Below are 57,671 nucleotides of genomic sequence, written 5' to 3'. Positions count from 1 at the left end.
TCTTAGTACTTCGTGCTGAAAATATGGGACTTGCCCACGCCCTAATACCTTTGGTCATGGTGGTGATGAATATAGCCTATGCCCTTTCCGCCTATCCCGCCGGCAAACTGTCGGATTTGATGAACCGATGGATCATTCTTGCCACCGGTTTTATCATCCTCATCGCCGCGGATATCGTGCTAGCCCTAGCCACAGACATCTGGGATGTCATGGCGGGGGTGGTGTTATGGGGCCTCCATATGGGTTTAACCCAAGGTCTGCTTTCCGCCCTGGTGGCAGATGTCACCTCTCCCAAACTCCGGGGGACGGCATTTGGGGTTTTTCATCTGATTACAGGCGTGGGGGCACTTTCCGCCAGTTTTATCGCAGGTCTACTTTGGGAGGGATATGGGCCTATGGCCACCTTCCTGGCAGGGGCCGGGTTCGCAACCCTTTCCTTACTACTTGCAGCCATCGCGGCCACAAAAATCCCCTGACCTTAAAGGCAGAGGATTACCCACCCCAGCACTACCGGAGCGGGTAATTTTTGGAAAAACTTCGAGGAGATTTACATCTGAGATTGCAGGTAGTTTTGCAATCCTACCTTCTCAATAAGCTCTAACTGAGTCTCCAACCAATCAATATGTTCTTCTTCACTATCTAAGATCTCTTCAAACAGTTCCCGAGAAACATAGTCGCTCTGCTTCTCGCAATAGGCAATAGCTTCCCTGAGCAACGGCAATATTTCCTTTTCCAGCTTCAAATCGCATTCCAGCACCTCTTTGGGGGCTTCCCCAATCAAGAGCTTACCCAGTTCCTGAAGATTAGGGAGCCCTTCAAGAAATAAGATTCGCTCAATCAGTTGATCAGCATGTTTCATTTCATCGATGGAGGCTTCGTACTCATATTCATTGAGCTTTCCAAGACCCCAATTTTTATACATGCGAGCATGGAGGAAATACTGGTTGATAGCCGTCAACTCATTGGTCAACACTTTGTTGAGATAGCTAATGACCTTTTTATCGCCCTTCATAATGCATACTCCTTGCTGTTGTTGTATGATGACCTGAAAATACCTTAGCGAAACACTAAAGAATTGTCAATTTTTCTTTTTATAACAAATAGTTAGAAAATAAAAGAAAATAGTTCTGATTTCACCTGTTGTTTACAGGAGCTAAAAATCTATGTCTTCATCTACTCCTATGACTAACACCGCCTTTCGGCGTCCTCGGTGGACTTTCCTGGGTACCGGCTTCCGGCCCTTTTTCTGGCTTGGGGCCTTGATGAGCGGTCTCTGGATGCTTTTATGGCTATTGCTATTAAAGGGTCAGTGGTACCTCAATGGATACTTCCCCCTTCCCTACTGGCATGCCCATGAGATGTTGTTTGGCTTTGTGTCCGCCATTATTGCGGGATTTCTTTTGACCGCAGCCCAAAACTGGACCGGGCGCCCTACGGCTACTGGGCCTTCCTTGCTTCTGCTTGTCCTATTATGGCTAGCAGGACGAACCGTCATGCTTTTGGGAAATACGCTGCCTCCCCTCATCGTCATCACAGTCGATATGGCCTTTATTCCCTGCCTAATGTTTTTTATCGCCCGACCTATCATTGCTACAGGGAATACTCGCAGTCTTCCCCTGATTGGAATATTGGGAATTTTGGCGAGCTGCAATTTACTCGTCCACCTGGGTGGAGCAGGTTATTTTCCTACAGTCATTGCACCAGCCCTGCAAGCCACGGTCAATGTCATTACCCTATTGATGGTAATCATTGGCGGCCGGGTGATTCCTTTTTTCACTCGCAATGCCCTCCCTCAAACCCCTATCCGTCAATTTCCCTGGCTCGATCGCCTAGCCATCGGCTCTGTCGCTGCAATTTTAATTATAGAAGCGATCACCGGCGTGAGCCCGTTGATGGGTGTCATCGCACTCACTGCAGGGGGACTCAACCTAGCGCGCCTGCTCGGCTGGGGCGGGTACAAAACCTTATCACGTCCTCTCCTCTGGGTACTGCACCTGGGATATTTATGGATTTGCGCCGGGTTGATGACCAAGGGATTAGATGCCTACCTGCCGGGGGATTACCGTAGCATTGCGATCCATCTGTTGACGGTCGGCGCCATGGGCACTCTTATTCTAGGGATGATGTCCCGTGTAGCCCTCGGTCATACAGGACGGCGGCTGGAATTGCCCCAAGGGATGATTTGGGCTTATGTATTGCTCACACTGGGGGCTATTGTCCGGATCGGGGGCCCGCTGCTACTCCCTGCCCATATGATGGTGGTTTTACTACTTTCCGGCGGCCTCTGGATTGCCGCTTTTGGGCTTTTTGTATTCCGCTACACCACTATTTTATGGCGACCGAGGGTAGATGGACGTCCCGGATAAAAATCCTATTGGCACTGAGGACAAAAAACGACTATAGATATAGTAATGGATGGGTTCTTGGCTTTTCCAGGAGATTTTGATTTAGAACCGCCACTCGAGCAGCTAATTAATATTAAGGAGCCATCATTATGAGTGCTGAATTCAATGACATTATTGTACCGGTAGACGGCTCAGAAAACTCCCTACGGGCGGCACGCTTTGCATCCGACCTGGCTAAAGCGATGGGAAGCAAAATGACCCTAGTCTATGTGTTTACGACACGCTCGGGCGGCAATTTTGATTTTCTTCGCATTACCCACCCAGAAGAGGAAGATATCGAACAGCTCAAGAAAGAAGCGGCGCGCAAAATTTTTGACAAAACCTACCAAGCTCTTGGCGGCAAAGAGGGAGAAATTAAAGAAGAGAGCCTCTCAGGTGACCCGGCCACAGAAATTATCCAATACCTGGAAAAATATCCCAGCTCAATAACGGTCATGGGCCGGCGCGGCCTCTCACGCTTTGAGGCTCTGTTGCTTGGCAGCGTAAGCGAGAAAGTCGTGCGTCATGCCACTGGACCCGTGACCATCATTCACTAGATAGCAATACCTTAGCTTGGCAATCGAGAAGGAAAAACTTCTAGGGAAGCTCGAAACTGGGCCTCTCGCAACGCACAGCGAGCACATCGCAGTCTGCGTCACGCAGTATATGCCTGGCCACACTGCCTATCAAAATATATTTCAATCCCGAAGCACCCCGGGTGCCGACCACGATAAGATCTGCCTTAAGGTGTGCAGCTTGGGCTAGTATAATGGTTGCCGGGTAACCTTTGGCTACCAGTCGTTTTGCTATCGAATAGGCCGCAGTCCCAGAAAGAAAGCGGTCTAATTCTTTTAGATGGCGCATGTATTCAACATTGTCAAGCGAAAGGATTTCTTCGTCCCTCAAGCCGACCTGTCTCAGTTTTCCCTCATATACCAAGCCACAGACATTCAAAATATAAAGTTCGGCCTGAGGGAAAATTTTCATAGCATACTCTAAAGCGTTTCGGGACTCGGGTGAAAAATCAATTCCAACTAACACTCGCATGTAGGGTCCCTGAGCTGGCCGCTTTACTACTAGTATTGGCCGATCGCCCTTACTTATCACCCGTTCAGCCGTGGTTCCAAAGAGAGCGTCCTTGATATAGTGACGTCCATGGGCACCAACAATGATAAGATCAACTTGTCTTTCTCGGGCCTCAAGAATAATATCCACGAAATCCTTGCCAATCCGCACCCTAATCTCGCACTGGATTCCTTTAGAGGCTGCCTTATTGCGTAGAGCCGTTTCCATTTCTTGACGGAGTCGATCGAGTGCTGGTAGAGCGCCAACTAGGCTACTATCACTTGCTTCCAATACATGCAACAACACAAGTTGCGCCTGGTATTGACGCACAAGAAACGTAGCCCGGTCGAGAGCAAGATCGGAACCTGTGGAAAAATCGCTTGCCATCAAGACCTTCATAACTCCCCTCCATTGCATTAATTAAAATAGGAGTCAAAGCTCTACAGGATAGATCAAGCACCCGTCGATTCCTTAGGGCTGTCGCCTGGATGGCTCCCCACGGCACCAAGCTCCAGCAGGTGGTCAACCGCCTCTCTGGCCGCGTCGAAATAAGGCACCAGGACAAGATCCGCGCCCTCGCGCCGAAACAGCTCAGCTTCGTGCTGGCCATTGGCAGCCACTGCCACTCGACCCCGGAAACCTTGCTGGCGTAGCGTGTGCAACAGAGTCCGGTTCACACTCCGTTCCCGCACGGTGCTGACAACCCAGGGCACCCGCTCAAGGGGCAGGGAGGCGACGAATTCAGGGTCTTCGGCATCCCCGTACCGAGTCATATACCCTTCGCCAGCATGCCGGCGCACCAGATCGGGGTCGAAATCCACTGCAAGCACTCGGCAGCCGCGCTTCTGCAGGATCTGGGCGATCCCCGCGCCAAAACGTCCCAAGCCAAAGAGGAACGCGTACGTATCGCCATTGATTGCTGCCGCAACGCCCTCTTCGCGGTGCGCCACTTTACGCTCGAACATTCCTAGCCAAGGAGCCAATCGTTCGTACAGGGGGTGAGAGTAAAGAATCATATAAGTCGAGAGACTGATGGTGATCAAGCCCACCAGGGTGATAAGCCCCATCGTCTCCTGGTCAATGTGGCCCAGGTTTAGCCCCAAAGCTCCCAGAATCAGCGAGAATTCACTGATCTGGGCCACAGTTAGACCCGCGAGAAAACCGGTGCGTTTGCGATAGCCCATCGCCCCCATGATGGCCATGACGATGAAGGGATTGCCGATTAGCACAAAGAGCGAGAGCACCGCAGATGCCTCCAAGTGTGCGCCCAAAGTGCTTATATTCAGGCTCGCACCGAGGTCGATGAAAAAAAACAACAGCAGGAAATCCCGCAAGCTGACAAGACGCGCGGCAACCAGTTCGCGGTACGGAGTGGCGGCAATTGATACCCCGGCCAGAAAGGCCCCAACCTCTTTGCTGAAGCCTAGGGTATCCCCCGCTGACGCCCCGAGTATTGCCCAGGCGATGGAGAAAAGCACGAGTAGCTCGGGTGAACGCGCCAACCGGTGCAATGACGGTGGCAAAACATAGCGCATCAGCAAGCCGACGACTGCCAGCATCGCCGCTCCCTTGGCGAGCACTAGCAACGCCTCCCGGCCCAGGCTGAGCGCATCACCAGCCTGGCCAAAAGCCGTCAAGCCGATCATCACCAGCACCACCATGATATCCTGCACGATGAGAAAGCCGATGGCGATCCGACCATGCAAAGAGTCCACCTCGCGCTTATCCGATAACAATTTGACAATGATAATGGTACTGGAGAAAGTAAGCGCCACGGCCACATAGAGCGCGGACACCGGCGCCATCCCTAAAGCGAGGGCGATGAGATAGCCAACTACCGAAGTGAATACAACCTGGCCAAGTCCCGTCGCCAGCGCCACCGGCCCCATTGTCCGGATGATGTGCGGATCGAGCTTTAGACCGACTACGAACAGCAACAGGGCAATCCCCAACTTGGCAAGCAAATCCACTTGATCGCTGGCAACCACCCACCCAAAACCCGTGGGTCCTACGATGATGCCAACGGCAATGAAAGCGACGATCAGCGGCTGGCGCAACAGGATTGCCAAAACGCCGCCCGCGGCAGCCACCCCCAGCAGAGCACCAATCTCATAAAAGACATTTTCAAACGGCACCATATACGGCCTCTCCCCAATATGCGGAAATAGCCTCGAGCAAAGGGTCACGGTGACAGACACCACTTACCTTCTATAGATTATGCCAACCCCATTAGTTCTGATTTTTAGATGCAAGGGGAAGAGTCAGCCCCATGCCTGGAACTATTACGCTAGGGACCTTGATACCAATTTCACGTAACTTTGCATTGTATAGGCTTAGTATAAACAACCAGTTATAACCTTAATAAATTGCAGCCTTTTGCTAAATTGGTATGATCTTGCCCCCACTGGCTTTAAGGATAAGCGGCTGGCGAACACGGCTGCCGCATACAATACCCTACCTCACCGCGACCGTTGTCGTCCTAGCAAGGAAATACCCCAACGTTTTAGCAGTGGAGGCCGTTCTTCTACAGGGGGGACTTTGGGCCAGGCCTTGAGCACCGCCTGTATGATGGTGGCAAGCGGTATTGCAAAGAAGAGCCCCCACAATCCCCACACTCCACCAAAAACCACAATGGCCACAATCACCGCCACAGGATGCAAATCCACCACTTCGGCAAACAATAAGGTCGCCAACACATTGCCATCCAAAAACTGGATGATGACACAGGCGCCAAGCACTTCAGCAAATTCAGTACTCAATCCCCATTGAAAATAAGCCACAAACGCCACCAGTAAAGTGATCGCCATCGCGCCAATATAGGGAATAAGAACCGACAAGCCCATGAGCACACTCAGCAGCATAGAAAACCGCAAGCCTAAGACATAAAAGGTGATAAAACTCACTGCCCAGACAATCAGGATCTCGATGCATTTACCGCGAACATAGTTGGCGATCTGAAAATCTACCTCGCCCCAGACTTCAGCTATCAATTTTCGCTCCTGCGGAAGGTAAGATTTACACCATTCAATAAGGCGGTCCTTGTCCTTGAGGAAGAAAAACACCAGTAACGGTACCAACACCAGGTACATCCCCAACGTAATAAGGCTCGTCACTGACGCCAGGGACCAGGAAAGCACCTCTTGCCCTAATTGGGCCACCTCAACGTGGATAGCGCTCACCAGATTATTGACCTGCGCCTCGGAGAATAAATCGGGATAATGCTCAGGCAGGCTCAATAAAAGTTCATGCCCCCGAGCAATCATGGTCGGCAAGAGTTGGAAAAACTGGGTAACCTGCTGTGAGAGCAAGGGTATCACCCCGAAGATGTCCCCAAAAAAGGCCACCATGAAAGCCACAAACACCAAAGGCACGGCTAGCCAGCGAGGACAACGTCGTCGCTCCAGATACCCCACGATTCCCTCGAGCAGATAGGCGATCACCAGGCTAGCCAACACCGGCGCCAATATGTGTCCCATGAAGATCACAGTGGCAAAACTAACGACAAGTAACAAGGCCAGGCCCGCTACCTGAGGATTGGAAAAGTGACGCTGAAACCAGTCGCGAACAAGACGCATATCAGGCAGTAAGAATTACGTAGTTGCTAGTAATGTGTACAAAGACTGAGTCATAAGCAGTGGGTGAGCATGCGAGCAAGATGCCCGCCACCGAAAGCCCCAACGATCATGGGTGACCTAGCAATGTCCACTTTTACACGCCAGGACGTTTTTCTAACGATTAAAAGCGACTGCGGTGGGGAAATGAAAATTTTTCTGGAAATTTTCTACGGAAATAAATCCCCAAGGCGATTATCCCGATAGCAACTAACAATATTATCCATATATAAGCTTTCAAATAAGCCAGCACGATGAGAGAAAAAGCCTGGAACAGGGCTACTATGGAAAACCGCCAATCCACGTACACGCCTACCTGAAAAGTCGTCTGCGCCAGCAACAGGAGAATCATTAAGCTTACAGCTTCATTGCTGAGCCGGCCAAAATTGAAAAGCATGTACACCAACTCTACAGAAACCAAAAGCGCTCCCCAGTGGAAAAGTTGGGTTCGCAGTAGCGTTCGCCATCTCATTCCCTGTCCACGGCCCCTTATCCACTCTACATAGAGGGTAGTGGCCGCAATAATCGGTATCATGGCCAGCCAATAGGCGCGACCCACAATGACAGAAGACTGGGTGATTGCAACCCCTACCACCGAAAGGATGAGCAAACCATAAAACATCATTTCATCCAAGGTCAGCTTCTTCCGAGGATAGGCCTTTTCCGTCATTTCCATGGCCTCATTTTCTTCTTCCCTGACCTCGTGCTCTTCCCATTCCTGCATTGCCTGGGTTTCCGCTTGCCTTGCCCTGGTTTCAGAATCCGCCTCTTGTTTTGACCCCATCGCGCCTTCTCCACTCCTGGAACATAAATTCAAACGGCTTCTATTAAATTTAAAGCTTAGTAAAGTTACTCTTAATTAACTAGCTAGCTAGGTGTTTAGCCCGCCTGTCCAGATTAGTCCTGATTTTTAGGTGCAGGGGGAAGAGTCAGCTCCATGCCTGGGATGATGACGTTAGGGTTCTCAATCTTGCCCCGATTGGCTTCATAGATAAGCGGCCATTGAGTGGGATCGCCGTAGGCACGTGCAGCGATCTGGGAGAGGGTATCGCCCGGCTGGACAGTCACTGTCTTTGCCGCTGGAGACACTTCAATCTGCTCCGGTTCTTCTTCCACTTCCTTTATGGGGGGCTTAGGGACCATTTCAGGCCTTTCCGGTACTTCCTTCTCTTTCTCCGGCAGCGGTATTGCCGCCACTTCAGGCTGCTGGGGGGCAGGCGTCGTCTCCCTGTCAGAAGGCGTTTTTACCCCCGGAGTCTGCGTGTCCGGCAGGGGCTCGGCAGGTGGCCGCGCCTGTCTTTCTGCTTCCGCCACCACTATCGCTTCTTTTTCCTCTCCCTCGAACTGAACCCATATCCAACTGCCTACCCCCACGCCAAGCAGTAGAAGAATGAGCGCCGCTGGCCAGACTCTCCGGGGCTTAAACCTCTCAAATGCCGCCACAGGCGGTTCAACTCTCCGGGGCGGGGCCTTTTCTTTCCTTCTCCTTAAAAAGGATTTCTCTAGTTCCACGAGCACAAATACGGAAGAGGTGACCAGCACAATCCAGCCCCAATCATGGAGGCCTAGAGCCACGCTGGCAAATAGTTGCTGCATCGGTCCGGTATAGGTAAATAGCAACTGAAGCCCTACTACTACGGCAATAGCTATCAAGACGTAACGGTTACCCAACAGGCCCTCTCGGGATAAGACGGAGTTAGTCATATAGCGGGTGTTGAGAAGATAGAAGATCTCGAACATCACCAAGGTATTCACGGCTATGGTACGGGCATATTCAATAGGGGCACCCTGCTCGCGATACCACAGGAAGAGCCCGAAAGTGCCTACCACCAAAATGACCGAAACAAAGACAATCCGCCAAACTAAAAACCCGGATAACACCGGCTCCCCTGGCTCCCGGGGGGGACGACGCATGACATTGCCCTCTGGGGGCTCAAAAGCAAGGGCCAGAGCAAGGGTGACTGCGGTGACCATATTAATCCATAGGATCTGCACCGGAGTAATGGGGAGCATATAGCCCAATAGAATGGCGGCGACCAAGGCCATGGCTTCGCCCCCATTGGTAGGTAAAATAAAAAGGATGGCTTTCTTCAGATTGTCATAGACGGTACGCCCTTCCTTCACCGCTTGGGCAATGGAGGCAAAATTATCATCGGCGAGCACGGCTTCGGCAGCCTCCTTCGCCACCTCCGTACCCTTTTGACCCATGGCAATGCCCACATCAGCCCGCTTCAACGCAGGTGCATCGTTAACGCCATCGCCGGTCATGGCCACAACCCGTCCTTGAGACTGCAAGGCCTTGACTAGACGGAGCTTATGTTCAGGGCTAGCCCGCGCGAAAACATCCACATCCAAAATCACATTACGGAGGGTCTCATCATCCATGACCTCCAACTTTGTACCAGCTAGAGCCTGATCACTATGTTTAAGGCCCAGTTGCCGACTGATGGCCTGGGCAGTCAAGAGATGATCTCCGGTAATCATCTTGACCCGGATTCCCGCTTCCTGACACTCCTTGACCGCAGCAATGGCTTCCTCCCGGGGGGGATCGATAATTCCAAATAGTCCCAACAGGGTCAGCCCCTCTTGTACATCCTCAAAGCGCAAATTACAGTGGTCAGTGTGGGTCACCCGAAAAGCCACCGCTAATACCCGCTCACCCCGGCTTGCCATCTCTAGAATACGATCATGCCAATAGGGTAGATCCAACGGCTCATCTTCACCCCGGCTACGCTGATGGTGACACATTTCCAAAACCTGCTCAGGAGCCCCTTTGAGATAGATGAAAGCATGGCCCACCCGATCATGATGCAGAGTCGCCATGAAGCGGTGTTCTGATTCAAAGGGAATCACATCAACACGCTGCCATTCCTCCCGTTCCCATTCCGGTAACAAATTCGCCTTCATCGCCAGGCTCACTAAAGCCGCTTCAGTGGGATCCCCTTGAATGACCCAGGTAGCTTCCACATTGTGGAGGATCGCATCATTGCAAAGTAGGCCAGCACGGCAAAGCTCTCCTAATCCAGGATAATCATCCATCAGGATAATCTGGCCTTGCTGGCTAAACCCGCCATGGGGGTTATACCCTACCCCACTGATCTCAAACCCAGCGTCTGCGGTGATCACCGTGCGCACCGTCATCTCATTCCGGGTCAAGGTGCCCGTTTTGTCAGAACAGATCACATTGACAGAACCTAAAGTCTCCACTGCGGGAAGACGACGAATAATGGCATTACGCCGGGCCATGCGCTGGACCCCCATTGCCAAGGTAATGGTCATAATGGCGGGCAATCCTTCCGGAATGGCTGCCACCGCAAGCCCTACAGCGGCAAGAAACATCTCATGAAAAGAATAACCTCGGACCCCTACCCCAAAGGCAAAAACCGCCGCCGCCACCCCTAAGATAACCGCCGTTAACCAGCGGCCAAACACAGCCATCTGCCGCAGCAAAGGCGTGGTCAAGGTTTGTACCTGCCCTAGCATGGCGCTAATACGTCCGATCTCGGTATGATCCCCCGTGGCAACGACTACCCCTTCCGCCGTCCCGTAGGTAACCAAGGTGCCAGAATAAGCCATGTTAGTCCGATCCCCCAAAGACGCATTTTCGGCAACGGGTTCAAGGGCCTTTTCCACCGGCATGGATTCTCCGGTCAGGGCGGCTTCCTCAATGCGTAAGTTCTTCACCCGGATAAGGCGAAGATCTGCGGGCACCTTATCCCCTGACTGTAGGGTAACCACATCGCCAGGGACCAACTGCTCAGCAGGTATCATCCTATGCCGACCATCCCGTAATACGCTGGCTTGGGGCGAAAGGAGGTGGCGGAGGGCCTCTAGCGCCTGCTCAGCTTTTCCTTCCTGAATAAAACCAATCAGGGCATTGAGCACCACGACCCCGAGAATGACCCCCGTATCTACCCAATGGGCGAGCAAAGCGGTGACAACAGCGGCGGCAAGCAGCACATAAATGAGCACATTATGAAATTGGACCAGAAAGCGTTCTATGGGTCCCCTTCTCTTAGGCGGGGTGAGCCGGTTGGGACCATACTGCTGAAGGCGTTGCTCTGCCTCGCTCTGGGTCAATCCCAGACGGTCACTGCCTATCCGCTGTAATACGGCCTCTACTGTATGGGCATGCCCACTTTCTTGCTTTACCGACTTCATAATTACCCTATACCTCCGCTTTTCCATAAAATATAGGACCTTTTACAGTGAAAATTTTTGCAGGGGTGGTAATTTTGAACATAATCAATGACCAAAATTCGGTAAAATCAGAAGTTTTACCTCACCAGAAGCAAGCCCAAACCTAGACTTATGACGATACCTGCCGATCATCCTCAACGGTGGTTACTCAACAACGAACTGCACGCCCGGCCGCCAGAATCACTCGTTCCCCCGGAGCAAGTATCACACCTTGTGCTTACCTCGGATCCTGGAAGGGAAGGGCTGGAACGGGAAAAACTCGCCGAGATTTGCGCCCGCTTTGGCCACCCCATCCTAGTTCCAAAAAGCAATCACTTTCGCATCGATCTGGGTCCATTTCGCCTCAAATGGCAGAAGCATACGGAATTCACCAGCTACACTTTTTTTCGGCGCGGCCCCTTCCAGGAACCCTTCGCCAACACCGTCATCGAAAGCGTGCCCCAAGACTGGCTAGCAGGGTTACCAGGACAAACCCTAGTCGCTGCCCACCTGGCCATCTATCCCATGCCCGAAAAACCACGCAGTCCTGATGAGCTGGCAGATCTATTTGAGGGTAATGTGCTCACCGGCGCCCGCACCGGCGAAGGGGCGGCCATTGCTTACGCCGACTTTCGTATCCATGGGGACGGCTTTAGCCGATTTATCATCAAAGACATTAGCCTCACCCCACGTCAGGCCGGGCGGATGGTACAACGGTTGCTGGAAATTGAGTCCTATCTCATGCAAGCACTGCCCACCTACCCACTGGCGCGCAGAACCATGCCGAAGTTGGGGCGCGCTGAGCAAGAATTAGCCAAGATTACCGAAGCCATCGCCTCGGCCACCACCGAGGAAGAACCAGCGCTTCTGGATCAGCTGACGAAGTTAGCGGCGACCACCGAAAGCATGGCCTCTTCCATCCAGTATCGCATCACCGCCGCTCAGGCTTACTATGAGCTGGTGCAGCGGCGCATTAGTGAATTGCGTGAGTTGCGAGCCCAAGGAATGCAGACCTTTAAAGAATTCTGCGAGCGGCGCATGGGGCCGGCAATGCATACCTGTGAGACGGTGCTCCGGCTACAGGAAAATCTATCCCGGCGTATCGGCCGGGCGAGTGAGTTATTACGCACCCGAGTCAATATTTCCCTTGAGCACCAGAATCAGCAGGTTCTCTCTTCCATGGCAAAACGGGCCAAGCTCCAGCTCCACTTGCAAGAAACGGTGGAAGGTCTTTCAGTAGCGGCAATCACTTATTATGTGGTGGGCCTGGTAGGTTACCTTGCCAAAGCAGCCAAAGCGGCTCATTTACCTATCAACCCTGATTTGGCCATCGGTATTTCAATCCCGGTGGTGGCCCTACTAGTCGCCCTGGGGGTACGGAAAATCCGGCGTATGGTAACCCAGAATCAGGGAGCGGACTGATTAGTTGAGTCGTCGCCTAACTCATTCTCCAAGTTCGTCCTGAACTTTCCGAATGAGTTGGTTGGCTCAACCAGCCTCAGCCCTTCGGGGCTACGTTTGAAGTTGAAGCGAAAGCGACTCACCCTGGGGTGCATTTCTCAGCCCCAGGCACTGAGGTCAAAGGCAATGAACTACGGAGCGACACAGGAGCGAATGCCGAGACTGAACGACCCTTCAAACATTGGCGAGAGAACCCTAACTTTTAGAGTAGCGAAAGCTAATGAATAGAGTTTTTGTATTAGACACTGATAGAAAACCGTTGATGCCATGCAGCCCAGCAAGGGCAAGACGGCTGTTGCGAGACGGGAAGGCCGCGGTTTATCGGATGCAGCCATTTACGATCATCCTGAAATATAGGGTTGATCCCAACCCGCAGCCGGTTGAATTTAAGGTTGATCCGGGCAGCAAAATAACCGGGCTGGCTTTAGTTGGGAATTTTCCTCAACAGGGGCGCGTGGTGTTATGGGCCGCCAATCTTACCCATCGCGGGTACGCCATCCGTGAGCGGCTGGCTAGTCGTCGTAGTTTGCGCCGAGGTCGTAGAGGCAGAAAGACCCGCTATCGTGCGCCACGATTTCTAAACAGAACAAAACCGAAGGGTTGGCTGCCGCCATCGCTAAACTCGCGGGTTGAAAACGTTTCGAGCTGGTTTAATCGTCTGCTAGATAGAGTTCCCATTTCAGAATGTCATATCGAAACTGTGCGCTTTGATACTCAAAAAATTCAGAACCCTGAAATTAACGGCGTTGAGTATCAGCAGGGCGAGTTGATGGGGTATGAGGTGCGCGAATATCTGCTAGAGAAGTGGGACAGGAAGTGCGCTTATTGCAATAAGAAAGATATCCCGCTAGAGGTTGAGCATATTATACCGAGATCGAGGGGGGGTAGTAATCGGGTATCTAATTTAACCCTGGCCCGCGCGCCCTGCAACAAAAAAAAGAACAGCAAAACGGCGGCCGAGTTTGGGTATACCCAGATCCAGTCCAAATCCAAGCTGCCTCTAAAAGATGCAGCGGCGGTCAATGCTACCCGCTACGCCATCGGGTGCACTATTCAGTCAGTGGGATTGCCGACTTCTTTTTGGTCTGGTGGGCGCACCAAGAAAAACAGGATCAGCCAAGGCTATACCAAAGACCATTGGATAGACGCGGCATGTGTTGGCGAAAGCGCTGAGCAAGTGACAATAACTGAAGGTTATCGGGCGCTACATATCAAAGCCACGGGGCGCGGAACAAGGCAAGTCGTCAGAACCGACAAATATGGCTTTCCTCGCGGCAAGGCGGGGCGGTGTAGGCGAGTAAAGGGATTTCAAACGGGTGATCTCGTCAGGCTCTCGCAACCCCAAGGCAAGTACGCTGGCGATCATGTTGGGATACTGGCCAGCATTCGGGCTAGCGGCACCTTTGATGTGAAAGCCAAGGCCGGGAAGATCTCGGCCAACTGGATAAATTTCAAACTAATACAGAGGGGAGATGGTTATGACTACAGTCTTTCGGCTGTCTGAACCAAATACGGCGACGACAGCAAGTAATGCGGCCCTCGCGCTCGATGCTCCGCTGCGCTGCGCACTCTCGCTAGGGGGGCGTCGCACTTCCTTGTACTCCTTCTACGTAATACCTTTGGCCTATCCGAGCCTTTCCTACCCAAACCTCTCTTGTTCATTTGGATTTCCCGCGCCATGAATCTGAGTAAAAGATCCGATCGCAGCTCTTGACGATACAGAAACCAAAAATTGGTTTCATCCAATTGCGCCAAGATTCGTATTGCAAAATAAATTCGCTTTTTGTGTGAAAGCCGCAGAAACTCTTTAATAAATTTGTACTCTTGGTGCCTATCCACGAGAGTTTGTAGCTTCTTTATTTACCTGCTTTTTAACACAGCCACGCAAGCCTCGGCTTTCAAGCCGAGGGAAAACGCTTCTTCGAAAAAATTAAAAAGTAGGGCTTACCCGTCTTTCAGGACAGAGTTAACGATCGACCTTCACTGGTGTCACAAAGCCGTCCGGCTTGATGGCAAGAATTGAACAGTCCACTTGGTGAAGCACCGAATCAGCGGTATTGCCAATAAAAAAGCCCGGTATCCCGGTTCGCCCAACAGTCCCCATGATCAATAGATCACTGTCCGTTCTATTGGCTACGGTAGGGATTAATTTTTTCGCCTCACCTTTATAAAAATGTATCTGCACTTGTTTCTGCTCTACCCCATTTCTTGAAAGTGCTTCATCCAGCCATTGGCGATGCCGCCGCTCCTCTTCTCGCACCAGGTTATCGACGGTATCCGCCAAAACCGTTCTTCCTCGCAAAGTCGTTTCCCCATAGAGTTCCCAGACATGAAGCACGTGAAGCTCGGCATTCGCCAAATGAGCAATCACTTTCCCCCATTGAATCACTTTGTCAGCAAGCGCGCTTTTTTCTTCATCAAAAGGAAGCAAATCTACGGCAATCATAATTTTGCCCATTTGCGTATGGTGAGTCGGTTTAATGACCCACATCGGAGAGGGACACATCCGCAAAAGCTGCATATCCGTGCTGCCAAACAAAATGCTCCTGGTGGTAGACTCGCTCTCCGCGGGCTTCATGACCAGATCATAATTTCCTTTCAAAGCTTCCCGAATGATTTCCATAAAGGCCTTCCCTTGGGAGACCTTGACAGTGACTTGAAGGCCATGCTTTTCAAGTTCCGAGGCGATATCCTTTAACTGCTCCACTCGATCTTCGGTCATCAGCCGCTGGAGTTCCGACGGTTCTATTCCCACCTCCTGCTTGCTTGGCGGCGATTCCAAAACGCTCAATAAAGTTGCCTGGGCACCACCCTCTCCAGCCACCGCTGCCACCTGGGCTATCAATGCCTGCCGGTGATATTTGCCGTCCAGGGCTAAAAGGATGCTCTTAATTTGTTTCATGCCAGTTGACCTGCCTGTTAAATATTATTGGGTAGATCTCTGCTTAAAAGCTAACCTAAGCGAGAAGTCGAGAATTGGGGAGCCGCAAACTGGAAATTGACCACGCTACGGCCAGAGAGGAGGATGTGCCATAAATCATTACCCATCTTGTTGTTAATCATAGACCATGCTTAACTTATCTTTGAATACATTCAAAATAAAGGGCACCTGGAAGATGGGCCTCTTGACATCCACCTCTCCCTTTAAGGAAGAGGATTCCCTAGTGCGGACGCCCATGCCCGAGCGGGATGTCTCTGAAAAACACCTTACTTCAACCCTGCCCCCGCTTAAAGCTAGACAGGAGGAGATGTGCAACAACAGCACAACCAACAAAGAACATTGTACACGAACAGAACCGCCCTACATCCCCTCCCTGAAGGAAGGGGCTTTGGGCGGAGGATTGGTAAATAAAAACACCCCCTTCACAACCCCATGGTGACTACTGGATAACTAGTGAAACTACACTCGCAAAGTAAACGCGATCAAGCCTTCTTGTTCCCCGTCCTCGGGCGAATTTTACTCTTCGCCGGGCTATGGTGGATCCTAACTGGCGGCGATCCCACCTCCTGGGGAGTGGGAATACCTGCTGTCTTAGCAACGACCTATGTCAGCCTACAGCTTTCCCGTAGAAAATTTTTCCGTTTAAATTATTTTAGTTTACTACGTTTTATCCTCTTTTTTTTGTGTCAATCACTGCGCGCTGGCATCGATGTGGCGAAACGGGTACTCCAGCCGCGGTTACCCCTCAACCCTGGCCTGGTGGAATTTTCAACCCAACTCCCCCCGGAGACTCCCGCTCGCACCCTGCTTGTCTATACCATCAATCTGTTGCCCGGTACCCTAGTGGCACGCATCCATCGCCATCGCCTCACTCTCCATGTCTTAGACACCCAGGCGCCGATTATCGACGAAGTCCAGACCCTTGAAACCCGCATTGCAACCCTGTTCCGTTTAAAGCACACTAATATCGAGACGAACGAGAACACCGGGAATGGGAATGGCACTATTTGATTTGGAGTTGGTTCTTAGTGAAATTCTAATAGTCACCATCATGGTAGGCCTCATCCGGATAGTGCGAGGGCCTACGGCGGCGGACCGGATGCTCACAGCACAACTTTTTGGCACCACCAGCGTGGCTATTTTACTGCTATTGGGCGAAGCAACGGATACCCCTGCTTTGCAGGACGTGGCTTTAGTTTTTGCTCTCCTGGCAGCCATCGCCGGCATCGCCTTCGTGCAACGTATCTGGGGTATAGAACCCGAAACCCATGACTAGCCTGATGTCCCTCAGCCATTGGCTAGGCGCTACCTTTATCCTATCTGGGGTCCTCTTTTTTGTCGTGGGCACGATTGGTTTGTTGCGGTTTCCCGACATCTATAGCCGCCTCCATGCCCTCACCAAAGCGGATAACCTGGGCCTTGGGCTGGTCATCGCCGGTCTGGTACTACAGGCTGAAACTTTAACTGGCGCGCTCAAATTGATTTTAATTTGGCTATTGGTAATCGCCTCTAGCGCCACCACCAGCTTTCTCATTGCGCGAGCCGCATTAAACCGAGGTATCCAGCCCAGGAGCAAACCATGAGCTTCTTGCAGTGGAGCATTGATGGACTGCTGGCACTCACCCTGCTCTGGCTGGCTTGGCAATTGCTCACCCATCCGGATCTGTTCCGGGCCATCGTGTTGTTTATCGCCTTTGGCCTCATCATGGCATTGGTCTGGGTTCGGCTGGCCGCTATTGATATCGCCCTAGCGGAGGCGGTTATCGGCGCGGGTCTGTCAGGCACCGCCTTGCTGGTCACCTTGCGCCGAATGGGCGAGCGACAACCCCAGCAAAGGGACTCAGAACTTCACCATGACCCCGAAGCCTAGATCGTCAATTGAAACGGGGATAGACCCCTATCGGGCCCTGTTATTTTCGTTGCTATCGATCCTCATGGCTATCCTGGTAGGGGGAATCATGGAACTCGCCCCCGTCACACCGGGCCTGGAGCCCATGGTCCTCGCCGCCAAAGAACCCGGCGGGGCAATCAATCCGGTGACGGCGGTATTGCTGATATTTCGTGATTACGACACCTTGCTGGAACTTACCGTCTTGCTCCTTGCCCTGATCGGGGTCTGGTCCCTAGGAGAAGCTTTCCTCCCCCCTCCCAGGAAACCGTCTGATCCTATCCTGCTCGATTTTCTGCGGTTGGTGATTCCTCTGATTACCCTCGCCTCCCTTTATCTGGTCTGGGCCGGGGGAAGCGCTGCCGGCGGTGCTTTTCAGGGCGGGGCTCTGCTGGGGACTATCGGCGTACTCCTCATCCTCTCTAACCTCCATGAAATCCTATTCCCCTTGAGGATCTGGCTACGTTTTGCGGCTGCATTAGGCATCGCCATCTTCCTCACCGTGGCCATCATCCCCCTTGTTGCCGGAGGCCCCCTCTTGGAAACCCCTCCTGAGTGGATGAAAACCAAAATTTTGTGGCTGGAATTTCCCGCCGCCCTTTCCATTGGCGTTATCCTGGCTGCCCTTTTTGCCGGTGGCCGACCACGCAAAGGAAAAAAGCCATGATGCTAACGCCCGTTTTACTCTATATCTTGACTGGAATTGGGCTGTTTATCATCGGCCTATACGCCCTCTTGGCCTACCCTCATCTGCTGCGCAAAATTCTGGCCTTCAACATCATGGCCAGCGGGGTTTTTTTGGTCTATGTGGCGGCTGCCTCCCGCACCCCCGAAGGGATGCCCGATCCCGTTCCTCAAGCGATGGTACTTACCGGAATTGTAGTCGCCTCGGCTTCCATGTTGCTAGGGCTGGCTCTTGCCACCCGATTTAAAGCCATCACTGGCCGGGCAGAACTTGAGGATGAGTCCCCCTCGGAATGAACCCTTAGCCCGAACGATTTATAAAATCACCACAAAGGCACAAAGAGCACAAAAAAATCAAAAACTTAAATGGATTAGAATGGATTGCTTCATTAGAGATACTCATTTCCTTCAGCTTTTCCCAAATGAGCGAGATTCCTTCACCTTCATGTCCTTTGGGTCTTGATGGAAACCCCTAATTTCAGCGCCCACTGGCCAGCCTGGATCATGGTTCTGCCCCTGGTAGGGGCGCTCCTTGCCTTCACCGTGCCCCGCTACAAAAGCCTGATTGGCCTAGTGACCGCTATGGGTGTGCTGTTATTGGGGATTGCCCTCACTCAACAAGTGCTCGCAGAGGGCCCCCAGCGTTACCCTATCGGTGGTTGGGGAGCGCCCCTCGGCATTGAGTTCTATATAGATGGCTTGAGCGCACTCATGCTCCTTCTGGCGGCTTCGGTGGGAGTTTTTACCAGCCTCTATGGGGTAGGTTATTTTGGCTCGAAGGAAGATCCCCATCATGCCCATGAACGGGATTATTTCTGGCCCCTATGGCTGTTTCTATGGGCCGCCCTCAATGGCCTTTTTCTCACCGCCGATGTCTTTAATGCCTATGTCACCTTGGAGTTAATCGGCTTAGCCTCTGTTGCCCTGGTGGGCCTTTCAGGGCAGGCAGCAGCCCTAGGCGCCGCCATCCGTTATCTGCTGGTCAGCCTCCTAGGGTCCCTGTTTTATCTACTAGGCGTGGGTTTGCTCTATGCCGGCTACCATACGGTGGATATGGTTTCCCTGGGGCAGCTCATTCAGGCCGGGCCCTTACCGGGGGCAGCCCTTACAATGATGGGTGTGGGCTTGTTATTGAAAACGGCCCTTTTCCCCCTCCATTTCTGGCTGCCTCCGGCCCATGCTAATGCGCCTACGCCCGTTAGCAGCGTCCTCTCGGCGTTGGTGGTCAAAGCCACCTTTTATCTCTTGCTACGACTGTGGTTTACCGTTTTTCCGGAGACTACCACCGCAGCAGCCGCCAATCTGTTAGGGCTGTTGGGTGCCTTCGCCATCCTTTGGGGTTCTCTCCAGGCCCTGCAGACACAGCGCCTCAAGCTCCTTGTGGCTTACTCCACCGTGGCTCAGTTAGGTTATCTGTTTCTGGTTTTTCCCTTGACCCAAGAGACGGCCACTGCCTTCACCGCTTGGAGCGGTAGCCTTTATCACGCCCTAGCCCATGGCCTTGCTAAAGGGGGCATGTTTTTAGCCGCCGGCACCGTGCTGTATGCCCTGCGACACGATCGCATCCAAGACTTAGACGGCATCAGCCAGCACTTGCCCGTGACCCTCTTTGCCTTTGGGCTGGCGGGAGTAAGCCTCATGGGGCTGCCGCCCAGCGGCGGTTTCCTGGCCAAATGGTCTTTGCTTACCGCGGCTATTGCCAGCGACCAATGGGGGTGGGCCTTCATTATTGTGCTCGGCGGTTTGCTCGCCGCCGGTTATGTCTTTCGGGTATTGGCCCGCGCCTTCGCCCAAGTCCCCAGTACAGCCAATTACCGTCCCGTACCTTGGTTTATGGAATGGTCAGCCCTCCTGCTGGCCTTAATGGCCGTCGTCCTCGGTCTCATCGCCCAGACGCCCCTGACTCTCATCGGGATCGGCGCCCCGGTGCCTGATAAGGAGCTATTGCTGTGAATTGGAGCTTCTGGCTACCGCTGCTTATCCTGCTAAGCTCCCTGGTGCCTGGGATCGTGATTTTTTTCCTCCCCCAGTACGCCCATAGGGCGCGCACTACCCTCAACATGGCGGCAGCTACCCTCAAATTGCTCCTAGTGGCCTTTTTAATCTGGGGCGTCTTCCACCAACAACACTATGAGACCCGACTGTCCCTATTGCCAGAAATAGATCTGTTGCTTCGGGCCGATACCCTGTCGGTACTATTTGTGGCCCTTTCTTCAGTCTTGTGGTTTTTTACTACCCTCTATGCCGTAGGCTATCTGGAAGGATCGCCCCATCGGAGCCGTTTTTTTGGCTTTTTTAGCCTTTGTGTCAGCGCCAGTGTAGGCATTGCCCTCGCCGGCAACCTGATGACCTTTTTTATTTTTTACGAAATGCTGACCCTCTCCACCTATCCTCTAGTGATCCACCGGGGGACGAAAGAGGCCCTGCGTGCTGGCAAGATCTATCTAGGCTACACCTTAGCCGGTGGCGTGTTCTTTTTGGTCGGCATGGCCTGGCTCCGAACCCTGGTGGGGCCGCTTAACTTCATTCAGGGGGGACTGCTGGTAAATGCTCCTCCCGTGGACCCCCAAACGCTGACCATCATCTTTGCTTTACTTATCGCTGGGGTGGGAGTCAAAGCAGCCCTGGTGCCTTTGCATGGTTGGCTCCCCCACGCTATGGTGGCACCAGCGCCGGTTAGCGCTCTCCTGCACGCGGTTGCAGTGGTGAAAGCAGGCGTCTTCGGCATTGTCCGGATAGTGGACAATGTCTTTGGGATTGAATTCGTGGCCAGTTTGGGCCTGGCAACACCCCTGGCTTGGGTGGCTTCCTTTACCATTGTCTATGGCTCGGTGCGGGCCCTGTTCCAGGATGATCTCAAACGCCGGTTGGCCTATTCCACCATCAGTCAAGTCTCTTATATTGCCCTCGGCGCTGCTATCTTAAATCCAGTGGCCACCATCGGGGCCATGTCCCACCTGGTACATCAGGGACTGATGAAAATCACCCTGTTTTTTTGTGCCGGGAATCTGGCCGAAACCCTGGGAATCCATCGTATCAGCGAAATGGCAGGCGTTGGGCGACGCATGCCCTGGACCATGACTGCCTTTACTCTCGGCGCCTTAGGGATGATTGGCGTCCCACCCTTGGCCGGCTTTATCAGCAAATGGTATCTGGGTAACGGGGCCGTCTTGGCGGGAGACCCTTGGGTATTAGTGATTTTGGCCCTTAGCAGCGTCTTGAATGCCGCCTATTTTCTGCCCATTCTTTATATCGCCTGGTTCAAGCCCCAGAAAAACCCTTGGCCCGAAGAGGTTTCCCACGGTCGTTTCGAAACCTCTTGGATGCTGCTCCTGCCGCCACTGGTCACCGCGGCCATGGTCCTGGCTGCCGGCCTTCTGGCCCATGCCCCCTTTAGCCCCGCCGAGTGGGCCCGCCTTATTGCCGAGCGAGAATACCACCGTTACCCTTTATGAGCCTGCTGCTACCCTTGGCCCTGATTCTGCCTTTGGCCCTGGCCCTTACCTGGTCAGTGCCTGCTTTGCGCCCTGTGATCACTCGGCTCACTCCTTGGGCAGCCCTCCCGGCACTGGCAGCAAGTTTCTGGCTACCTGCGGGTGTGGACCTCAAAGTGCCCTGGTTGCTTTTAGGGGCACACTTTGGTTTAGATCCCACGGGGACCCCTTTTTTATCCTTTACTGCTTTGCTGTGGTGGCTAGCCGGCCTTTATGGCCTTCGTTACCAGGCCAATGATCCCCAGCGGGACCGGTTCTTCTTTTTCTATCTCCTCACTATGGCCGGCAATTTAGGGCTGATTCTGGCCCAAGACATGCTGAGCTTTCTGTTGCTATTCGCCCTCATGAGCATTGCCGCCTATGGCTTAGTCATCCACCCAGGGAACCAGGAAGCGAGGCGGGCCGGACGGGTTTATTTATCCATGGTGGTCATCGGCGAGGCCTGTCTCTTCTCGGCCATGATATTACTGGCCGTGGAGATGAATACCCTAGAGATAGTTCAAACCCCAGTGGTGAGTTCTGACCCGGTGGTCCTGACCCTTTTGTTGATAGGTTTTGGCATCAAGCTAGGACTCCTCCCCCTCCATTTCTCTTTGCCCCCAGCCTACGCGGCGACCCCCACGCCGGGGGCTGCGGTCTTAGGGGGGGCCATGATCAATGCCGGCCTGCTAGGCTGGCTGCGGTTCCTCCCCCTGGGCCAAATGCCGCTTCCCTCTTGGGGCACCGGTTTGATTGTGGCAGGACTTATTGCGGCTTTCTACGGCGTGCTGGTGGGCCTGGCCCAACGGGAACCCAAGGCCCTCCTCGCCTATTCCAGCATCAGCCAAATGGGGCTCATCACCCTGGGGGTGGGGGTGGGCCTCGTGGCACCGGCCCAGTGGCCCCTGGTACTTACCACCCTCACTCTCTTTGCCCTCCACCATGCCCTGGCCAAGGGAGCACTGTTCCTAGGCGTCGGGCTGGCTCGCCATGGCGGCGGGATCCTAGTGGGTTTGGCCCTCTTGTTTCCGGCGCTTACCTTAGCAGGCGCCCCTTTCACCAGCGGGGCCATTGCCAAAACAGCCTTAAAATCCCTCAGTCACCTAGCCCCCTCACCCTGGAGTGATGGGTTGCCCGGCCTGCTGTTGGCCTCCAGTATTGGGACTACCCTACTCATGGCCCGGTTTATTGACTTGACTTGGCCCAAGGACTTAAAAGGACGCTTACCCTTGGGGATGTGGCTGCCTGCCCTAGGGCTTTTGCTTGCCGTTGATCTTGCCACTTGGCTTTGGCCTTATGCCGATCAAGCCGCCTCAGCCTCCCTCAAATTTTCCGCAATCAAAAGCGGCGGGGAAGCCATTCTCCTCGGCATTGCGCTCTTCCTCCTAGGAGCTTTACTGTGCCGCCGACTTGAGTGGAGGTGGTTTATTCCTAGCGGCGATATTTTGATTCTGATTGAACGATGGTTAAGAATCCTTGCCCGCTGGACCCATCAGATCATTCAGCCGATCCCTCGCCTCCCGTCTCAACTTTTTACCCTGCCCCGAAGGTTAGATCTCCATACGACTCCCACCCGCCTGGAAGCCGCCTTGCAGCGCTGGAGAAACTTCGGACTCCTCTTCCTGATCATTGCCTTAGTACTCTATGGCACCCTGATACAACAGGGATAGAAGAGTTGGCTATAATCCCAGAAACGGCAGTTGACCGCTTAGAAGCCCAGGAAAGAACATGACAGATCCCACCCAAGATTATTACGCCTGGACTCAAGAGACCATCGAAAAGCTACGCCAAGGAAAGCTGAGCGAGGTAGACGTGAATGACTTGATCGAGGAGCTTGAGGATATGGGGGCCAGTGAGCGACGGGCCACCGAGAGCCGTCTTGAAGTGCTGCTGGCGCATTTGCTCAAGTGGCAATACCAGCCTGAACGACGAGGTAAAAGCTGGCGGCTGACAATTGAAGAGCAGCGTCTACGAGTACAGGATCGACTTGAAGAGAGTCCCAGTCTCGGGCCTGTCATCCATGAGAAGCTGCCAAAAATCTATCGGCGAGCAGTGTTGATGGCCGCCCGTGAAACCAATAAGGAGAAAAATGATTTTCCCGCTCAATGTCCTTGGTCAATGGATGAAATGCTAGATGATTGTTTTTGGCCAGGATAAACATAGAGTACTTCCCGTTTAAATCTGGACAAAAGGCTAATCCCCTACTAAATCTTAAATATAAAAGCCATACAGTTCAGGAGGCACTCTGTGAAGTGGAACCCATCCCTCGCCGGGGGTCTGGCCTTATTGACGACTACCTTACTTCTAGTCAGTGGGGAACCCGCCCGAGGAAACGGCACTGAAGAACGAGGCCCCCATGGCGCGTTGCCCATGAACGTCCAAGTCACCATTTTCGATAAGCTCCTTGCGGATCGAGATGTGACCCAGCCCCCCCCGGAAGTTGATCCCATCTTTTGGCAGGAAGTTATCATCCCCCAAGATAACGCCATGACTCCCGAACGGGTAACTCTGGGCAAGAAATTGTTCTTTGATACCCGCCTTTCCAGGGATGGAACCGTCGCCTGTGCCACTTGCCACGATGTGAGCCGAGGCTTTACCGACCAACGGAGAGTCTCGGAAGGGGTCGGCGGTGCACTGGGTCAACGCAATGCACCAACCACCATGAACGCCATGTTCATGCAAACCCAATTCTTGGATGGCCGGGTACCGAGTCTGGAAGAGCAAGCCAAGTTGCCTATCGTCAACCCCATTGAGATGGCCCATCCTAATCAGCAAAAAGCACTCGCTGCCATTGCCGGTGATCCTGAATATCAAAACCTATTCCAGGCCGCCTATGGGGCGGCGCCGAACTATGAAGATCTCGCTCGCGCTATTGCGGCCTTTGAGCGAACTCAGGTCTTTCTTAGCGCCCCCTTCGATCGTTTTCTGGCGGGTGAGGAAAAAGCGATTTCAGAAGAGGCGAAACGGGGCTGGGCCCTCTTTAATGGCAAGGCCCGCTGTGTAAGTTGCCACCACATGAATCCCTCTAATCCCATCGGCACGGACAACCGCTTTCACAATATTGGCGTGGCGGCCCGCTATCAGGATTTTGAGCAATTGGCCCGTCGGGCATTGGAAGCCCTAGAAAAAGAAGGGGGAATAGAAACCGTGGATCAACTAGCGTTGGAAACGGATCTCTCTGAACTAGGCCGGTTTTTGGTCACTAAAGACCGGGGTGATATTGGCGCCTTTAAAACCCTGCAACTGCGCAATATCGCTTTAACCGCACCTTATATGCATGACGGCTCCATGCAAACCTTATGGGATGTCATGGACCACTACAACAAGGGAGGTGAGCCCAATCCCTTTCTGGATGGCGGCATCGAACCCCTAGCCTTGAGCGAAGAGGAAATCGACGCCCTGGTAGCATGGATGTTTACCCTGACCGATGAGCGCTTTGCCGATCAAAACCAAGCAATTTTTGCAGAACAGCGCCAGCAGGCCAAGAAAGCCCGTCCTTTCCGGGACAAAGATATGGCAGCGCGCCGGGTATTGCCATTTGAGCGTCGGGTGAAGGGGGAAGACTAATGAGCAAGAAACGGCTCATAACACTTAAGAGTGTCGAAACCCAGTATTACCAAGAGCGTGAGGCCCTATTCCAGGAACTGCAAAATCTGGATCGACGGACTTTCCTAAAAATTTCCATGGCGGCTATGGCCGCCGCCCTAGCCAAGGGGGTGGAGTTTAATGTTCATAGCTTTATGCCGGTTCGGGTCGCTAATGCGGCTGCTACGGAAAACACCGGTAGTGGTCAGGAGGGGTTCACCTTCGCCTACATTTCTGACTCCCACCTTTATAAACGAGAGCTCAATGACCGCTTTGTGCGGCAATTATTGCGGGCCGTAGACGACGTCAACCATCTGGATCCTCAGCCGGATTTCGTCCTCTACGGAGGTGATCTGGCCCAACTGGGACAGCCTGAGGAGCTGGAACTGGGAGCCCAAATCCTAAAAGAGCTCAAGGCCCCCGTCCGCATGATGGTCGGTGAACACGATTGGTTCCTAGACATGGGAGAAAAATGGCGGGAATTGTTTGGAGAACCGAACTATTCCTTCGACCATAAGGGCGTGCATTTCGTTACTCTGAATAGCGTCCTGGAAGAGGACTTCTGGACCGAGCGGAATATGACTCCCATGGAGCGGATGAAAACTGTAGCCGGACTCGACAATGGCCTCCAGAGTCGTTTTCAAGTGGGGGCGAGCCAACGTCAATGGCTCCAACAGGATCTAGAATCCTATGCTAACGATACCCCGGTGATCGTGTTCTCCCACTCCCCCCTTTATAAATACTATCGTCCTTGGAACTTCTGGACTGAAGATGCCGAAGAAGTGCAGGCCCTCCTACGCCGTTTCGACCAAGTCACCGTCATCCACGGTCATACCCATCAGCTCCTCACCCACCGCATGGGCAATATCCACTTCCATGGCATGCTATCCACTGCCTGGCCTTGGCCCTATGCGCCGGAGGGGTTACCCGAGTTAACGGTACAGATGAATCGCGCGGATCCCTTTAACCCCAATGACGCTTTGGGTGATGGCTCAGTCCAGGTCCAGTCAGAGGGGTTGGTGGACAAGCTCTATAACTTGTGGAATCGCAATCCGGTGGAGGTCAAGAGTACTTATCTCGTCAGCAACGGCACGAAAGCTGTACCGCCGAAACCCAATCTCGTAAGCTACTAAGGATTTCAAAAGGATATCACATGCGCATTCGTTCTATGATTGATCTCATCGCCCTGGGGGTCTTGTTCAGTGGAGGTTCTCATCATGGCTACGCTCAGATGGGAGAGGAAAAACCCGAAGATGCTAACGAGAAGAAATGCGAAACCATGGCCTCCCAAAAGGTGACAGGAGCGACCATGGGCCAATGGCAACGCCAAGCAGAATATCCCCACTGGATGGCAGAAGAGTTGGCCAAGCACCAGGTCACTAAACCCGTCGACAATCAGGAGCTTGTCGGTAAAGGCCAGGGGTCGAGCTACGGCAGAATTACCGAACAGGATGTGGCTTTATGGGAACATGAGACCTATAAACTGGCCGTGGAGGGATCGCGCATCTTCCACAGTGCAGAGCGTTTGGGTAGCACCATCGGAGTCTCCTGTGACATGTGCCATCCTGATGGCGCCAATACCCATCCCGAAACTTATCCCAAGTTTCAGGTTCAGCTTGGCCGAGTGGCCATGTTGCGGGATATGATCAACTGGTGCATCCAGAATCCAGTGCGCAGCAACACCAAACTGGCGCCCGACTCACCTGAGATGCGGGCTTTGGAAGCCTACATCTATGCCCAACGCAAAGGAACCCCGCTGGAATACGGGAAACGATAGCAACGGCTAAAGGTCCTGCTGATGTGGCCCAAAGTCCCTTCATCGTCCATGAACTTCCCAAAAGGATACGCTTCCGCGTCCCCCAGTTGGGGATGCCTCACCGCGAGGGAGCGGCATTAGAAGGCTATTTGTTAGCCAGCGCTGGGGTAGAACGAGTCCGGGCCAATGACTATGCCCATAGTGTGGTGGTTGAATATGACGGAGATCCCAAGACCCGTCAGGCTTTAATCAAAAAGCTAAAGACCCTTTCCCAGGAAGACCTGGCCCCAACGTCCCACGAGAGCCCGCTACCTCCCGTGGCCAAAAGCAGGGTATGGCTGCGGGCCTTAGGGGTGCTGGCGATCCCTTTTGTGCCTTCTCTTTTAAAGACCGTGCTCACCTACTGTTCCATTGCTCCAACCCTCTTGAAGGGCATCACCACCTTATTCACCCGGGGAGTGAAAATCGAAGTCCTGGATGCCACCGCCGTGGGGTTGGCCGCAGCCAGGGGGGAATATGTGACGGCCTGTCTCACCCAATTGTTCTTGAGCCTGGGAGAGTATATGGAGCAATTGGTATCACGGGAATCGGAAGCCTTGCTGGGCCCCTTGCTCAGGCCGAAGTTTAATCCAGTATGGGTGGAACGGGAGGGACAAGAAACACAGCTTGCCCCGGAGCAACTCCTGGCGGGTGATGTGTTAGTCCTCGGTCCGGGGGAATTTATTCCTGTGGATGGGAAAGTCGTCGAGGGACAGGCTTTGATCAATCCAGCCTCTCTCACCGGCGAGGGGATTCCACAGCGCTGCGAACCCGGCGACTCGGTCTGGTCCGGCATGGTCATCGAAGAAGGCCATCCCAAAATCAAAGCGACCCGAGTGGGGGATCAAACCACCACGGCCCGCATCACCCGTTTTATTCAGGAATCGTTACAAACCCGCTCCCAGACCCAGCACAGTCTGTCGGAACTGGCTGACCGACTGGTGGCTCTCACTCTGGGAATCGGCGCTACCGTGTTCCTATTGACCCGGGATCCTACTCGCCTCATGGCCGTCTTTTTAGTGGATTATTCCTGTATCCTAAAATTAGGCACCCCGGTGGCCTTTCGCTCGGGGATGCACCGGGGCGCTCAACAAGGGGTGCTCTTCAAAGGCAGCCAGGTCATGGAGTCATTAGCCCATGCCGATACTGTTGTCTTTGATAAGACCGGCACCCTCACCCACCGAACTCTCGAAGTCACCGATGTGATCGCCCTCTACCCACGACGCTTTGATGAAAATACCGTGCTGGCCATGGCGGCCTCCATTGAAGAACATACCCACCATCCGGTGGCGGAAGCCGTCGTGGATGCGGCCAAAATCCGTCACTTACGACACATCGATCATTTAGGGATTGAGCACATTGTGGCCCATGGGATCAACACCCAAATAGCAGGGGCGAGAGTCTATGTGGGCAGCCGCCATTACTTGGAAGAACATGAGGGCGTGAGTTTTCAGAAAGCGGAAAGTGACATTAAAAAACTGGAAACCCAGGGTAAATTTTTGTTGTATCTGGCCCAGGACGGATTATTATTTGGCTTGATTGCCCTGCGGGAGCGGTATCGAGATGAAACCCCCAAGGTATTACAACAACTACGCGCTAGCGGGGTAAAACGCCTGATACTGATTACCGGCGCCCGCCAAAATAAGACGGAGGCGTTTGCCCAAGCGTTGGGATTTGACGAAATTTACTCTGAGACAAGCCCCGAGGAAAAGGCCCATATCGTCCAGGCGCTTCAACAGCGAGGCTATCAGGTCGCCTTTGTGGGGGATGGAGTCAATGATGCACCGGCGCTAGCGGCGGCACAGGTGGGGATTGCCATGTCCGGGGGAGCGGATGTCGCTCGGTATATGGCCGATGTGGTATTAACCCAGGATTCCCTGGAAAGTGTCGTGCAGGCACGGGAACTGAGCACTGCCACGCTGGCGCTGATCCAAAGCAATATCCAGTTGGCCGCTTGCGCCAACTCCCTAGTGATGTTTGGGGGGGCTATGGGCTGGATTCCCCCGCTCTTCGCCGCCGCTCTCCACAATGGAGCCACCATTGCCGGACTGTTGCGGGCCATGAAATAAAAATAACTATCATTAGCAAGCACCTATGAATAAAATATTTAAATAGCTTAAAGACAGGCAAGAGTTCGCCCGCCAGAAAATCATTCAAGGCATTTTTTATAAGCGTTTATTCGCGTGCATTTGCGGCTAAAAGCCGAATTTAGGTTGTTCCCCCTTATAACCTCTTTTTTCGGAAGGGCCAAAAACCACCCCGCCTATGCTTTGTCGTCTTGTTACTCACCTCCGTGACAGAGTACATGCGTGGATTTTAACTCTTTAATATAGAATCATGAGAATAACTCCCCCTTATTTTGGGAAAAAAAGTCAGTGATTATGGGATATCCCTATGCCAAACCCGTGACAATATCGCCTAGTGAGTATTTTAAGGCCGGGACAAACTAACAAACAGGTCGCCAATTAAGCTCTGTGCTGGAGGAATGAGGAATAAAGTTTGAACCCGACTTCTAAAACCATCCCCTGGCGATACGCCACAATGGCCGGGGTAGCCATGATCATTTTGTTGCCCGCCTCAACGGCCAATGCTCAAGAGGGTGAAACCGTTTACACCTTGCCGCCCCTCGACGTGATAGGGATAACCCCCCTCCACGGCGTGGGCTTGTCCAAGCAGCTTATCCCCTCCCATATCCAGGGGGCCACCGCAGAAGACCTTAAACGCCAACAAAGCTTAAATCTCTCTGACTTTCTTAACCAGACTTTTGGCAGTATCAATCTCAACGCCGCCCAGAACAATCCCTTTCAGCCAGATCTGCAATACCGGGGTTTTACTGCCTCCCCCCTCTTGGGGTTGCCTCAAGGATTAGCGGTTTTCCAGGACGGAGTCCGTATCAATGAACCTTTTGGAGATGCAGTAAACTGGGATCTTATCCCCCCCTCGGCCATTGCCAGCATCAACCTTATGCCCGGCTCTAATCCCTTATTTGGCCTTAACGCCCTGGGCGGTGCCCTCTCTATCCAAACCAAAGATGGTTTCACGGCTCCAGGCCATGCCGTTCAAACCTACGGCGGCTCTTTTGGCCGGGCGGCGGTGGAATTTGAAAGCGGCGCCAATAATGGCGCATTGGGCTATTTCATCACCGGCAACTTTATTGATGAAGCCGGCTGGCGGGATGAATCCCCTTCCCAAGTGAAGCAGATTTTTGCCGATTTTGGGTGGCAGACTCCCGGCACCACTTTGGATTTGAAAGTGACCGCCGCCGATACGGATCTCAATGGCAACGGTGCGGCCCCTATAGAACTGTTGGCCAGGGACCGGGAAGCGGTGTTTACCTTTCCTGACAATACGCAAAATGAACTGGTGATGGTCAATCTTATTGGCGATCATTGGTTGACAGACACCGTGCAATTGACTGGCAACGCCTACTACCGCCGCAACGACCGGGATACCTTTAACGGCGACGGTCAAGAAGAGTTTGAGGTGGATGAAGAAGGTTTCTTAGTCGAGGCCGACAACCCAGACGAACGGGTGGTGGATAGGGAAAATGGGGAAATTTTCGTGGGAGAAGCGGATGAAGATGAATTAGCCATTAACAACAAAAGCCAGACCGAGCAGGAGAGTTATGGGGTCTCTTTTCAAAGCACTTTCCTCCAGCCCATTGCCGGGCGGGACAACCAATTAATTTTGGGCGTGAGCTACGCCGAGGCCGAAGCGGACTTTAATTTCGAGACCGAGATGGCCCAATTTACCGAAAGCCGGGGGACCCGGGGACTCGGTCCGGTCGTCGCTGATACGCTGGTTAGCGTCAATATTAATTCCAGAACCTATAGCTTCTTTTTTACCGATACTTTCTCCCTCACCGAGGCCTTGGCCGTCACCTTCTCAGGCCGCTATAACCATACCGAGATAGAATTGAGCGATCAGCTTGGCACAGCGCTTAATGGTGAACACAGCTTCTCTCGTTTCAACCCCGCCGTAGGACTCACCTATGCCTTTCGTCCGGAGGTGAATTTTTATGGCAATTATAGTGAATCTTCCCGTGCTCCCACCCCCTCGGAACTCACTTGCGCCGATCCGGAAGATCCTTGCCGCTTGCCCAACTCCTTTGTGGCCGATCCCCCCTTGGAACAAGTGGTCGCTAAAACCGGGGAAGCCGGGTTTCGGGGAACTTTGCTGGGCCAAATCGACTGGAATGCCAATTGGTTTCATACCCGGAATGAGGACGATATCCTCTTCCAGACCACAGGAGGAGTCACCGCCAGTGAGGGCTTCTTTGAGAATGTGGGCGAAACCTTGCGCCAGGGGGTGGAAGTAGGGCTGAGGGGACGCCATGAACGCTGGCGCTGGTTTGCCCATTACACTTACTTGGAGGCTACTTTCGAGACCCCCTTTATCGCCTTAAGCCCTAGTAACCCCCAGGCCGAGGAAAATGAGGGGCGGCTCCAGGTGGAGGCCGGAGACCGAATCCCAGGACTGCCCAAGCATAACTTTAAAGTCGGTGCCGATTATTGGCTGCGGCCTAATCTTTCCCTGGGCTTTGATGTCTTAGGCCAATCCAGTTTGCGTTTTCGCGGCGATGAAAGCAATGATTTCAGCCAGGTCCCTGGTTTTGTCATCGCTAATCTGCGAGGCCGTTATATCGTCAATAAACACCTGGAGATTTTTGCCCGAGTGCAGAATCTTTTTGACCAGGACTATGAGACCTTTGGGGTTTTTGGCGAACCGGATGAGGCGCCAGGACTTAGCGATCTGGAAGATCCCCGCTTTCTTGGCCCAGGGGCACCTATTGGGGCTTGGGTTGGGGTTAGGCTGACACCATAGTGGAGATAAGACAGACATATTGATTGCCCGTGACTTTGAAAACCCGGCATCGGCCGTGGTTCAGAAACTGTTGGAAAACCTTGGCGGGTAGCGGTGGGTTTCACTGCGCTCCCCCCCTACGGCTCTACGTTAGAACCTACTGACAGGGGCAAAGGAAAATAGATACGGGGAACAACCTAGATTCGGTTTTTAGCCGCGAATGCACGCGAATAAACGCTTATAAAACAATGCCTTGAATGATTGCTTAGCGGGCAAACTCTTGCCTGTCTCTAAGTCATTGAAATATTTGCGTTCATGGGCGTTAATTCGCGGCTAAATTGCATTCCTTTCCACATGCAAGTCAATCAAGGGAAAACCAGCTCCCGTCCCGTTGAATTCCCAAAACACTAAGGGCTGGCGATATGCCGGGGCAAGGAAAGTAAAATGGATTTGCCTCTTGCCGCATCCAAATGGTAACTACGGCCAATATCCCTTCAGGGTCTTGCAACGCACCCTCGACCCGGTAAAAGACGCCGTATTCATCGATGCGATCAACATGAGCCTCATTTTCCGCAAACAGCGTTGCCATCATCCTTCACACACTGGCATTGATTTACTAAACACTAATGATTATCATTATTATTATATTTTAATTGACCTTACCCTCTCCCGCTTGCGGCCTAAAACTAGCGCCAAAGACTAGGCTTGCAATAACCAAAATGGAGACAAGGTTCACCTCATTTTGCTCTGATGGCTAGGATTACAGAGCATTTGATGCTAGGGGCAACAGCGTCAGATGAACAAAGAAATAAGATGTGCGGAGATGGCGATGATCCCTCTTCTATGCAGTGGAATAGGCGCCAAAGCACTCGCGGATACCTCTCTGGATGTAGAAAACCATGTTCTCGATCCGGTGACTGTTATTGCAACCCAGACCGAACGCCCCTTGGCTGAATTGCCTGCTTCGGTAAGTGTTTTGGATAGCGAGCAGATCATGCGCCGGCAGGCCCAGAGTATGGACGATCTCTTGCAAGTCTTGCCGAACATCGATTTTGCCTCCGGACCGCGACCTATCGGCGAAACCATTACCATTCGCGGTCTCAGCAGCGAACGCATCCTGACCACTATCGACGGCGCCCGGCAGAATTTCAGTGTCGGTCATCTAGGCCGTTTTTTTATCGAACCGGATTTACTTAAACAGATTGAAGTCCTGCGCGGATCGGCCTCGGCTCTTTATGGCAGTGGCGCCCTTGGCGGCGTGGTGGCCATGACCACCCGAGAGGCGAGCGACTTCCTCGCCCCCGGCGAGCGCTTTGGCGCGCGGCTTAAGGGCGGCTACCAAAGTGTCAACGACGAGGGGTCAACCAGTGCTACCTTATTTGGGCGTGCCGCCGACTGGGATTTCCTGGGTAATTTTGCCTACCGGGACTCTGGCGATCTCACTTTGGGCAGTGGCCAGGAGCTAGATAGCTCGGCTGCGGAGAACCTTTCCGGCCTCGTCCGCTTGAACTATCTTCCTGGAGCCCATCAGTTGCGCATTGGAGGTGATTACTTCAATACCGAAGGGGTTTTTCCCGCCAATCCCCAAACAGTGTCGAGTGGCACCAACGAAAACGCCACCACCGATATCGAACGCCGCACCTACACCCTGCAGTACAGCTACGACGATCCAGCCCATCCTTGGCTCAAACCCAAGCTCAATGCCTACCGTACCGAGCTGCGCGATAGCCGAAGGCGTCTGGAAAGCGGTAGACAAACCACCAGCGAGTTTTTCACCACCGGATTTAAGCTCCAAAATAGTATGGATCTTGCCGGTCCCATGGCTTTTTTGGGACAAACACTCACTTTTGGGGTGGATTACTTCAAGGATGAAGAGGAAGGCCGGGAAAACGGCGAGCCCCGGCCCTCCTTTCCCAAGGCGGAAAGCGATGTCTGGGGATTTTACCTCCAAGATGAGATCGCCCTCGGTCAATACCTAAGCCTCATTCCGGCGCTACGCTATGACCGCTACACTTTGGAGCTAGAGACGGGGCAAGGCCAGAGCACCACCGACGATGCCCTCTCCCCCCGTATTGGCGGGATATTCCATCTGACCTCCTGGCTCAAACTATGGGGCAGTTACGGCAAGGCGTTTCGCGCCCCCACGCTGCCCGAGCGCCTCACCGAAGGACTCCACTTTCGGGGGGTTCCAGGCCGCTTCCCCGATAACTTCTTCATCCCCAATCCAACCCTCAAACCGGAAACAGTTTACACCTGGGAAACCGGTTTCCGGAGCGCTTGGGAGGGAGTACTGGCGGCAGCGGATCGGCTAAATCTGGAATTCACCTACTTCGATACTAAAGCCGAGGATTTCATCGATCTGAGAGTCGATATTCTCGCCGGCACTACTCAAAACGCCAATCTCAATCAGGCGCGTCTTCACGGTTTCGAAGCGGCTATCCATTATGACACTAGCCGCTTTTTCGCTCGGGCCAGCTTTGGCCGCACTCGCGGTGAAGACGACAATACCGGCTTGCCGCTCACCAATGTGCAACCTGACAAGGGAGTGGTCGATCTGGGCTGGCGCTTCTCTCGGTTAGGATTTGTCCTCGGCGGGCGGGGCCGTTTTGTCGCTCGGCAGGATCGAGTTCCTCCAGGAGTGCTGGAAACCCCTGGCTATAGCGTGTATGACCTGTACGCTAGCTGGTTGCCTCCTTCTGCTGGCCTCAAGGGTTTACGGGTGGATTTCGCTATCGACAACCTGACCGATAAAGCTTACAGACGTCATCTTTCAGTCATCGAGGAGGCTGGGCGTAATTTCAAAGTGGCACTCACCTACCAATTTTAAGCCTCCATCATCAAAAGAATATATAAGCAAATCTGAGATAAAAACAGTTTTTCAAGTTTTGGTCTGGCAGGGTACTCAAGGACTCCGCAATTCAATGAAACAAGTAGGACCCACCTCCCTCCATCGTTTAGCGCCTCCGGAAATCATTTCCAGGCGCTTGAAACAAACGGTCCTTCTTCTCCGTAACTTGCTTTTTTGGCGCAGTCTGCCCTTCCAGACCCTTTTTAATTCCATCCTAACGCCCAAAATGAGGAGCGCGCATCATGGCTAATCATAAAATATCTTCCCCCAATACCTTAATCCGGGGTCTCACCCATCTCCAGGCAACGGCCTCTTGTCTCATGAGCCGTTATACCCATCATTCCTGCCCCCACCTGGCCTCGGCCATTGTGCATCACTTGCACTTGCTGAGCGAACACCCCCTCGTTCAAAACGACTCGGAAAGCCGCAAAGCCTATTTACACCTCCTTGAATACTGGCAGCGCCGCACCGGGAGAAATTGGCATTCTCATGAGAGCCTGCTGTCGGTTGGAGTAAAGTCACGCCGGCATTAGTTAAATCACCCCCATTGTTTTACAGCAGAAATTGAACAAGAGGGAAACCTTAATTTGGTCCCTTCAAAAGAGGTATGAAAGTGATGCTCCGGTGGTTATTCTTGTTTATCTTGTGCATTTTTCCTCCTCTCACCAGCGCTTCAGAGCGGATCGGCGTCCTGGTCGTCGCCATGGACCGGGGGGCCGTCGGCAACCAGGAGCTTGCGGCTACCGTCGCGGACCTAGACCCGGACTATCCGGTAAAACTCTTGCTCATCGGACCCGACTATCAGGGTATTGAGAACGGCTATGCCGCCTATATGGAAGCGGCCCGGGCCTTTCTCCATGAGCATGGCGTGGGTAAGGTCATCGCCATTCCTCTTTTCGTCTCGGAGGCCGATCATCTCCTCGGGCTTTTCCGCAGCCAAATCGAGACTGCCATGGCCCCCGCTGTGCTCACCTGGACGCCGGCTCTCGGAGAAAGCTATCTGCTCCGAGAGATACTGCTCGACCGCATCCGCTCGGTGAGCAAAACGCCGGCAGCAGAACGGCTGGTGCTATGGCTTTCGGGGGCCGGCGATACCGGAGGCGCCGCGACCTTGCGATCGCTCGGCGAGCGTCTACTGGACGATATCCGCCCCTTCGTTTCCTTTGCCGAAACCGAGGTTGCGCTCACCTATTCCAGAACAGCAGGAGGTCCAGAGGCAGAGGCTGCGGAGGCCGAGACGGCGACACTCGTGAACCGGTTCGCCGAGGCGGGCCGCACCCTCATTATCCCTTCGGTCGTCGGCCTCAAATTTACGCCCAATATGTCGCTTGAAACGATGCTAAAGCGGCGCTATACCCACGCCAATATCCATATTGCCGAAAGCGTCATGCCTCACTCGGCAGTGCGCACCTGGCTGCGGCGTATGATCAATAGGCATGTCCCGGTGACCAAAGACACTATCGGCTTCATCATCATGCCCCATGGCTCAACCGCGCCCTACAATGACGGCATCATCGCCGCCATGCCAGACATGGTGAGGCGTTATCCCACCGCCTTCGCCTTCGGCATGGCAAGCCCTTTCGCTATTGGCCAAGCGGTGAACGAGCTAGAGGCTGCGGGGGTGCGCCATGGGGTCTTTTTGCGCCTCTACGCCATGTCCCATCATTTCCGCGAGGCGAGCGACTATATTCTTGGGCTCCGCATGGCTCCACCGGCCCACAACCATGGCGGAGTGCCTGAGCGCGTGCGCACCTCCGTCCGTTTTGTGACCACAGGCGGCTATCAGCCCGATCCCTTGATCTCGGAAATCCTCAAGGACCGGATACTGGAGGTGAGCCAAGATCCCTCGCAAGAAAGCATCCTTCTCCTCTCCCACGGTAGCAGAAGTGACAAGGCAAATGCGGCCGACCTTGCCCTCATCACCGAGCATAACATCGCCACTATCAAAGCCATACTCCCGGCGCCTTTCCGTGACATCCGCGCCATGAGCCTGCGGGAGGACTGGCCCGACAAGCGGGCCGAAGCCCTACGCGAGATCCGCGCCTTTATCGAACAGGCGAATAATGGTGGCCAAGCCATCGTCATTTCCAATCGGCTTTACGGTTCAGGCTCCTATGGGACATATCTGGACGGGTTGGAGTATGTGATGAATGGACAAGGCTTAATACCGCATCCTAACTTCACCCGCTGGGTAGAGAAGAGCCTTCGGGAAGGCATCGCCGTCCTCAAGGCAGGCGCTAAGGGACAATTAACCGAAGCTGCGGTAGACCACCACAGTACTTCTCATTGAAGGGGGCGATAGAGTCAGCCTTCTGAGAAGGCTGGCTGGAGTTGTCCCGTTTTTCAATCACCGCGACAGATTCATCTGCACCGGCTGCCGTTTCGCTGCATTTAACCTAACTAGGAAGCTCTGTACAACTTTCGACCATAAAAACCAAAATGAAGACTAAAACCCCCAAAAAAATGACCAAGAATTTTATTCGCCTCCAACGCACCCTATTTTCCCTTTCGCTGCCTTATGCACTGCTTGGGTTAGCGTTTGCTGGACAGGCCCATGCCCAGCAAACCGGTGCCGAGGAGCCGACACAAGCAGAAGAGATGAGATTGCCAATGGTGACCGTCACCTCCGAAACTGAGGCAGAAGGCGCAAGCCAAGGCTACAAGGCAAAAGATTCTGCCTTAGCAGGTTTTGGTGATCAACCACTGTTGGATACGCCATTTTCAGTCAAAGTAGCGCCATGGGAGTTATTTTTCAATCAATCTTTTAATGACATCGGTGCGATGGATCGACTCGATGCCAGCGTGACCTCCTCCGCCGTCAATCCAGGTGCATTTACCAATCTGGCCATCCGTGGCTTAAATTTGAATAATTTCAACAACTACCGCTACAACGGCTTAAGGATAATAAACCAGCAAGCCACCGGGCTAGAGAATGTTGAGTCGTCGCCTAACTCATTCTCCAAGTTCGTCCTGAACTTTCCGAATGAGTTGGTTGGCTCAACCAGCCTCAGCCCTTCGGGGCTACGTTTGAAGTTGAAGCGAAAGCGACTCACCCTGGGGTGCATTTCTCAGCCCCAGGCACTGAGGTCAAAGGCAATGAACTACGGAGCGACACAGGAGCGAATGCCGAGACTGAACGACCCTTCAAACATTGGCGAGAGAACCCTAACTTTTAGAGTAGCAAAAGCTAATGAATAGAGTTTTTGTATTAGACACTGATAGAAAACCGTTGATGCCATGCAGCCCAGCAAGGGCAAGACGGCTGTTGCGAGACGGGAAGGCTGGCGTTTATCGGATGCAGCCATTTACGATCATCCTGAAATATAGGGTTGATCCCAACCCGCAGCCGGTTGAATTTAAGGTTGATCCGGGCAGCAAAATAACCGGGCTGGCTTTAGTTGGGAATTTTCCTCAACAGGGGCGCGTGGTGTTATGGGCCGCCAATCTTACCCATCGCGGGTACGCCATCCGTGAGCGGCTGGCTAGTCGTCGTAGTTTGCGCCGAGGTCGTAGAGGCAGAAAGACCCGCTATCGTGCGCCACGATTTCTAAACAGAACAAAACCGAAGGGTTGGCTGCCGCCATCGCTAAACTCGCGGGTTGAAAACGTTTCGAGCTGGTTTAATCGTCTGCTAGATAGAGTTCCCATTTCAGAATGTCATATCGAAACTGTGCGCTTTGATACTCAAAAAATTCAGAACCCTGAAATTAACGGCGTTGAGTATCAGCAGGGCGAGTTGATGGGGTATGAGGTGCGCGAATATCTGCTAGAGAAGTGGGACAGGAAGTGCGCTTATTGCAATAAGAAAGATATCCCGCTAGAGGTTGAGCATATTATACCGAGATCGAGGGGGGGTAGTAATCGGGTATCTAATTTAACCCTGGCCCGCGCGCCCTGCAACAAAAAAAAGAACAGCAAAACGGCGGCCGAGTTTGGGTATACCCAGATCCAGTCCAAATCCAAGCTGCCTCTAAAAGATGCAGCGGCGGTCAATGCTACCCGCTACGCCATCGGGTGCACTATTCAGTCAGTGGGATTGCCGACTTCTTTTTGGTCTGGTGGGCGCACCAAGAAAAACAGGATCAGCCAAGGCTATACCAAAGACCATTGGATAGACGCGGCATGTGTTGGCGAAAGCGCTGAGCAAGTGACAATAACTGAAGGTTATCGGGCGCTACATATCAAAGCCACGGGGCGCGGAACAAGGCAAGTCGTCAGAACCGACAAATATGGCTTTCCTCGCGGCAAGGCGGGGCGGTGTAGGCGAGTAAAGGGATTTCAAACGGGTGATCTCGTCAGGCTCTCGCAACCCCAAGGCAAGTACGCTGGCGATCATGTTGGGATACTGGCCAGCATTCGGGCTAGCGGCACCTTTGATGTGAAAGCCAAGGCCGGGAAGATCTCGGCCAACTGGATAAATTTCAAACTAATACAGAGGGGAGATGGTTATGACTACAGTCTTTCGGCTGTCTGAACCAAATACGGCGACGACAGCAAGTAATGCGGCCCTCGCGCTCGATGCTCCGCTGCGCTGCGCACTCTCGCTAGGGGGGCGTCGCACTTCCTTGTACTCCTTCAAGGCGCGCGTTGAAATTCTCAAAGGCCCATCGGCCTTGCAAGCGGGCTTTGGGGCGCCAGGCGGTTTAGTCAACTATGTCACCAAACGACCAGCCTTCGAGCCTATCAATGCGCTCCATGTGGTAGGCAATGAGTTCGGCAACATCAGAGCCCATGCCGACTTCAGCCGTCGTACCGATAACGGTAACTTCGGCGTTCGGGTCAATGCGGCCTGGGAAGAGCAGAAATCCTTTGTTGACCAGGTCGAGAGCGAACGACCGTTCGTCAGTCTTGCAGCCGATTGGCGGATTACGCCCGATACGTTATTCCAATTTGATGTAGAACATGAGGAAAGAGATCAGATCACCCAACCCGACCTGCTGGCAGATGTGAATGGCAACATTCCTTCAGGGTTCGATCCAGAGACCTTCTTAGGCCAAACCTGGGCCACCTTCCCCACCACCTTTACGCTCGTAAGCGGCAAACTTGAGCATTTTCTCAGTGATCAATGGTCGATCGTAGCGGAAGGAAACTGGATGCGCTTGGACCGGGAGCAGAACTCAATCTTGCTCGACAGCCTCCAGCCTAATGGGGATGCTACCGTCTTTCTGTTCTTCAGCCCTGATCAGACCCGCGAGCCCTTCAGCGCCCGAGCGATGATTAGAGGAGAACTTACCACCGGCCCCATCGCCCATGAACTGGCATTCGGGTACTCCGATCATCGCCTCAAGACTCGCTGGGGCGACGGCTTTTTCGAGGAAATTGGCACCACCAATATCTTTAACCCGGTGTCCATCCCGGATCCTTCGCCCCAAGCTCCGCCATCCTTTGCCACCATGCGCATCAAGGAGCAGGGGGTATTCGCCCATGATATCCTCTCCTTCGGGGAGGCCTGGAAACTTCATCTGGGCGGCCGTTATACGGGGCGCGACGAAAAAAGCTTTGATAGCACCGGCGCCTTGACCGCACGCTTTGATGAGAGCGTGCTGACACCAAGCGTTGCGCTGGTGTTCAAGCCCCTATCCAACATTTCCACCTATGTGAGTTACATCGAAGGGCTCGAGGCGGGGGGCGTCGCCCCCTTGGGCACCACCAATCAAAATCAGCAGCTCGGACCACTGACCAGTAATCAAATCGAAATCGGCGCCAAGGTAGAACTGGATGAAATGAGGGCAGAGGCGGCCCTATTTCAAATTGACCGTACAGCCGAAATCGTGAACGCCGCCAATACGTTTGTCCAGGACGGCAGCCAAATCCACCGGGGCGTAGAGTTTTCAGTGACCGGGCGGATTACCCCCGAATGGATCGTGTTCGGCAGCGCCATGCTGTTAGATGCCGAGCTCAAGGATATGGAAGATCCCGCTATCGAGGGCAATCGCCCTTCTGGGGTACCCGGCCACCGAATGGCGTTGGTTACAGAGTACGCGCCTCGAGTCTTCCCCGGTTTGGTTTTCAGCGGTAGTTGGACCCGCACCGGGTCGCGACCCCTGAACGACTTCAATACCGGCGATGATGCTCCTGATTTCGACGTATTTGGCCTTGGTGCCCGCTATAATATGCAGCTCGGCGGCACACTGGCCACCCTCCGCGTGAATGTGGACAATCTCCTAGACAAGCGCCACTTTGCAAATGCCCAATTCGGCATACTCACACCGGGTGCTCCTCGTACTGTCAGCGCCAGTATGAGTGTCCGGTTTTAATATCAAGACCGATTTAAAACTGGTTCTCCCGCAATCAGCAACGAGGTGAAAATGATTTGATCAACAGGGCAACGGCACGTCCACGGCCTTGGCCATGCCGGTCTGCACCCGCCACTGGGTGGCATAGCGACCCTCAGCTTCAAGGAGTTCGGTGTGGGTACCTTGCTCGGCGACCCGCCCCTGATCGATCACGATGATCTCGTCGGCATGGACAATGGTCGACAGGCGGTGGGCGATGATGATCACGGTGCGGCCATAACCGATTCGTTGCAAGGAACGTTGGATGGCCGCCTCGGTTTCATTGTCGACGGCACTGGTGGCCTCGTCCAACACCAGAATCGGCGGATCCGTGAGCAGAGCTCGGGCTAGCGACAGGCGCTGGCGCTGACCGCCGGAAAGGCGCACGCCACGCTCACCCACCAAGGTATCAAGCCCTTCCGGCAGCGTCTGAATGAAATCCCACGCCTCGGCCATACGCGCTGCTTCTGCGATATCGGTCTCGCAGGCACCGGGCCGGCCGTAGGTGATATTGTCCCGGATGCTGCCCTCAAATAGGTAAACCTCTTGACTCACCAGACCGATGGCCTGGCGCAGGGAGCATAAACTCACCTCGCGAATCGGCTGACCGTCAATGCATACCTGCCCCTGCTGAGGATCATAAAAGCGCAGTAACAGTTTGATTAGGGTCGACTTTCCAGACCCCGTCGCCCCCACTAGGGCCAGGGTATTACCCGCCGGCACATGCAGACTGACGCCATCTACCCCCATACCACTGCTTTCGTAATGGAAACTGACACCTTCAAAGCTTACCCTACCTCGTACCGGTTGAGATAAGGGCTGGCCACTCTTATCTTTCACCATTACCGGCACTTCCAACAAATCGAGGATCCGCCGCGTACTGGCCATGGCTCGCTCATAGAGATCAATGACCTCAGCCAGGCCGGTTAGCGGCCACAGCAGCCGCTGGGTGAGGAATACCAACACGCCATAGGCCCCCACATTCAAGCTGTCCTCCAGGGCCAACATGCCCCCCACGGTAAAAGTAGCTAGGAAGCCGACTAGGATAGCCATGCGGATCACCGGAATGAATGCCGAACTGATTCGGATTGCCTGGTGGTTGGCTTCCACATAGGCTTCGCTGGCTGCCTTTAGGCGCTCGGCTTCGCGGACCTCGGCGGTAAAGCTCTTGATGGTGGCGATGCCACTTAGGTTATTGGAAAGCCGACTCGACAGGTCGCCGACCTTTTCTCGCACATTGCTGTAGAGGGGGCTAGCCTTACGCTGGAAGAAAAAGGCGCCCCAAATAATCAATGGGATGGGGGTGAAGGCCAGCAGCGCAATCAGCGGGGACAGGACGAAGAACACTATCCCCACTGCGACCACCGTAACCCCTGTCTGGATCAAAGAGTTGGCGCCGCCGTTCAAGAAGCGTTCAAGTTGGTTGACGTCGTCATTCATGATCGCCACCAACCGCCCGGAACTTTGCGACTCGAAGAAACTTATGTCTAGACGCTGGACGTGCTCATAGGTATCCTGGCGCAAGTCGGCTTGCAACCGCTGGGCCAAGTTGCACCACAGGATCTCGTAGAAATATTCGAACAACGACTCCCCAGCCCAGATCAGGAAAGTCAGCACCGCCAGCATCAGGATCTGCTCCTGGGGCATGGTGAACCCCAGCAGGGCGATGAAACTATCTTCCCGATTGACTACCACATCGATAGCCACCCCAATCAGTATTTCCGGGGCAATGTCGAACAATCTATTGATGATCGAACAGGTCGTGGCGGCCAAGATCCGCCGACGATAGCCTTTGGCATAGCGCAGCAAGCGCACCAAGGCTTGGAAGCTGAGAGTGTTGGAAGCCATCAAGATATTCCCCTCAGGCTAAAGGAAACCCCCCAAGACAAAAATCGCCGCAGGGAAGATTACTGGTGTGCCTCCATTAACGGATAAAAAATTGTACCGGTACCACAAACTCTAACTGCTTGCCGGAAATCTCCGGGGGGGGAACCGGCAAAGGCGCGGCCCGCTCAATCAACGCTTGGGTTTCCTTATCTAAGAGGGTATAACCTGAACTACGTTCGATCCGAGCGGAAAGGACTTGCCCCTCCCGGTCCATCACAAAACGCAGATAGGTAACTCCTTCCTGCCGCCGCCTTCGGGCCGAGCTGGGGTAGCGCTTGTGGCGTTCGATATGGGCAAGCAATAGCTGTTGCCAGGTCTGTACGGTCTTCCTAACCTGAGCTGATGACGCACTAGGCGCTGGTGCCTTCGCTTTAGGCGCCGGTGGCGATTGTTCCGCCGGTGCTGGAGGCTTTGATACCGGCTCCGGTGGTGGAGTCTTTTCCTCAATTGGTTGAGGCTGCTGGGGCTGTTTAGGGCGGGGCTTGGGCGGCGGCGGTTTAGGCAACGCCACCTCCGGTTTGACCTTAGGCTTTGGCGGCGGAGGGGGCTCCACCTTCTCCGGTAAAGGTTCTGGCTCCGGTTCAGGGGGAGGGGGTTCCACCTTCTCTTGTTTAGGCTCGGGTGGCGCATTGTTAGGCTGGGGTGGCGGCGCAACAGGAACTGCCGCCAACTCGATCATCATTGCCGGTGGCGGCGATAGCGGCGGAGTCCTAGTGGCATTCCATACGATTACCCCAAAGGCTGCGCCCACATGCAGACCCACGGCAAGGAATACCCCCAAACCCCAGCGAACAATCTCCTCCCGCCTGGCTTTATCCATAGCCAAAGGCACGCTGATTACCCTTCTCCCCTGGAATCCTTCCCCGCTCCCTCAAGGCCAACCAACGCCACCTTCAGATAACCTGCGGCCCGCAAGCCATTCATCACCTCCATCAAGTCGCCATAAGCCACCGTCTTGTCCGCGCGCAGAAATACGCGGCTCGTTTTATCCCCTTCCGTCGCCTGATCCAGCGCCGATTCGAGCATCTCGAGTTTGATCGGCTGATCATCAAGCACCAGGGTGAGATCATCCTGCAAGGTCAGATAGAGGGGCTTGTCGGGGCGAGGTTGGGACTCGGCCGTGGAAGCCGGCAAGTCAACCGGCACATCCACCGTAGCTAAGGGGGCAACCACCATGAAGATAATCAACAGCACCAACATCACGTCGATAAAAGGCGTGACATTGATTTCGTGGGTCTCGGCAAGATCTTCCTCACCCTGATCGAGCTGAACTCCCATAGGGTCTACTCCACCACATTACGCAGCAATCGTTGCCGCTGTTCAGGCGCTGAACTTGCAAGTTGCCGCTGGTCAAAGTCCCGGCTCACCCACTGCAGGACTTCGCTGGAGGTATCCGCCAGCAAGGCCCGATAGCCGGCAATCGAACGGGCAAAAAAATTATAAATCACCACTGCCGGAATGGCAGCGATGAGGCCAATGGCCGTCACTAGAAGCGCTTCGGCAATACCCGGGGCCACCACGGCCAGGTTCGTAGTCTGGGCCTCAGAGATACCAATAAAACTGTTCATAATCCCCCAGACCGTCCCAAACAACCCCACGAAGGGCGCAGTTGAGCCAATAGTGGCCAGTATGCCGGTACCCCGGCTTATGCGTCGGCTAGCCGCCACTTCGATCCGACCCAATCCCGTGGCAATGCGTTCCTTGATACCTTCTTTCTCAGGAATAGAATCGGCAAAAAAATCCAATTCCTTCTCCACCACGTCGGCAAATAAACTGACAATGCTTTCTTCGTCACGTAGGGATTTCATGCCTTCCCCGAGGGTGCGCACTTCTCCTAACCTTTCCAACGCCCCTCTCAAGCGCCGTTTTCCCATTCCCAATTCCAAGCTTTTCGCCAACCCTATGGTCCAAGTGACTATCGAAGCGAAAACAAGACCGAGGATGACCGCCTTAACCACCCAGTCTGCGCCCAGAAACATCCCCCAAGGGGATAAATCATGAGGCAATATGGCAGGATCGACTACCCGTGCCCCTGCCGAGGCAGCGCTTACGGTTGGCTCAGGGGAAGAAGAAGCTTCTGCTAGAGCCTCAGTCTGCCCCCAAGCAATGCCCTGACTCCAAAAGAGGATAAGGATCGCCCACAGAACATGAGGCCAACAGAAACGAAATATCTTCCGTCCAGATAACGAACTGGTCACATTAAGGGTAACGGTTTTCATTGGCTTATCAGGGGTCGCGGCTGTAAATTAATAGGGACACAGGAAAAAATATAATTAATATTTATTATCATTATTATTACTAATAACAAATCAGTCAATCCTTTTCCTAGCCCAGATAATTCAAGAGATCACCACAAAGACACGAAGAGCACAAAGAAATCAAAACCTTAAATAGAATAGAATCATTTGCTTCATTAGAGATGAGCATCTCCATCAGTTTCTCCCAATTAACTGAGATTCCTTAATTTTAGCGATCGCCAAATTCAGCCGGTAAAGGCCCCGTTGCTGCAGGTGCATTTTGCTTACGCACCCCAGCAACCAAGCGTGCCCGGCGCTTTCTGACCCAGATGACAATGCCGGTCACCGAGAGCATGGCAACGACCAAGCCCATGACAGAGATGAGAATGCGCCCAGGCAAACCCAGAATACGTCCGGAATGCAGCGGAAACTGGGCCTGCATGAAGATATCGCCGAAGCTCCCGCTCCCCGGCACCTCCGCACCGGCTAGAGAGCCGTCCATGCCGTCGACATAGAAGCGCGGATTGCCCAAACCACCATCACCGTGATCATTGCCTGGCGTAAAGAAACCGACCCCGTAAACCCCATAAGCCGGCGAATAAAATATCCCGCCGGCGGGGACCGTCCAGCCCCGTCGATCCGCCTCGGTCTGGGCGATTTCCAGGGCGCGGGCGCGATCAATCCGAGGTTCAACAGGTTGATTTGGCGGGCTGGCCGTGCGGGTCTCAAATGGGCTAGGACTTAGATCAGAAAAGACCGATACCACAGGGCGCATGACCTGAAACTCAAGATTCATCGAGACGGAGGTCACGGCCATGATGAACAGCAATCCCCAAACCCAGACACCGCCGGAGCGATGCAGGTCAAAATTAAGCTTATAACCGCCCTGGCGCCAACGGAAGGCGAAGGATTTGCGCCAAGCACCGGCGCTTGGAAAAGCAATCCACAAGGCAATAAAACTATCGAGCACCCAGATGATGCCCACAATGCCCATGAGCAAAATGCCCAGCTCGAGGCCCCAGCCATCCGGAATATGCAGGCTGTAGTGCAATTTGTAGAGAAAGGGCAACAAATTTTCGCGGTTAAATCCAATTTCGCCCCATAGGCGTCGGCCCTGGATCTCCCCGGTCATGGGATCCAGCGCGACCTGGTTGTAACCAGGCTCGAAAGCCTCTCCCGTAGCCGGGTCTATGCGCGGCTGAACAAACAAAACCACAGTATGGCCTGGCTCGGCCGCAAGGGGCAGATAGGTGACCCGCACCCGCGGATCGGCGGCCTCCGCTCGCGCGGCCAAAGCCACTGGGGACAGGGACTCCCCTGCCTCCTCCGACCCTGATCGGGCCTTGAATAGCTGCGGATTGAGCCATTCGTCCAGCTCATGATCCCAGGAGATCACCGCCCCGGTCAGGCCCGCGATCAACAGGAACACGGCGATGAACAATCCTAACCAGCGGTGGAGAAGTACCAGGAAGAGCCGCATGTGAATCCCTCCTAACTACCAGCGGTAACGAATGGTTCCAACGACAGTGCGCTGGGGACCAAAGGAGCAGAAATTACCCCCGCTGAAGCAGACGAAAGCCTCCTCATTAAAGAGGTTGCTGGCGTTCAGCGCGAAGCGGAATTGACGCCAATCATAGGAGATGGTTGCATCCACCATGGTAAAATCCGGACTTTCAAAAGTGTTAGGGGTGTCGGCGAAGCTGGATCCGGTATAACGAACGCCCCCCCCCAAACCGAGCCCTCTTAAAAGGCCCTTTTGAACCGTATACTTGGCCCATACCGAGCCCTGATGCTCCGGTACCTGGGTGGGCCGCTCACCCTCCTCGCCGGGAACATTGCTCTTAGTAATTTCCGCATCCAGATAAGTATAAGAAGCAATCACATCCAGGCCGAAATTCAAGCTCGCCACCCCCTCTAGCTCAACCCCGCGGGAGCGAACTTCCCCGGTCTGGACCTGATTTAAGGGATTGTTTGGATCCGGCGTGCGCACATTCTGCCGTTCCAGGTCAAAGGCAGCGACAGTCACAAAACTGTTCCAGCCAGGGGGCTGGTATTTAACGCCAATTTCATACTGCCGAGCGGTCTCCGGCGCAAACGGCTCTCCAGCTAAGTTGACATCCGCAATGGGTAGGAAGGATTCCGAGTAGCTGAAATAGGGCGCCAACCCCATATCGGCGAGATAGACTAAGCCCACACGCCCGCTAAATTTGTCGTCATCCTGTTCCGTGCCCGTTCCTGCCAAGTTATTCATCCTCTCTGTATTGGCCCAGTCTTGGCGCCCACCCAGGGAGAGCACCCACTTATCATAGAGCTTGAGTTGGTCCTGAAAATAAAACCCAATTTGCTGCAAGCTGGTATCCATATCGCTGATGATAGGAGGCGAAGGAACCGGCGCTCCATAGACGGGATTAAAAATATCAATGGCAGGAGCCGAACCGAAGGGGGTCAAGTTGCGAACGTCGAAGTTTTGATAATCAACTCCGACCAACAACGTGTGCTCAATAGGACCGGTTGAAAAATTCACCTGAGCCTGATTATCCAGGGCAAAAACATCCAAGTCTTTGTCATTGCCAAAGGCAAACCGATCCAGGGTCCGGAGGTCATCCCGCAAACCCGCGCTGAACACGACAGCCCTATCCAGATCGCTGCGGCTGTAACGGAGATTTTGGCGGAAGGTCCAGGTCTCACCCACATGATGCTCAAGCAGGTAACCCACTGAATGCACGGTTCGCTCCAATTTGTCGAAGTCGGGCTCACCCGTGAAACGGCTGGCTGGCAGGCTGCCATTGGGGTTGGGCAATACCGTTCCCTGGCTGGGTAAAAATTGAAAGTCCCCCAACTCATCTTCCTGGTAATGGCTCAGAAAGGTCAGCGAAGTATTTTCAGTGGGGCGCCAGGTCAGGGCCGGTGCAATAAACCGGCGATCGTTTTCAATGAAATCCACTTGCGTATTGCTGTCCCGAACGAGACCGGTCAGCCGATAAGAAAACACCCCCCCCTCATCAATGGAATCGCCAAAGTCAAACCTTCCTTCGTAGCGATCAAAATTGCCTGCTAGAAATTGCAGTTCTCGCAGCGGTTCTTGCGGCGGCCGTTTAGTGACGATATTAATGATGCCGCCGGGACTGCTTTGGCCATAGAGAACGGAGGCCGGCCCACGTAGGGCTTCGATTCGTTCCGCCCCATAGGGTTCGGGGTTAAAGGCCTCCCCCGAAGTGGTGGGGGTACGAAGTTGGAGACCGTCTTGGAAAAGGCCCGTGGTGATCGAATCAAAACCCCGAATTTTTAATGAGGTCGCACGGGGATTAAAACCAAAGGTCTCCCCCTGCACGCCTGGGGTATAACGCAAGGCTTCGTCAAGACTGTCGGCACGCTGATCCTGCAACCGCTCCTGGGTGATAACAGAAACCGATTGCGGTATCTCAATCAGCGGCGTGTCGGTTTTGGTACCGGTCGCACTCCGGCTAGCACGATATCCTTCAACCGGCCCAAAGGCCGACTCTGCGGCCCCTTCGATTTCGACCGGCCCGAGCATCATCGCGCCTTCTTCCAACGCCACCGCCTGCTCCAGGGTCACCGTCTTCGCTCCGGTGAATCGGTAAGTAATCCCCGTACCCGCTAGCAGCGCCCGCAAAGCGGCTTCCGGCGTATAGCTACCGCGCAGGGGGGGCGCCTGGTGGCCACGCAATAACCTAGTATCGCCACCAATAGTCAACTGAGTCTGGCTCGCCAAGACAGTGACCGCCTGCTCCAGCGGCTGGGCCGGAATATCCAGTGTGACCGCAGTATCGGCCGCAGCGGGCCGAAACAGGGTCAGGCTGATGATAAGCAGTAGCCCCAAATAAACCATGGGGATACCCAATCGTTTTCGCATGGTAAAAGACCACTCCTTAATTATTTGTTATTAACAGAGTTCATATCCTTATAAATAACAAACTTATTTATTTTTATAAAATTAAAATAAATAATAACAATTATCATTATAATTACATAAACAACCTAATTTCGCAATGATGAGAGATACCTGTGCACGATACCGTTTTCGCCCCATTCAGGCCCGTAACCACCTCCCAATGGGGTCCTGGCCTGGTATTCAGCCAATGCCCATACCATGAATTGCCTATTTCGCAGTTATACTGCCAGCAACTTGGGCTCGAACTGCCCACTTCGGTCCAACAGGCCGTGAGTCAACGTCAGGCCGAATATGTGGCCGGGCGAATCTGTGCCCGGGCTGCCATCAAAGCCCTGCAGCACAAACCTGTGTTCCCTGATATGGGGCCCAATCGTGCACCCCAATGGCCCACGGGCCTAACCGGAGCCATCACCCATACCAATGGCCAAGCTGCCGCACTAGTAGGTCTTGGCCACCATTGGCAAGGGATTGGATTAGATCTGGAAAGGGTGTTGCCTGAAGGAGAAGCACAGGAAATAGCCGGTGATATTCTGACCCCTTACGAAAAAAGCAAGCTGGATAAGCTGTCAGGGTCACAGCGGAGACATTGGGTGAGTTTGGCTTTTTCAGTGAAAGAAAGCCTTTTTAAGGCGCTATTTCCCTTAACCCGTCAGCCTTTCTATTTTCATGAGGCCGAATTGATTGATGAACAGTATATCCGTCTGTTAACAACCCTCTCCCATCGCTGGAAAGAAGATAAAATTCTACGGTTTAATTGGCGCCAAGAGGGCGATCAGATCCTGAACTGGATTCTTATTCAGGCCGAAGCTGGTCAATAAAGGGGTCAAAACTGGCGTACGCCACCGACAGTCTCAAGGGAGGATTGCTGGCAACGGCAGGAGCGGGGACAGTCGGAGCAAAGAGAAATACCGGATAACCGGTAACGAATACAACAAGTACGCCGAACTCGATGGGGTGGCTCCCGGTCTAATCTGGGGCAATTGCGGTATAATTGATAAAAGGGGTTGCGCCCACCATTCCAATCCTCTGGCAGGTTTAGCCAATCCTGCAAGGGTGCCCATACCTGCGAAGGCTGCCCCAGTTCTTGAAATTGCATGAGCAACCAATCCAAATAGCGCCCCCCGTTGCCCCAAAAGACCCGTTCCGACAGCCCCGTTTGGCATGACCAAGCCCTGATGAGTGGCGCCATATGCTGCTTGCTGAGCACCTGGAAACGGACCTGCACACTCACACCGGCATCAAAAGGTCTCCCCTCATCCGGCAAAACGAAGGCGACAGGCAATCCATTGCCACCTATAATCACATTCATGCCATCCAATGCCAGCGGCAATGACCAACCCATTATCAGATTAGCTGCCAGCACCGGCGGTAGTAGGCGCAAAAAATAAAACTGGCTCCAGGCGGAAAGCAAAGCACGCGGATCCTGATGCTGACAATTGGGCCAATATTGCGCCATTACCTCATTCAGTGTAGAAGAGTGCAGTAAATCCCTGGCCGGCCGCGCCCGCGGGTCTGAATCAGGTAGCCGCAACACCGATTCATAAGGAGCCAGTACTCCCTCAAACAACGGGGCCAAGGGGGGAATCGCTGCCATGGAGGCTCAGCCGGTGTTTTCCAAAGGGGCTTTTAACTCATTAGGCATATAGAGGGAATCAACCACCTCTTTGGAGCGCACCGCCAATACTGACAGTAAGGAGTCGGCAATACCATGGGTCTCTTCACAACACCCCTGAAGAAATACACGCGCCTGGCACCCGCTCGCCATGGGCAGCTGATAGCTGCGCTCCACCGTTCTGGAGACCATCCAAGGTTCCAGTCCTTCCAACAGCTTGTGGTGCCCATCACGCTGATAGCCCGTGGCAAGGACGATGCCGTCGTACTCCACCTCCTTATGCACGCCAGTATTTTTATTGAACAGCGTTATCTGCAGTCGTTCTTCTGAACTGCTCACTGCCTGGATGAGACAGGAAGGGAAATAACGATGCCGCACATCCCCAGTGATACGTTGCATATAAAGTCGCTCATAAATCTCTTCGATCAAGGGCAAATCCACCACAGAGTAGTTGGTATGGCTGAATGCACGGAGGAATGATTGTCGCTGTTCCCTAGGCGTGCGGTATATTTCGTCGGTGAAGTCCGGATCAAATATCTCATTGACAAAGGGGCTGTCGTCAGAGGGTTGCAATGCCCGGCTGCGGCTGATCAAATCAATCCGCCCTTGGGGATAACGGCCCATCAGATCCCTAAAAATCTCTGCCGCGCTCTGCCCCGCGCCGATAACCGCCAGCCGCGGTTTTTCGCCCACCCGGCTAAAGCGATAGTGGCAATTTTTATATTGGGATGAATGAATAATTCGCGGATGTTTTTGTGACTTAAATACTTCTGGAATGCGGGGATAACCACCAATACCGATAATCACATTCCGGGCATATCGATGTTCAATGGCGCCCTCCTTGAGGCGCGACACTACCTGCAACCACTCAACCTTGCCGTTCTCCTCTAAGGGTTCAACGGCAATCACCTCTTCACCATAATGGACCCGATCCTTGAATGCTGTGGCTGCCCACCGCATATAATCATTGTATTCCAGGCGGCTCGGGAAAAAGGTGCCTAAATTGATAAAAGATTCGAGGCGCCGCTGCTGATGCAGATAATTAATAAAAGAATATCGACTGCTAGGGTTACGCAAGGTCACCAAGTCCTTTAGGAAGGAAACTTGTAAATGGGTATTATCCAGCAACATACCACCGTGCCATTCAAAAGCGGGTTGCTTTTCGATAAAGCAGCAATTCAACGGCGCCTCGTTAGCCTGCTGATGCTCTTCCAAGGCAATGGCAATAGCCAGGTTCGACGGACCAAAGCCGATACCGATCACGTCATAGCTTAAAGTCTGAAAATTCATTATCTTTGCTCCTTTGAACAACGGTTTTTTTCCGGCATTTAGCCCAGGGTGCAGCGATCAAAAAACGCTTCCCGCGTCAATATCATCAAGGAAGCTCGTTTATGGGGAAAATCAAACTCCTTGATCTTTGCAAAACGATACGCTTGCAAATAACTAATCATTTTTTGATTATCAAAACGCGGCTCAGAAACAATACGCTGAGTACGCGGATCATCGAGAAAAAGGTAATGGCATAAAGCCGTTAACCAAGCCTTCACTTTATGGGGGCCGCGGTGGCTTTCTTCTCCGACCAGCATATGAATCCCCCGATCGTAGTCATCGGCCTGATAGTAAGGGGCAATCCGGTCTTCTTTCGCCCAATAGACTTCAAAATAGGCAAAGGGCTCATTATTGATACAGCCAATCAAGGGAAGCACTCGGGGATCATCGAACAGCCTTTGTAAATAGCCTTGGTGCTGTTCCAATGTGCCCTGCTCCTCCCAGAAACAAGCCACCCGCTCACTGTTTTGCCAACGGTGAAACCGCTCCAAGTCTTCGTTAATCTCCAAAGTACGCAACGAAACCCAAGCGCCCAGTTGATAATCAAACCGCCGATACACCTCCCCTTCCGGCCGAGCTGGCCGAAGCGGATGGTAATGGCCATTTGCGCCCATCCTATAAATGGTAGGTGCCACCGAGTGAGAGTGACCTTGCAACCAAAGTTCCGGCCACTGCCAAAGTGCATCCCGATACAAGTGCCACTGCTGAGCGGCATGACAAAACATCAGGGCAGGATCAATTAAAACGCCATCTGCCCTGTCGAATACCAGCACGGTTACGGCGGGATTGCCGACAAACAGGGCATAGCTCGCTGAACGCAGGGCACTGAGACAGTCTGGTGTCCTGAAAACCCGCAGCCTATGGGGCTGTTCGGGATTCGCCTCCACCCCGAGTAATTGTCTATCCTCCAACAAGCAACGCTGCACCGTACCAGTCTGTTCAACCGTCAACTGCCGCCCCGAAGGTAGGGGTACGGTAATGTCTTTATTACCCGCCATAACTTAAGGTCACCCTGGGAAAAACATGAAAAATTATTAAAAAAAATAATATAAATAAAAACAATAATCATTAAACTAATAATTTAAATTTTTATATATAAGCTTCCCATTTAAGTGTTGTTGATTTTAGATTCGGAGTGATTCATGCAGATCCGAGAGACATTCAGCATCCCGGACAATGCTGAGGTGATCTGCGGCAACGATGCGACTGAAGGTCAATCGAACCTTTTCCTGCAAGGCCTGCTGAAGCTGCTGGCCTCGACCCTCCGGCTTACCCGCCCACCAGGCGTGTGCCTTTGTGCTCACCGAGGGCAAGGTATAACCGTCACAAAGCCGACGGTAATGCTGTTCCAGAGCCCATGAAAACAGGAGTTGCTGGGCATTTTCTGCGCTCACGGCATCAACCCCCTGAGTGGATAACCAGGCCGAGAAGATCTCCGGCCATTGCCGTGGTTGCGACTCGCTGAACTGAGCCAGGCAATGCTGTAAACCCTCCTCAGCCACACCCGGTAACAATATTCGTAGATGGTCTGCCAACTTTTGCTGGGCCTGGGGAGAAGTCCACTGATCCTCAGGGATTTCGAATCCCGGCACATAACTATCTAACAAGCCTAGAAAAGCGATACCCTCGCCGGCTTGTTCAAGCCGGCAGGCTATTTCCATGGCCAAGGCACCCCCCAATGACCAACCCAGCAAATAATAAGGCCCTACCGGTTGCCGGTAGCGCAAAGTTGCCACATAACGGTCCGCCATCTGGCTGAGACTAGGGTCAAACCAAAGGGTATCCACAAAACTACGGGATTGCAGTCCAATCAGGGTTCGATGCCCCTGTAGACCCATGGCTAAAGGCTGATAGCCATTGACGCGACCGGTCACCGGGTGAATACAAAACACCGGCGGTTGCTCCAATGAAGCCTCAGCCAAGGGAACCAGCAAGCGGGGATCAGCCGCGGCGGGCACGTTACTTACCGGCGTTTCCAACAGGGTAAGCAGCACTTGCTTATAGCACTGGGCCAGTTGCTTGATCTGCAAAGGGTTATAATGATCCTGGCTATACAGCCAGTCCAGACTTAATTGCCCTGCCACTACTTGAGCGTTGACCGATAGGGGTGCCGCCATGGGATTCTCCGGCGCCTGTGGATCACCGCCGCCGGGCAATGGCGAAAACCAGTGCTCCAGCCCATCGGAACGGTACTGCCCCAAATAATTAAAGGTGACGGGAGCAGCGGCTGCCCCTGCCAGTTGCCTACGGCTACTCTCATGGCCCTGATAACGCAACGCCCCATAGCTGATCCCGCCATCCTGATCGGCACGGCGCAACTGTTCCGCCACCCCGGCCATGCAACGTTGGAGATCGGGCTGCCACTCCAGCGCTACCGGATAAAAGCTGGTAAACCAGCCCACAGTGCGGCTGACATCCAGATGGGGGGTGACCTCCTCTGTACGCCCATGCCCTTCCAGATTTACGGCGATTCGCGGTTGCCGCTCATCGGCCAATACCTGCACCAGCGCCGTTACGAGCAAAGCGGGGACATTTACATCGAGCTGCGCCGGTGCCTGATAAAGCAATTTTTGGGTCTCGGCCTTACTCAACATCATCGTCCAGTGACCGCATTTTGCGAATGGGGTCCGGCAGCTTGTCGTTTCTGTGAATTGCTGTTGCCAGAATGGTAAACGAGACTCGGCCTGTGCAGTCTTGGCCCATGCCGACAGCGCTTGGGACCAATCCCGCAGGCTATGGGTCTTGGCAGGCAGTTCAATGGCCTCCCCGGCCAAGTACTGTTGATAAGCACGCAACAGGTCTTCCAGCAAAATACGCCAGGAGACTCCGTCCACGGCCAGATGGTGAATGCACAACAGCAGCCGATCCGGCTGACTGGGGCTGCTGACATACAGGGCCCGCAGCAGCTCTCCAGTTTCAATATCGAGGCTGCGCTGAACTTCGTTGCACCACCGCTCCACTTCCTCCTCGCCCTCAGCGGCTCGCACCCACAGGAGCTCGCTGTTCAGCTCCGCCGGGTCGACAAATGACTGTTGCCATTGCCCCCCTTGCTGCCGGAAATGCAAACGTAAGGCATCATGATGCCGCATCAAGGCCTGCAATGCCGCCGATAATGCCGTCACATCCAGCGGCACCTTTAAAGCTAACCACAAATGCTGATTCCAGTGTGAGGGAACAGGTGGCTGCAACTCAAAGAAATGGGATTGGATTGGCGTCAAAGGTAGCGGACCAACCAAACTCTCCTGGACCGCATTACTGGCCTTGGCCGGTTGCACCACGGCGGCCAGGGCGCTTAGGGTGGGCTGCTCGAACAGGTCCCGGGGACGGAGCGACCAGCCCGCCTGACGGGCCCGGCTGACCACCTGCAAGGCAATAATGGAATCCCCCCCCAGTTCAAAGAAGCGGTCCTGGCGTCCGACCCGCTCGACCCCCAACAACTGCCCCCACACCTGGGCCAATACCGCCTCGGCCTCGGTCTGCGGCGGCTCATACCCCTCGGCTGACCACCGCGGCTCCGGCAACCCCTGCCGGTCCACCTTCCCCGCCGGGGTCAGCGGCAACGCCTCCAATCTCACCACCTGGCTCGGTACCATATACTCGGGCAACTGCCCCGCCAACGCCGCCCGTAACCGCTCTCCCTCAACCTCCGGCGGCGCCGCCACATACCCCACCAGCCGCTCGCCCCCCGGCCCCCGGCGCATCACCACCACCGCTTCCCGCACCTGCGCTAACGCCAATAGCCGCGTCTCAATCTCTCCCAGCTCTATCCGAAAACCGCGCAGCTTGACTTGGCCGTCCACCCGGCCTAAATATTCCACCACCCCGTCTGCTCGCCACCGCACCCAGTCCCCCGTGCGGTACATCCGCTCTCCCGGCGCTCCCCACCGGTCCGGCAAAAACCGCTCGGCCGTCTGCCCCGCTCGACCCCAATACCCCCGCGCTAAACCCACCTCTCCGCCAATATAGAGCTCGCCACTGACCCCCGGCGGCACCCGGTTTAATTCTCCATCCAGTACGTACAGCCGCCGCGCTCCCACCGCCGTGCCGATGGGCGCATAGGCGCTGCTCATCGCCGTGCCCTCATCAGCTTCCCACAGCAGCGGCGTGACCACCGTCTCCGTCGGCCCGTAGCCGTTGAGAACCCGCCGCGGCTTGAGCACCCGCTGCAGCCGCTCATAAAGCTCCCGCGTGAAGGCCTCTCCCCCCAACGTCCAGGAGCGCACCTTGAGCTGCGGGCGGCGGTGCTCAATCCAATCCAGCAGGGGCCCCACGTAGCTCGGTGGAAAACAGGCAATCGTCACCCCTTCTTCTTCCAATACCTGGCAGGTCCGCTCCGCGCTCCATAACCCTTGATCCCGTATCACCAGCCGACTGCCAAAGGCCAGCGGCACCGCCCAACGCTCCACCGCTCCGTCAAAACTAATAGAAGCAAAGTGCAGCTCCACATCTTCCGGGCCCATCCCGTAGCGCTCCCCGATGCTTTGCACGTGCATGCTTAGCCCCCCTTGGGTCACCCCCACTCCTTTGGGTTGTCCCGTGGACCCAGAGGTGTAAATCACATAGGCCAGTTGCTCCGGATGCACGGGGACTGCTAAATCCCCGGACTCCTCCGCCCCGTAGTCCAGCCGGTCCAACGCCACTACCCGCAGCCCCTCCACCGCCGGCAGCCGACCCGCCAAACCGCTCTCGCTCAGCAGCAGCTCTACCCCGCTGTCTCGGAGCATGTACCCCAGCCGCTCTTCGGGATAGTCCGGGTCCAGCGGTAAAAACGCTCCCCCCGCTTTGAGTATCCCTAAAAAGCTTTCTATCATCCCCACCCCTCGCTCGAGCAGCACCCCCACCACGGTCTCCGCGCTCACTCCTTGCGAACGCAACCAGCGCCCCAAACGCTCGCTCCTCGACTCCAGCTCGCCGTAGCTGACCCGCTCCTCTCCACTGACCAGCGCTTCCGACTCCGGTCGCCGCGCCGCCTGCGCCGATATCAATCCCGCTAATGTCACCCCACGCCCATACGCCTCACTCCCCCCTGACCACAACTTGAGACGTTCCCTTTGCTCCGGGGTCAGCAGTTCCAAACTACCGAGAGGTCGCTGGGCATCTTGAGTGAAGCCGCTCAAGGCTTGTTCAAGCATACTTAGCAAGCGCGAGATGGTATCCGCTTTGAAACGGTCCGCGGCGTAGGTCAGGGTAAGACTCACCTGACCATCGGCCTGCTCGTCCGCATCCAGCGCCAGATCAAAAAGGGCATGAGGCACGCCTTGGGATAGGGGCCGCAGGGTCACGCCCGGCAACACTTCAAAGGCCTGGGCATCTCGCCGCTGATAATTGAACAAGACCTGGAACAGCGGAGTTTCTCCCGGCTTCCGCCGGGGCGCAATAGCCTCCACCAGTTGATCGAAAGGCAACGCTTGGTGATCCTGAGCATCCAGCATCCGGGTGTGCAGTTGCCTCACCCAGTCGCGCACTGATGCGGCCGGGTCCGGCTGGCCGCGCAACACCAAGGTATTGACGAAAAAGCCGATCAGGGGGGCAATTTCGGGCCGGTTCCGGTTGGCCACAGGCACGCCCACCGGAATATCACGACGTCCGCTCTGTACCGCCAGCGCCCACTGCCAGGCAGCCAACAATACGGTAAACAAGGTGGCATCGCATTCCCGCGCCAGCATGCGCAAGGCTGTGACTAATGACACTGGCAAGCTTA

General features: G+C 54.0%; 46 protein-coding genes (2 of these 46 cut by a window edge). 29 read left to right on the top strand and 17 right to left on the bottom strand.

The annotated features are described in order from the left end of the window. On the top strand, positions 1-476 hold the final stretch of the coding sequence (locus NHAL_RS08890; protein WP_013032840.1) for an MFS transporter. Its footprint begins 739 nt before the window's first position; only the last 476 of its 1,215 coding nucleotides appear in the window; the start codon falls outside the window, past its left edge; it ends in the stop codon at positions 474-476. A gap of 71 nt (positions 477-547) precedes the next feature. On the opposite strand, the gene bfr is transcribed toward NHAL_RS08890, so the two are convergent. Then, complete coding sequence (gene bfr / locus NHAL_RS08885; protein ID WP_013032839.1) at positions 548-1,012, bottom strand: bacterioferritin; 465 nt, start codon at positions 1,010-1,012, stop codon at positions 548-550. Positions 1,013-1,163: 151 nt separating this feature from the next. Here bfr and NHAL_RS08880 point away from each other — a divergent pair, with 151 nt between their 5' ends. Together NHAL_RS08880 and NHAL_RS08875 are read left to right on the top strand one after the other, a co-directional pair. Continuing rightward, on the top strand, positions 1,164-2,366 hold the full coding sequence (locus NHAL_RS08880; protein WP_013032838.1) for an NnrS family protein: 1,203 nt from the start codon (positions 1,164-1,166) through the stop codon (positions 2,364-2,366). A gap of 128 nt (positions 2,367-2,494) precedes the next feature. Then, entirely contained in the window at positions 2,495-2,941 is a 447-nt protein-coding gene (locus NHAL_RS08875) for a universal stress protein (RefSeq protein WP_013032837.1), read from the top strand. A 40-nt stretch (positions 2,942-2,981) separates the two neighbouring features. Here the strand turns inward: NHAL_RS08875 and NHAL_RS08870 are convergent, their stop codons facing one another. The 5 genes from NHAL_RS08870 to NHAL_RS08850 form a co-directional block, all read right to left on the bottom strand. Further along, the gene (locus NHAL_RS08870; RefSeq protein ID WP_013032836.1) at positions 2,982-3,848 is read right to left on the bottom strand and encodes a universal stress protein; all 867 of its coding nucleotides are present in this window, start codon (positions 3,846-3,848) and stop codon (positions 2,982-2,984) included. A gap of 53 nt (positions 3,849-3,901) precedes the next feature. Next, positions 3,902-5,587: a cation:proton antiporter gene (locus NHAL_RS08865; protein WP_013032835.1), complete on the bottom strand. Its 1,686-nt coding sequence runs from the start codon at positions 5,585-5,587 to the stop codon at positions 3,902-3,904. A gap of 321 nt (positions 5,588-5,908) precedes the next feature. Then, positions 5,909-7,024 carry an AI-2E family transporter gene (locus NHAL_RS08860; RefSeq protein ID WP_013032834.1) on the bottom strand — a complete coding sequence of 372 codons (1,116 nt, stop codon included), beginning with the start codon at positions 7,022-7,024 and terminating at the stop codon, positions 5,909-5,911. A gap of 160 nt (positions 7,025-7,184) precedes the next feature. Next, the gene (locus NHAL_RS08855) at positions 7,185-7,844 is read right to left on the bottom strand and encodes a hypothetical protein (RefSeq protein ID WP_013032833.1); all 660 of its coding nucleotides are present in this window, start codon (positions 7,842-7,844) and stop codon (positions 7,185-7,187) included. A gap of 113 nt (positions 7,845-7,957) precedes the next feature. Next, a complete protein-coding gene (locus NHAL_RS08850) occupies positions 7,958-11,221 on the bottom strand; it encodes an HAD-IC family P-type ATPase (RefSeq protein WP_013032832.1) in 3,264 nt (1,087 codons plus the stop codon). 150 nt (positions 11,222-11,371) lie between these two features. Here NHAL_RS08850 and NHAL_RS08845 point away from each other — a divergent pair, with 150 nt between their 5' ends. Continuing rightward, positions 11,372-12,661, top strand: coding sequence for a DUF3422 family protein (locus tag NHAL_RS08845; RefSeq protein WP_013032831.1), 1,290 nt, complete (start codon positions 11,372-11,374; stop codon positions 12,659-12,661). A 259-nt stretch (positions 12,662-12,920) separates the two neighbouring features. Beyond that, a complete protein-coding gene (gene iscB, locus NHAL_RS08840) occupies positions 12,921-14,204 on the top strand; it encodes an RNA-guided endonuclease IscB (RefSeq protein ID WP_013032830.1) in 1,284 nt (427 codons plus the stop codon). A gap of 462 nt (positions 14,205-14,666) precedes the next feature. Here iscB (NHAL_RS08840) and NHAL_RS08830 read toward each other — a convergent pair whose 3' ends face one another. Continuing rightward, the gene (locus NHAL_RS08830; protein WP_013032829.1) at positions 14,667-15,602 is read right to left on the bottom strand and encodes a universal stress protein; all 936 of its coding nucleotides are present in this window, start codon (positions 15,600-15,602) and stop codon (positions 14,667-14,669) included. Between the two features lie 214 nt (positions 15,603-15,816). Between NHAL_RS08830 and NHAL_RS21055 the strand changes: the two genes are divergently transcribed. The 23 genes from NHAL_RS21055 (at position 15,817) to NHAL_RS08720 (ending at position 40,974) form a co-directional block, all read left to right on the top strand. Next, on the top strand, positions 15,817-16,080 hold the full coding sequence (locus tag NHAL_RS21055) for a hypothetical protein (protein ID WP_013032828.1): 264 nt from the start codon (positions 15,817-15,819) through the stop codon (positions 16,078-16,080). A 14-nt stretch (positions 16,081-16,094) separates the two neighbouring features. Continuing rightward, on the top strand, positions 16,095-16,652 hold the full coding sequence (locus NHAL_RS08825; protein ID WP_013032827.1) for a Na+/H+ antiporter subunit E: 558 nt from the start codon (positions 16,095-16,097) through the stop codon (positions 16,650-16,652). Next, entirely contained in the window at positions 16,639-16,917 is a 279-nt protein-coding gene (locus NHAL_RS08820; RefSeq protein WP_013032826.1) for an MrpF/PhaF family protein, read from the top strand. Before NHAL_RS08825 ends, NHAL_RS08820 begins: the two co-directional genes overlap by 14 nt. Continuing rightward, positions 16,910-17,224: a monovalent cation/H(+) antiporter subunit G gene (mnhG, locus tag NHAL_RS08815; RefSeq protein ID WP_013032825.1), complete on the top strand. Its 315-nt coding sequence runs from the start codon at positions 16,910-16,912 to the stop codon at positions 17,222-17,224. Before NHAL_RS08820 ends, mnhG begins: the two co-directional genes overlap by 8 nt. Then, positions 17,221-17,511, top strand: coding sequence for a Na(+)/H(+) antiporter subunit B (locus tag NHAL_RS08810; RefSeq protein ID WP_013032824.1), 291 nt, complete (start codon positions 17,221-17,223; stop codon positions 17,509-17,511). Before mnhG ends, NHAL_RS08810 begins: the two co-directional genes overlap by 4 nt. Continuing rightward, positions 17,495-18,196 (top strand): MnhB domain-containing protein, encoded by a 702-nt coding sequence (locus tag NHAL_RS08805; RefSeq protein ID WP_013032823.1) that lies wholly within the window; start codon positions 17,495-17,497, stop codon positions 18,194-18,196. The genes NHAL_RS08810 and NHAL_RS08805 overlap by 17 nt, the downstream gene beginning before the upstream one ends. Then, positions 18,193-18,510, top strand: coding sequence for a Na+/H+ antiporter subunit C (locus NHAL_RS08800; RefSeq protein ID WP_013032822.1), 318 nt, complete (start codon positions 18,193-18,195; stop codon positions 18,508-18,510). Before NHAL_RS08805 ends, NHAL_RS08800 begins: the two co-directional genes overlap by 4 nt. A gap of 165 nt (positions 18,511-18,675) precedes the next feature. Further along, positions 18,676-20,166 carry a complex I subunit 5 family protein gene (locus NHAL_RS08795; protein ID WP_013032821.1) on the top strand — a complete coding sequence of 497 codons (1,491 nt, stop codon included), beginning with the start codon at positions 18,676-18,678 and terminating at the stop codon, positions 20,164-20,166. Next, on the top strand, positions 20,163-21,668 hold the full coding sequence (locus NHAL_RS08790; RefSeq protein WP_013032820.1) for a complex I subunit 5 family protein: 1,506 nt from the start codon (positions 20,163-20,165) through the stop codon (positions 21,666-21,668). The genes NHAL_RS08795 and NHAL_RS08790 overlap by 4 nt, the downstream gene beginning before the upstream one ends. After that, positions 21,665-23,356 carry a complex I subunit 5 family protein gene (locus NHAL_RS08785; RefSeq protein WP_013032819.1) on the top strand — a complete coding sequence of 564 codons (1,692 nt, stop codon included), beginning with the start codon at positions 21,665-21,667 and terminating at the stop codon, positions 23,354-23,356. The genes NHAL_RS08790 and NHAL_RS08785 overlap by 4 nt, the downstream gene beginning before the upstream one ends. A gap of 58 nt (positions 23,357-23,414) precedes the next feature. Continuing rightward, entirely contained in the window at positions 23,415-23,843 is a 429-nt protein-coding gene (locus NHAL_RS08780) for a DUF29 domain-containing protein (RefSeq protein WP_013032818.1), read from the top strand. A gap of 90 nt (positions 23,844-23,933) precedes the next feature. Continuing rightward, positions 23,934-25,253: a cytochrome-c peroxidase gene (locus tag NHAL_RS08775; RefSeq protein ID WP_013032817.1), complete on the top strand. Its 1,320-nt coding sequence runs from the start codon at positions 23,934-23,936 to the stop codon at positions 25,251-25,253. Next, a complete protein-coding gene (locus NHAL_RS08770; protein ID WP_013032816.1) occupies positions 25,253-26,404 on the top strand; it encodes a metallophosphoesterase family protein in 1,152 nt (383 codons plus the stop codon). Before NHAL_RS08775 ends, NHAL_RS08770 begins: the two co-directional genes overlap by 1 nt. Before the next feature lie 20 nt (positions 26,405-26,424). Continuing rightward, entirely contained in the window at positions 26,425-27,048 is a 624-nt protein-coding gene (locus NHAL_RS21550) for a c-type cytochrome (protein ID WP_013032815.1), read from the top strand. 23 nt (positions 27,049-27,071) lie between these two features. Further along, a complete protein-coding gene (locus tag NHAL_RS08760) occupies positions 27,072-29,135 on the top strand; it encodes a heavy metal translocating P-type ATPase (RefSeq protein WP_013032814.1) in 2,064 nt (687 codons plus the stop codon). Between the two features lie 430 nt (positions 29,136-29,565). Continuing rightward, positions 29,566-31,890 (top strand): TonB-dependent receptor, encoded by a 2,325-nt coding sequence (locus tag NHAL_RS08755; RefSeq protein WP_157862527.1) that lies wholly within the window; start codon positions 29,566-29,568, stop codon positions 31,888-31,890. A gap of 436 nt (positions 31,891-32,326) precedes the next feature. Further along, entirely contained in the window at positions 32,327-32,572 is a 246-nt protein-coding gene (locus NHAL_RS21045; RefSeq protein WP_157862526.1) for a hypothetical protein, read from the top strand. 126 nt (positions 32,573-32,698) lie between these two features. Next, entirely contained in the window at positions 32,699-34,696 is a 1,998-nt protein-coding gene (locus NHAL_RS08745) for a TonB-dependent hemoglobin/transferrin/lactoferrin family receptor (protein ID WP_013032811.1), read from the top strand. Positions 34,697-34,959: 263 nt separating this feature from the next. Then, a complete protein-coding gene (locus NHAL_RS08740) occupies positions 34,960-35,250 on the top strand; it encodes a hypothetical protein (protein ID WP_013032809.1) in 291 nt (96 codons plus the stop codon). A gap of 83 nt (positions 35,251-35,333) precedes the next feature. Beyond that, complete coding sequence (locus tag NHAL_RS08735; protein WP_013032808.1) at positions 35,334-37,007, top strand: hypothetical protein; 1,674 nt, start codon at positions 35,334-35,336, stop codon at positions 37,005-37,007. A 149-nt stretch (positions 37,008-37,156) separates the two neighbouring features. Continuing rightward, complete coding sequence (locus NHAL_RS08730; protein ID WP_013032807.1) at positions 37,157-37,915, top strand: hypothetical protein; 759 nt, start codon at positions 37,157-37,159, stop codon at positions 37,913-37,915. After that, on the top strand, positions 37,908-39,191 hold the full coding sequence (gene iscB / locus NHAL_RS08725) for an RNA-guided endonuclease IscB (protein WP_013032806.1): 1,284 nt from the start codon (positions 37,908-37,910) through the stop codon (positions 39,189-39,191). The genes NHAL_RS08730 and iscB (NHAL_RS08725) overlap by 8 nt, the downstream gene beginning before the upstream one ends. Beyond that, a complete protein-coding gene (locus NHAL_RS08720) occupies positions 39,166-40,974 on the top strand; it encodes a TonB-dependent receptor (protein WP_013032805.1) in 1,809 nt (602 codons plus the stop codon). Before iscB (NHAL_RS08725) ends, NHAL_RS08720 begins: the two co-directional genes overlap by 26 nt. A 60-nt stretch (positions 40,975-41,034) precedes the next feature. Here NHAL_RS08720 and NHAL_RS08715 read toward each other — a convergent pair whose 3' ends face one another. From NHAL_RS08715 to NHAL_RS08690, 6 genes are all read right to left on the bottom strand, one after another. Then, positions 41,035-42,840, bottom strand: coding sequence for an ABC transporter ATP-binding protein (locus NHAL_RS08715; RefSeq protein ID WP_013032804.1), 1,806 nt, complete (start codon positions 42,838-42,840; stop codon positions 41,035-41,037). Between the two features lie 76 nt (positions 42,841-42,916). Continuing rightward, a complete protein-coding gene (locus NHAL_RS08710) occupies positions 42,917-43,711 on the bottom strand; it encodes an energy transducer TonB (RefSeq protein WP_157862524.1) in 795 nt (264 codons plus the stop codon). Positions 43,712-43,716: 5 nt separating this feature from the next. Then, complete coding sequence (gene exbD / locus NHAL_RS08705) at positions 43,717-44,157, bottom strand: TonB system transport protein ExbD (RefSeq protein WP_013032802.1); 441 nt, start codon at positions 44,155-44,157, stop codon at positions 43,717-43,719. 5 nt (positions 44,158-44,162) lie between these two features. Next, complete coding sequence (gene exbB, locus NHAL_RS08700; protein WP_013032801.1) at positions 44,163-45,098, bottom strand: tonB-system energizer ExbB; 936 nt, start codon at positions 45,096-45,098, stop codon at positions 44,163-44,165. Between the two features lie 247 nt (positions 45,099-45,345). Continuing rightward, the gene (locus NHAL_RS08695) at positions 45,346-46,596 is read right to left on the bottom strand and encodes a PepSY-associated TM helix domain-containing protein (RefSeq protein ID WP_013032799.1); all 1,251 of its coding nucleotides are present in this window, start codon (positions 46,594-46,596) and stop codon (positions 45,346-45,348) included. A gap of 15 nt (positions 46,597-46,611) precedes the next feature. Next, a complete protein-coding gene (locus NHAL_RS08690; protein WP_013032798.1) occupies positions 46,612-48,990 on the bottom strand; it encodes a TonB-dependent siderophore receptor in 2,379 nt (792 codons plus the stop codon). Positions 48,991-49,142: 152 nt separating this feature from the next. On the opposite strand from NHAL_RS08690, the gene NHAL_RS08685 reads away from it, so the two are divergent. Beyond that, positions 49,143-49,847 carry a 4'-phosphopantetheinyl transferase family protein gene (locus NHAL_RS08685; protein ID WP_013032797.1) on the top strand — a complete coding sequence of 235 codons (705 nt, stop codon included), beginning with the start codon at positions 49,143-49,145 and terminating at the stop codon, positions 49,845-49,847. 5 nt (positions 49,848-49,852) lie between these two features. Here the strand turns inward: NHAL_RS08685 and fhuF are convergent, their stop codons facing one another. The 4 genes from fhuF to NHAL_RS08665 form a co-directional block, all read right to left on the bottom strand. After that, the gene (gene fhuF, locus NHAL_RS08680; RefSeq protein ID WP_013032796.1) at positions 49,853-50,623 is read right to left on the bottom strand and encodes a siderophore-iron reductase FhuF; all 771 of its coding nucleotides are present in this window, start codon (positions 50,621-50,623) and stop codon (positions 49,853-49,855) included. 6 nt (positions 50,624-50,629) lie between these two features. Beyond that, positions 50,630-51,931: a lysine N(6)-hydroxylase/L-ornithine N(5)-oxygenase family protein gene (locus NHAL_RS08675; protein WP_013032795.1), complete on the bottom strand. Its 1,302-nt coding sequence runs from the start codon at positions 51,929-51,931 to the stop codon at positions 50,630-50,632. A 38-nt stretch (positions 51,932-51,969) separates the two neighbouring features. Continuing rightward, positions 51,970-52,968, bottom strand: coding sequence for a GNAT family N-acetyltransferase (locus NHAL_RS08670; protein ID WP_013032794.1), 999 nt, complete (start codon positions 52,966-52,968; stop codon positions 51,970-51,972). A 126-nt stretch (positions 52,969-53,094) separates the two neighbouring features. Continuing rightward, positions 53,095-57,671, bottom strand: partial view of an amino acid adenylation domain-containing protein gene (locus NHAL_RS08665; RefSeq protein WP_013032793.1) — the 3' portion only. The gene runs 805 nt beyond the window's last position; only the last 4,577 of its 5,382 coding nucleotides appear in the window; the start codon falls outside the window, past its right edge; its stop codon occupies positions 53,095-53,097.

It is taken from the genome of Nitrosococcus halophilus Nc 4 (genome assembly GCF_000024725.1).
GTDB classification, from domain to species: domain Bacteria; phylum Pseudomonadota; class Gammaproteobacteria; order Nitrosococcales; family Nitrosococcaceae; genus Nitrosococcus; species Nitrosococcus halophilus.
This window is presented reverse-complemented; position numbering and strand designations above follow the sequence as displayed.

Coding starts and splice junctions, on each gene's coding strand:
- bfr (WP_013032839.1), bottom strand. CDS start 1,012: ATGAAGGGCGATAAAAAGGTCATTAGCTATCTCAACAAAGTGTTGACC.
- NHAL_RS08880 (WP_013032838.1), top strand. CDS start 1,164: ATGTCTTCATCTACTCCTATGACTAACACCGCCTTTCGGCGTCCTCGG.
- NHAL_RS08875 (WP_013032837.1), top strand. CDS start 2,495: ATGAGTGCTGAATTCAATGACATTATTGTACCGGTAGACGGCTCAGAA.
- NHAL_RS08870 (WP_013032836.1), bottom strand. CDS start 3,848: ATGAAGGTCTTGATGGCAAGCGATTTTTCCACAGGTTCCGATCTTGCT.
- NHAL_RS08865 (WP_013032835.1), bottom strand. CDS start 5,587: ATGGTGCCGTTTGAAAATGTCTTTTATGAGATTGGTGCTCTGCTGGGG.
- NHAL_RS08860 (WP_013032834.1), bottom strand. CDS start 7,024: ATGCGTCTTGTTCGCGACTGGTTTCAGCGTCACTTTTCCAATCCTCAG.
- NHAL_RS08855 (WP_013032833.1), bottom strand. CDS start 7,844: ATGGGGTCAAAACAAGAGGCGGATTCTGAAACCAGGGCAAGGCAAGCG.
- NHAL_RS08850 (WP_013032832.1), bottom strand. CDS start 11,221: ATGAAGTCGGTAAAGCAAGAAAGTGGGCATGCCCATACAGTAGAGGCC.
- NHAL_RS08845 (WP_013032831.1), top strand. CDS start 11,372: ATGACGATACCTGCCGATCATCCTCAACGGTGGTTACTCAACAACGAA.
- iscB (WP_013032830.1), top strand. CDS start 12,921: ATGAATAGAGTTTTTGTATTAGACACTGATAGAAAACCGTTGATGCCA.
- NHAL_RS08830 (WP_013032829.1), bottom strand. CDS start 15,602: ATGAAACAAATTAAGAGCATCCTTTTAGCCCTGGACGGCAAATATCAC.
- NHAL_RS21055 (WP_013032828.1), top strand. CDS start 15,817: ATGGGCCTCTTGACATCCACCTCTCCCTTTAAGGAAGAGGATTCCCTA.
- NHAL_RS08820 (WP_013032826.1), top strand. CDS start 16,639: ATGGCACTATTTGATTTGGAGTTGGTTCTTAGTGAAATTCTAATAGTC.
- mnhG (WP_013032825.1), top strand. CDS start 16,910: ATGACTAGCCTGATGTCCCTCAGCCATTGGCTAGGCGCTACCTTTATC.
- NHAL_RS08810 (WP_013032824.1), top strand. CDS start 17,221: ATGAGCTTCTTGCAGTGGAGCATTGATGGACTGCTGGCACTCACCCTG.
- NHAL_RS08805 (WP_013032823.1), top strand. CDS start 17,495: ATGACCCCGAAGCCTAGATCGTCAATTGAAACGGGGATAGACCCCTAT.
- NHAL_RS08800 (WP_013032822.1), top strand. CDS start 18,193: ATGATGCTAACGCCCGTTTTACTCTATATCTTGACTGGAATTGGGCTG.
- NHAL_RS08795 (WP_013032821.1), top strand. CDS start 18,676: ATGGAAACCCCTAATTTCAGCGCCCACTGGCCAGCCTGGATCATGGTT.
- NHAL_RS08785 (WP_013032819.1), top strand. CDS start 21,665: ATGAGCCTGCTGCTACCCTTGGCCCTGATTCTGCCTTTGGCCCTGGCC.
- NHAL_RS08780 (WP_013032818.1), top strand. CDS start 23,415: ATGACAGATCCCACCCAAGATTATTACGCCTGGACTCAAGAGACCATC.
- NHAL_RS08770 (WP_013032816.1), top strand. CDS start 25,253: ATGAGCAAGAAACGGCTCATAACACTTAAGAGTGTCGAAACCCAGTAT.
- NHAL_RS21550 (WP_013032815.1), top strand. CDS start 26,425: ATGCGCATTCGTTCTATGATTGATCTCATCGCCCTGGGGGTCTTGTTC.
- NHAL_RS08745 (WP_013032811.1), top strand. CDS start 32,699: ATGATCCCTCTTCTATGCAGTGGAATAGGCGCCAAAGCACTCGCGGAT.
- NHAL_RS08740 (WP_013032809.1), top strand. CDS start 34,960: ATGGCTAATCATAAAATATCTTCCCCCAATACCTTAATCCGGGGTCTC.
- NHAL_RS08735 (WP_013032808.1), top strand. CDS start 35,334: ATGCTCCGGTGGTTATTCTTGTTTATCTTGTGCATTTTTCCTCCTCTC.
- NHAL_RS08730 (WP_013032807.1), top strand. CDS start 37,157: ATGAAGACTAAAACCCCCAAAAAAATGACCAAGAATTTTATTCGCCTC.
- iscB (WP_013032806.1), top strand. CDS start 37,908: ATGAATAGAGTTTTTGTATTAGACACTGATAGAAAACCGTTGATGCCA.
- NHAL_RS08720 (WP_013032805.1), top strand. CDS start 39,166: ATGACTACAGTCTTTCGGCTGTCTGAACCAAATACGGCGACGACAGCA.
- NHAL_RS08715 (WP_013032804.1), bottom strand. CDS start 42,840: ATGGCTTCCAACACTCTCAGCTTCCAAGCCTTGGTGCGCTTGCTGCGC.
- exbD (WP_013032802.1), bottom strand. CDS start 44,157: ATGGGAGTTCAGCTCGATCAGGGTGAGGAAGATCTTGCCGAGACCCAC.
- exbB (WP_013032801.1), bottom strand. CDS start 45,098: ATGAAAACCGTTACCCTTAATGTGACCAGTTCGTTATCTGGACGGAAG.
- NHAL_RS08695 (WP_013032799.1), bottom strand. CDS start 46,596: ATGCGGCTCTTCCTGGTACTTCTCCACCGCTGGTTAGGATTGTTCATC.
- NHAL_RS08690 (WP_013032798.1), bottom strand. CDS start 48,990: ATGCGAAAACGATTGGGTATCCCCATGGTTTATTTGGGGCTACTGCTT.
- fhuF (WP_013032796.1), bottom strand. CDS start 50,623: ATGGCAGCGATTCCCCCCTTGGCCCCGTTGTTTGAGGGAGTACTGGCT.
- NHAL_RS08675 (WP_013032795.1), bottom strand. CDS start 51,931: ATGAATTTTCAGACTTTAAGCTATGACGTGATCGGTATCGGCTTTGGT.
- NHAL_RS08670 (WP_013032794.1), bottom strand. CDS start 52,968: ATGGCGGGTAATAAAGACATTACCGTACCCCTACCTTCGGGGCGGCAG.